The 55,262-nt window shown below is 66.6% G+C and carries 55 protein-coding genes, 1 tRNA gene and 1 pseudogene (2 of these 57 running past the window's edge); 20 read left to right on the top strand and 37 right to left on the bottom strand.

Features of this window, described 5'->3' with window-relative positions; genetic code table 11:
- The 6 genes from HTY51_RS04185 to HTY51_RS04160 form a co-directional block, all read right to left on the bottom strand.
- On the bottom strand, positions 1-218 hold the beginning of the coding sequence (locus HTY51_RS04185; RefSeq protein WP_174251549.1) for a CAP domain-containing protein. It extends 304 nt beyond the left edge of the window; 218 of the gene's 522 nt are visible here — the first part of the coding sequence; the start codon lies at positions 216-218; its stop codon lies off the left edge, out of view.
- A 39-nt stretch (positions 219-257) separates the two neighbouring features.
- Positions 258-758 (bottom strand): molybdopterin-dependent oxidoreductase, encoded by a 501-nt coding sequence (locus HTY51_RS04180; RefSeq protein WP_174251548.1) that lies wholly within the window; start codon positions 756-758, stop codon positions 258-260.
- Positions 755-1,558: a molybdate ABC transporter substrate-binding protein gene (locus tag HTY51_RS04175; protein ID WP_174251547.1), complete on the bottom strand. Its 804-nt coding sequence runs from the start codon at positions 1,556-1,558 to the stop codon at positions 755-757. The genes HTY51_RS04180 and HTY51_RS04175 overlap by 4 nt, the downstream gene beginning before the upstream one ends.
- 15 nt (positions 1,559-1,573) lie before the next feature.
- Positions 1,574-2,386 (bottom strand): substrate-binding domain-containing protein, encoded by an 813-nt coding sequence (locus tag HTY51_RS04170; protein WP_174251546.1) that lies wholly within the window; start codon positions 2,384-2,386, stop codon positions 1,574-1,576.
- Positions 2,383-3,108, bottom strand: coding sequence for a phosphate ABC transporter ATP-binding protein (locus HTY51_RS04165; RefSeq protein ID WP_254607043.1), 726 nt, complete (start codon positions 3,106-3,108; stop codon positions 2,383-2,385). The genes HTY51_RS04170 and HTY51_RS04165 overlap by 4 nt, the downstream gene beginning before the upstream one ends.
- Before the next feature lie 112 nt (positions 3,109-3,220).
- On the bottom strand, positions 3,221-3,964 hold the full coding sequence (locus tag HTY51_RS04160; protein ID WP_174251545.1) for an ABC transporter permease: 744 nt from the start codon (positions 3,962-3,964) through the stop codon (positions 3,221-3,223).
- 61 nt (positions 3,965-4,025) lie between these two features.
- Here HTY51_RS04160 and HTY51_RS04155 point away from each other — a divergent pair, with 61 nt between their 5' ends.
- Positions 4,026-5,216, top strand: a complete 1,191-nt coding sequence (locus HTY51_RS04155; protein ID WP_371733857.1) for a substrate-binding domain-containing protein — start codon at positions 4,026-4,028, stop codon at positions 5,214-5,216.
- On the opposite strand, the gene senA is transcribed toward HTY51_RS04155, so the two are convergent.
- Complete coding sequence (gene senA, locus HTY51_RS04150; RefSeq protein ID WP_174251544.1) at positions 5,159-6,427, bottom strand: selenoneine synthase SenA; 1,269 nt, start codon at positions 6,425-6,427, stop codon at positions 5,159-5,161. The genes HTY51_RS04155 and senA overlap by 58 nt on opposite strands.
- A 204-nt stretch (positions 6,428-6,631) precedes the next feature.
- On the opposite strand from senA, the gene HTY51_RS04145 reads away from it, so the two are divergent.
- Together HTY51_RS04145 and HTY51_RS04140 are read left to right on the top strand one after the other, a co-directional pair.
- Positions 6,632-7,234: a TRAP transporter small permease subunit gene (locus HTY51_RS04145; protein ID WP_174251543.1), complete on the top strand. Its 603-nt coding sequence runs from the start codon at positions 6,632-6,634 to the stop codon at positions 7,232-7,234.
- On the top strand, positions 7,235-9,046 hold the full coding sequence (locus HTY51_RS04140) for a TRAP transporter large permease subunit (RefSeq protein ID WP_174251542.1): 1,812 nt from the start codon (positions 7,235-7,237) through the stop codon (positions 9,044-9,046). It abuts the gene before it with no gap.
- 294 nt (positions 9,047-9,340) lie between these two features.
- Here HTY51_RS04140 and HTY51_RS04135 read toward each other — a convergent pair whose 3' ends face one another.
- The 5 genes from HTY51_RS04135 to HTY51_RS04115 all read right to left on the bottom strand — a co-directional run bounded on the left by HTY51_RS04135 (position 9,341) and on the right by HTY51_RS04115 (position 14,893).
- Positions 9,341-10,420, bottom strand: coding sequence for a TRAP transporter substrate-binding protein (locus HTY51_RS04135; protein WP_174251541.1), 1,080 nt, complete (start codon positions 10,418-10,420; stop codon positions 9,341-9,343).
- 145 nt (positions 10,421-10,565) lie between these two features.
- A complete protein-coding gene (locus tag HTY51_RS04130; protein ID WP_174251540.1) occupies positions 10,566-11,648 on the bottom strand; it encodes a TRAP transporter substrate-binding protein in 1,083 nt (360 codons plus the stop codon).
- A gap of 124 nt (positions 11,649-11,772) precedes the next feature.
- A complete protein-coding gene (dxs, locus tag HTY51_RS04125) occupies positions 11,773-13,662 on the bottom strand; it encodes a 1-deoxy-D-xylulose-5-phosphate synthase (RefSeq protein ID WP_174251539.1) in 1,890 nt (629 codons plus the stop codon).
- An 8-nt stretch (positions 13,663-13,670) separates the two neighbouring features.
- Positions 13,671-14,546 carry a polyprenyl synthetase family protein gene (locus HTY51_RS04120; RefSeq protein WP_254606983.1) on the bottom strand — a complete coding sequence of 292 codons (876 nt, stop codon included), beginning with the start codon at positions 14,544-14,546 and terminating at the stop codon, positions 13,671-13,673.
- Between the two features lie 104 nt (positions 14,547-14,650).
- Entirely contained in the window at positions 14,651-14,893 is a 243-nt protein-coding gene (locus HTY51_RS04115; RefSeq protein WP_254606982.1) for an exodeoxyribonuclease VII small subunit, read from the bottom strand.
- A gap of 218 nt (positions 14,894-15,111) precedes the next feature.
- Between HTY51_RS04115 and HTY51_RS04110 the strand changes: the two genes are divergently transcribed.
- Positions 15,112-16,233, top strand: coding sequence for an aromatic ring-hydroxylating dioxygenase subunit alpha (locus HTY51_RS04110; RefSeq protein WP_174251536.1), 1,122 nt, complete (start codon positions 15,112-15,114; stop codon positions 16,231-16,233).
- A gap of 29 nt (positions 16,234-16,262) precedes the next feature.
- On the opposite strand, the gene HTY51_RS04105 is transcribed toward HTY51_RS04110, so the two are convergent.
- Positions 16,263-17,858: an EAL domain-containing protein gene (locus HTY51_RS04105; RefSeq protein WP_174251535.1), complete on the bottom strand. Its 1,596-nt coding sequence runs from the start codon at positions 17,856-17,858 to the stop codon at positions 16,263-16,265.
- A 126-nt stretch (positions 17,859-17,984) separates the two neighbouring features.
- Here HTY51_RS04105 and HTY51_RS04100 point away from each other — a divergent pair, with 126 nt between their 5' ends.
- From HTY51_RS04100 to HTY51_RS04085, 4 genes are all read left to right on the top strand, one after another.
- Positions 17,985-18,872, top strand: a complete 888-nt coding sequence (locus HTY51_RS04100; RefSeq protein ID WP_174251534.1) for a DMT family transporter — start codon at positions 17,985-17,987, stop codon at positions 18,870-18,872.
- Between the two features lie 10 nt (positions 18,873-18,882).
- Positions 18,883-19,740 (top strand): sulfurtransferase, encoded by an 858-nt coding sequence (locus tag HTY51_RS04095; RefSeq protein WP_174251533.1) that lies wholly within the window; start codon positions 18,883-18,885, stop codon positions 19,738-19,740.
- Between the two features lie 70 nt (positions 19,741-19,810).
- Positions 19,811-21,070: a putative Na+/H+ antiporter gene (locus tag HTY51_RS04090; RefSeq protein ID WP_174251532.1), complete on the top strand. Its 1,260-nt coding sequence runs from the start codon at positions 19,811-19,813 to the stop codon at positions 21,068-21,070.
- Positions 21,071-21,090: 20 nt separating this feature from the next.
- Entirely contained in the window at positions 21,091-21,516 is a 426-nt protein-coding gene (locus HTY51_RS04085) for a VOC family protein (RefSeq protein ID WP_174251531.1), read from the top strand.
- Positions 21,517-21,522: 6 nt separating this feature from the next.
- Here the strand turns inward: HTY51_RS04085 and HTY51_RS04080 are convergent, their stop codons facing one another.
- The 4 genes from HTY51_RS04080 to HTY51_RS04065 form a co-directional block, all read right to left on the bottom strand.
- On the bottom strand, positions 21,523-21,828 hold the full coding sequence (locus HTY51_RS04080) for a hypothetical protein (protein ID WP_174251530.1): 306 nt from the start codon (positions 21,826-21,828) through the stop codon (positions 21,523-21,525).
- A 63-nt stretch (positions 21,829-21,891) separates the two neighbouring features.
- Complete coding sequence (locus HTY51_RS04075) at positions 21,892-22,470, bottom strand: restriction endonuclease (protein ID WP_254606981.1); 579 nt, start codon at positions 22,468-22,470, stop codon at positions 21,892-21,894.
- A gap of 8 nt (positions 22,471-22,478) precedes the next feature.
- Entirely contained in the window at positions 22,479-23,294 is an 816-nt protein-coding gene (locus tag HTY51_RS04070) for a ZIP family metal transporter (protein WP_174251529.1), read from the bottom strand.
- 90 nt (positions 23,295-23,384) lie between these two features.
- A complete protein-coding gene (locus HTY51_RS04065) occupies positions 23,385-24,281 on the bottom strand; it encodes a dienelactone hydrolase family protein (protein ID WP_174251528.1) in 897 nt (298 codons plus the stop codon).
- Between the two features lie 99 nt (positions 24,282-24,380).
- On the opposite strand from HTY51_RS04065, the gene dbpA reads away from it, so the two are divergent.
- Positions 24,381-25,772: an ATP-dependent RNA helicase DbpA gene (gene dbpA, locus HTY51_RS04060; protein ID WP_174251527.1), complete on the top strand. Its 1,392-nt coding sequence runs from the start codon at positions 24,381-24,383 to the stop codon at positions 25,770-25,772.
- 24 nt (positions 25,773-25,796) lie between these two features.
- Here the strand turns inward: dbpA and HTY51_RS04055 are convergent, their stop codons facing one another.
- The 3 genes and pseudogenes from HTY51_RS04055 to HTY51_RS04045 form a co-directional block, all read right to left on the bottom strand.
- Complete coding sequence (locus HTY51_RS04055) at positions 25,797-26,045, bottom strand: DUF3297 family protein (protein ID WP_057676775.1); 249 nt, start codon at positions 26,043-26,045, stop codon at positions 25,797-25,799.
- 28 nt (positions 26,046-26,073) lie between these two features.
- Positions 26,074-27,090 (bottom strand): LLM class flavin-dependent oxidoreductase, encoded by a 1,017-nt coding sequence (locus HTY51_RS04050; RefSeq protein WP_174251526.1) that lies wholly within the window; start codon positions 27,088-27,090, stop codon positions 26,074-26,076.
- Between the two features lie 74 nt (positions 27,091-27,164).
- Positions 27,165-27,727 (bottom strand): annotated as a pseudogene (locus HTY51_RS04045) (lytic transglycosylase domain-containing protein).
- A 328-nt stretch (positions 27,728-28,055) separates the two neighbouring features.
- On the opposite strand from HTY51_RS04045, the gene HTY51_RS04040 reads away from it, so the two are divergent.
- Both HTY51_RS04040 and HTY51_RS04035 read left to right on the top strand, forming a co-directional pair.
- A complete protein-coding gene (locus tag HTY51_RS04040; protein WP_174251525.1) occupies positions 28,056-29,036 on the top strand; it encodes a tripartite tricarboxylate transporter substrate binding protein in 981 nt (326 codons plus the stop codon).
- A gap of 63 nt (positions 29,037-29,099) precedes the next feature.
- Positions 29,100-30,428 (top strand): 3-oxoacyl-ACP reductase, encoded by a 1,329-nt coding sequence (locus HTY51_RS04035; protein WP_174251524.1) that lies wholly within the window; start codon positions 29,100-29,102, stop codon positions 30,426-30,428.
- 24 nt (positions 30,429-30,452) lie between these two features.
- Here HTY51_RS04035 and polA read toward each other — a convergent pair whose 3' ends face one another.
- Positions 30,453-33,236 carry a DNA polymerase I gene (polA, locus tag HTY51_RS04030; RefSeq protein ID WP_174251523.1) on the bottom strand — a complete coding sequence of 928 codons (2,784 nt, stop codon included), beginning with the start codon at positions 33,234-33,236 and terminating at the stop codon, positions 30,453-30,455.
- Between the two features lie 74 nt (positions 33,237-33,310).
- Between polA and HTY51_RS04025 the strand changes: the two genes are divergently transcribed.
- From HTY51_RS04025 to HTY51_RS04000, 6 genes are all read left to right on the top strand, one after another.
- Positions 33,311-33,646, top strand: a complete 336-nt coding sequence (locus HTY51_RS04025) for a hypothetical protein (RefSeq protein WP_174251522.1) — start codon at positions 33,311-33,313, stop codon at positions 33,644-33,646.
- 4 nt (positions 33,647-33,650) lie between these two features.
- The gene (locus tag HTY51_RS04020) at positions 33,651-34,637 is read left to right on the top strand and encodes a homoserine kinase (protein ID WP_174251521.1); all 987 of its coding nucleotides are present in this window, start codon (positions 33,651-33,653) and stop codon (positions 34,635-34,637) included.
- The gene (locus tag HTY51_RS04015) at positions 34,634-35,446 is read left to right on the top strand and encodes a BPSS1780 family membrane protein (protein WP_174251520.1); all 813 of its coding nucleotides are present in this window, start codon (positions 34,634-34,636) and stop codon (positions 35,444-35,446) included. The genes HTY51_RS04020 and HTY51_RS04015 overlap by 4 nt, the downstream gene beginning before the upstream one ends.
- A gap of 46 nt (positions 35,447-35,492) precedes the next feature.
- Entirely contained in the window at positions 35,493-36,206 is a 714-nt protein-coding gene (locus tag HTY51_RS04010; RefSeq protein WP_174251519.1) for a YebC/PmpR family DNA-binding transcriptional regulator, read from the top strand.
- Positions 36,207-36,307: 101 nt separating this feature from the next.
- Positions 36,308-37,243: a ParA family protein gene (locus HTY51_RS04005; protein ID WP_174251518.1), complete on the top strand. Its 936-nt coding sequence runs from the start codon at positions 36,308-36,310 to the stop codon at positions 37,241-37,243.
- On the top strand, positions 37,240-37,647 hold the full coding sequence (locus tag HTY51_RS04000) for a hypothetical protein (RefSeq protein WP_174251517.1): 408 nt from the start codon (positions 37,240-37,242) through the stop codon (positions 37,645-37,647). Before HTY51_RS04005 ends, HTY51_RS04000 begins: the two co-directional genes overlap by 4 nt.
- A gap of 85 nt (positions 37,648-37,732) precedes the next feature.
- Here the strand turns inward: HTY51_RS04000 and HTY51_RS03995 are convergent, their stop codons facing one another.
- The 4 genes from HTY51_RS03995 to HTY51_RS03980 form a co-directional block, all read right to left on the bottom strand.
- The gene (locus tag HTY51_RS03995) at positions 37,733-40,129 is read right to left on the bottom strand and encodes a UvrD-helicase domain-containing protein (protein WP_174251516.1); all 2,397 of its coding nucleotides are present in this window, start codon (positions 40,127-40,129) and stop codon (positions 37,733-37,735) included.
- Positions 40,130-40,190: 61 nt separating this feature from the next.
- A complete protein-coding gene (locus tag HTY51_RS03990) occupies positions 40,191-42,011 on the bottom strand; it encodes a hybrid sensor histidine kinase/response regulator (protein WP_174251515.1) in 1,821 nt (606 codons plus the stop codon).
- Positions 42,012-42,083: 72 nt separating this feature from the next.
- Positions 42,084-42,308 (bottom strand): hypothetical protein, encoded by a 225-nt coding sequence (locus tag HTY51_RS03985; protein WP_174251514.1) that lies wholly within the window; start codon positions 42,306-42,308, stop codon positions 42,084-42,086.
- 141 nt (positions 42,309-42,449) lie between these two features.
- The gene (locus HTY51_RS03980) at positions 42,450-43,307 is read right to left on the bottom strand and encodes an alpha/beta hydrolase (RefSeq protein WP_174251513.1); all 858 of its coding nucleotides are present in this window, start codon (positions 43,305-43,307) and stop codon (positions 42,450-42,452) included.
- 85 nt (positions 43,308-43,392) lie between these two features.
- On the opposite strand from HTY51_RS03980, the gene HTY51_RS03975 reads away from it, so the two are divergent.
- The gene (locus HTY51_RS03975) at positions 43,393-44,262 is read left to right on the top strand and encodes an NAD(P)-dependent oxidoreductase (protein ID WP_174251512.1); all 870 of its coding nucleotides are present in this window, start codon (positions 43,393-43,395) and stop codon (positions 44,260-44,262) included.
- Positions 44,263-44,271: 9 nt separating this feature from the next.
- Here the strand turns inward: HTY51_RS03975 and HTY51_RS03970 are convergent, their stop codons facing one another.
- From HTY51_RS03970 to HTY51_RS03945, 6 genes are all read right to left on the bottom strand, one after another.
- Entirely contained in the window at positions 44,272-44,982 is a 711-nt protein-coding gene (locus tag HTY51_RS03970; RefSeq protein ID WP_174251511.1) for an ABC transporter ATP-binding protein, read from the bottom strand.
- A 58-nt stretch (positions 44,983-45,040) separates the two neighbouring features.
- Complete coding sequence (locus tag HTY51_RS03965; RefSeq protein WP_174251510.1) at positions 45,041-45,523, bottom strand: hypothetical protein; 483 nt, start codon at positions 45,521-45,523, stop codon at positions 45,041-45,043.
- Between the two features lie 86 nt (positions 45,524-45,609).
- Positions 45,610-46,374 carry an ABC transporter ATP-binding protein gene (locus HTY51_RS03960; protein ID WP_217448240.1) on the bottom strand — a complete coding sequence of 255 codons (765 nt, stop codon included), beginning with the start codon at positions 46,372-46,374 and terminating at the stop codon, positions 45,610-45,612.
- Positions 46,375-46,523: 149 nt separating this feature from the next.
- On the bottom strand, positions 46,524-47,507 hold the full coding sequence (locus tag HTY51_RS03955; protein WP_174251509.1) for a branched-chain amino acid ABC transporter permease: 984 nt from the start codon (positions 47,505-47,507) through the stop codon (positions 46,524-46,526).
- A complete protein-coding gene (locus tag HTY51_RS03950; RefSeq protein WP_174251508.1) occupies positions 47,500-48,420 on the bottom strand; it encodes a branched-chain amino acid ABC transporter permease in 921 nt (306 codons plus the stop codon). Before HTY51_RS03950 ends, HTY51_RS03955 begins: the two co-directional genes overlap by 8 nt.
- Before the next feature lie 25 nt (positions 48,421-48,445).
- A complete protein-coding gene (locus HTY51_RS03945; RefSeq protein ID WP_174251507.1) occupies positions 48,446-49,648 on the bottom strand; it encodes an ABC transporter substrate-binding protein in 1,203 nt (400 codons plus the stop codon).
- An 85-nt stretch (positions 49,649-49,733) separates the two neighbouring features.
- Between HTY51_RS03945 and HTY51_RS03940 the strand changes: the two genes are divergently transcribed.
- Positions 49,734-50,438: a hypothetical protein gene (locus HTY51_RS03940; protein WP_174251506.1), complete on the top strand. Its 705-nt coding sequence runs from the start codon at positions 49,734-49,736 to the stop codon at positions 50,436-50,438.
- Between the two features lie 53 nt (positions 50,439-50,491).
- Positions 50,492-50,567: transfer RNA gene (locus HTY51_RS03935), tRNA-Ala, on the top strand.
- 113 nt (positions 50,568-50,680) lie between these two features.
- Here HTY51_RS03935 and HTY51_RS03930 read toward each other — a convergent pair.
- The 6 genes in view from HTY51_RS03930 to HTY51_RS03905 are tightly spaced (at most 46 nt apart) and all read right to left on the bottom strand, a layout consistent with a single transcriptional unit that may run on beyond the window.
- Positions 50,681-51,367: a hypothetical protein gene (locus HTY51_RS03930; RefSeq protein ID WP_174251505.1), complete on the bottom strand. Its 687-nt coding sequence runs from the start codon at positions 51,365-51,367 to the stop codon at positions 50,681-50,683.
- A 13-nt stretch (positions 51,368-51,380) separates the two neighbouring features.
- Positions 51,381-51,893 (bottom strand): type II secretion system protein, encoded by a 513-nt coding sequence (locus HTY51_RS03925; RefSeq protein WP_174251504.1) that lies wholly within the window; start codon positions 51,891-51,893, stop codon positions 51,381-51,383.
- 46 nt (positions 51,894-51,939) lie between these two features.
- Positions 51,940-52,317 (bottom strand): type II secretion system protein, encoded by a 378-nt coding sequence (locus HTY51_RS03920; RefSeq protein ID WP_217448239.1) that lies wholly within the window; start codon positions 52,315-52,317, stop codon positions 51,940-51,942.
- On the bottom strand, positions 52,317-52,835 hold the full coding sequence (locus HTY51_RS03915; protein WP_174251503.1) for a type II secretion system protein: 519 nt from the start codon (positions 52,833-52,835) through the stop codon (positions 52,317-52,319). Before HTY51_RS03915 ends, HTY51_RS03920 begins: the two co-directional genes overlap by 1 nt.
- A gap of 6 nt (positions 52,836-52,841) precedes the next feature.
- On the bottom strand, positions 52,842-55,070 hold the full coding sequence (locus HTY51_RS03910; protein ID WP_254606980.1) for a cohesin domain-containing protein: 2,229 nt from the start codon (positions 55,068-55,070) through the stop codon (positions 52,842-52,844).
- Positions 55,071-55,111: 41 nt separating this feature from the next.
- Positions 55,112-55,262, bottom strand: the 3' portion of a protein-coding gene (locus tag HTY51_RS03905; protein WP_174251501.1) for a hypothetical protein. The gene runs 404 nt beyond the window's last position; the window shows 151 of its 555 coding nt (coding positions 405-555); the start codon falls outside the window, past its right edge; the stop codon is at positions 55,112-55,114.

Below are 55,262 nucleotides of genomic sequence, written 5' to 3'. Positions count from 1 at the left end.
GTCTTGCTGTGCTGCATGCGGCACTGATTCGTCCGCTTCAGCTGGTCGGCCCAGGCCTGGGCCGAAACCTCCAGACGGGGCGAATAGCTGAGTTCGCCCACGCCGACCTGGGCTCGCCACTGGTTGTGGGCAGCCACCATGGCTGCGCGGTCGATCTCCTGCGCGCCAGCAAAACCGGCAAACAGCAGCAGCACGAGCCCTGACCATCTGGATGTCATACGCTGCATCTTAGGACAAGAGCACGGCCGCGCCGGCCTTCAGCGGCTGGGTGCCAGCAGCACATCCACGGAAGTGAGCCAGCGCACATGGCGCGGGCCGGGGCGCACGTCCTGCAGCGAACGCAACGAGGGAAAGCCGTCACGCGCGAGCAGGTCGTCGTCACCGTGCTTGAGCAGCACCAGCACGTCGTCGCCCCCGCGGGTGTTGTAGAGCTCGCCCCAGGAGAAGACCGTCTGGTAGCCGTCCTGTGCGGTCAGCAGCACATAGGCACGGCGTACCGAGTGGCGATCGGAAGCCAGGCCGGCCTGGTCGAGCAGCGCACGCAGGGGGATGCCGCGCATCAGCACGGTCTGCGTCACCTCGCGGCCCTCGACGATGACACTGCGTTTTTCCGTGTAGTCCTTCTGCGGCAGGGCCTGAAGGTCCTGCGCGGTGAGCGTGAGCTTGTGCTGCACCAAACCACCGACCTGCAGCAGCACGGGCCCGGCCGCCTGCGCGGCGCCGGCCCAGCAGCAGAGCAGGAACAGCAGGGCTCTCATGGCCGGCCGAAGCCGTAACGCTGCAGCACGGCCTGCCCCGGTTCGGAGAGCAGGTAGGCCACGAAGTCGCGCGCGGCCCGCGGGGCGTCACTGCGTTGTGTGAGCCCGTAGGCGGCGCCCACCTGCAGCTCGGGCGGCACCTGCACGATCTTCAGGCGCGGCACTTCGCGTTGCGAGGCCACGGCATTGGTGCAGTAGGTCAGGAAGACGTCGGCCTGGCCTTCGTCCATGACCCAGGCGTAGGTACCGCGGCCGGCCGGCGGCTTGGGCGAATCCGCGCCGCCGGTGAGCTTGAGCGCCTTGGTTTCCAGCAGCGCATAGCCGCCGGGCCGCACGGCTTCGGCCTTGCGGAACAGGGCCCAGGCGTAGTCACCTGAAGGGTCGGCCTTCGGCGTGGAAGTGCCCAGGCGCACGTCGGGGCGCAAGAGTGTGGCCAGCAAGGTGTCGGGCGTGGCGCTGATGTGGGCCGCAGTCAGCGCGCACAGGCTGTTGCGTGCAAAGACCTGCGGCGGCGCCCAGCCCCCGCGTGCGGCCAGGCGCTGCGGATGCTCGGTGTCGGCCGAGGCGAAGACCAAAGCGCCCTCGCCCTGCTCGATGCGCTGGCGCAGCAGGCCCGAGGCGCCGAAGGTCAGCGCGACCTTCTGGCCGCTGCGGGCCTCGTGGTCGGCAGCGATGGCGGTGAGCGCCTCGCGCAGGCTGCCGGCGGCGTAGACCGGCAGCGGTGTCGCGGCCTGCTCAGTCATGGCACAGCCCGCGAGCGCCAGCGCGATGGTGCCGAGGATGAACGCGATGCGCTTCATGTGGCACCACCGGGCTTACTGACCGGCGTTCGGGAAGAACAGCTGTTCGCCGCCGATCTTGTAGCCGGCGATGGCGTTCTGGCCGGCGGGCGAGACCACCCAGTCGACGAACTTCTGCGCTGCCGCCAGCTTGACCTGCGGATGCTTGGCGGGGTTGACCACCATCACGCCGTACTGGTTGAACAGGCGCTTGTCGCCCTCGACCAGCACGGCCAGATCGGCGCGGTTCTTGAAGTTGAGCCAGGTGCCGCGGTCGGCCAGCACGTAGGCGCCGCTGCTGGCGGCGATGTTGAGCGCCGGGCCCATGCCGCAGCCGCATTCCTTGTAGCCGCTGCCCTTGGCCTCCAGGCCGGCCATCTTCCAGAAACGCAGTTCGGCGGCGTGCGTGCCGCTCTTGTCACCGCGCGAGATGAAGGCGCCGTTGGCCGCGGCGATCTTCTTGAGCGCGGCCACGATGTCGCTGCCCCTGGTCGCCACCGGGTCGGCCTTGGGGCCGATCAGCACGAAGTCGTTGTACATGACGGCCTGGCGCTTGAGGCCGAAGCCGTCGGCGACGAACTTCTCTTCGGCCACCTGGTCGTGCACGAAGACCACGTCGGCGTCACCGCGGCGCGCCATGTCCAGCGCCTGGCCGGTGCCCAGGGCCACGACCTTGATGTCGATGCCGCTGGCCTTCTTGAACTCGGGCAGCAGGTAGGTGAACAGGCCCGACTGCTCGGTGGATGTCGTGGACGACATCACGATGGTCTGGGCCGAAGCGGCCAGCGCAGCGACGGCCAGCGTGGCACCGACAGCGACCTTGAGGAAGGCGGATTTGAAGTGGTTCATGCGAGTTCTCCTTTGACAAACAATGCAGCGGATGGGGAAACGGCCTGCAGCCGTTCGGCGTCGAAAAATTCCTGTACCGGCAGGTCGGCCAATACACGGCCGAGTTCCAGGTAGATGACACGGGTGGCCAGGCGTTTGACCTGGCCCAGGTTGTGACTGGCGAAGACCACGGTGACGGGCCGGCCCCCTGGGCCCGCGGCGAAGTCGGCAATGAGCTGCTCGACCTCGCGCTTGGCGTGCGGATCCAGGCTGGCGGTGGGTTCGTCCAGCAGCAGCACCTCAGGACTCAGTGCCCAGGCACGTGCCAGGGCCAAACGCTGCTGCTGCCCGCCCGAGAGCGTGCGCGCCGGCTGGCCGGCCTGGAGCCGCAGGCCCACACGCTCCAATGCGAGCAGCGCGCGGATGCGCGCCTCGCGCCAGGGCGTGCCGCGCAGCCACAGGGCCAGGGCCACATTGTTCTGCGCCGTGGTGCGCAGCATGAAGGGGCGCTGGAACAGCATGGCCTGGCGCAGGCCGGGATCGGCCAGGCAATGGCCGGCCGTGGGCCGCAGCAGGCCGTGCAGGACACGCAGCAGCGTGCTCTTGCCGCTGCCGTTGGCGCCCAGCAGGGCCACGGACTCGCCGGGCTGGATGCAGAGGTTCAGCTCGCGCAAGGCCTGCAAGGCACCGAAGGCCAGGCCGGTCGACTGCAGCTCGAAGACGGGCCGGGCCGAACGCTCGATGGCGTCGCCCAGGTCGTGCAGCGTGGTGCCACGGGTCGGCAACACGGCGCTCACCGGGAAACCTCCGTGCTGCGCACTGCGGTGCGAGCACCTGCTGACGGCCGTGCGGTGCTCATGCTGCGGCCTCCACGCCCAGGCTGAGGCCACGGCCGCTGCCTTCGACGCGCTCGCGCCAGCGGCGCACCAGGGCGATCAGGGTGTTGAGACCCAGCACCACACCCAGCAGGATGATGCCCAGCGCCAGCGCCAGCGGCAGGTCGCCCTTGCTGGTCTCCAGGGCGATGGCCGTGGTCATGACCCGCGTGAAGCCGTCGATGTTGCCGCCCACGATCATCACGGCGCCCACTTCGGAGATGGCACGGCCGAAGGAGGCCATGAGCATGGTGAGCAGGGCGTAGCGTTCGTCCCAGGCCAGCAGCAGGCCGCGCAGGCCGGTGCCCGCGCCCAGGGAGCGCAGCTGCTCGCCGTGCTGGACCTCGGCGTCCTCGATGACCTGGCGCGTGAGCGCGGTGGCCACGGGCAGCACCAGGATGGCCTGGGCCAGCACCATGGCCTCGAAGTTGAAGAGCCAGCCCAGATGGCCCAGCGGGCCGGAGCGTGACAGCAGCAGGTAGACCACCAGGCCCACCACCACCGAGGGCACGGCCAGCATCGTGTTGAGCAGGGTGAGCACGGCATCGCGGCCGGTGAAGCGCGCCACCCCCAGCCAGGCCCCGAGCACCACGCCCAGCACGCAGGCGATGGCACAGGCCGTGGCGCTGACGCCCAGCGAACGGCCGACGATGGCCAGCAGGGCGGGGTCGAGGGAGGTGATGAGTTGCAGCGCTGTGCTCGCGCTTTCGGTGTAGGTCGACATAAACGGGAGTTGTTGTCAGGTATCGTATGGACTAGCCCAAAACCCCACCATATGAACTACCGTGCATAGGTTGCAGTTCCACTACACCTTCGTCCCGCAGGCCCAGCAACAGCCCGGCCTGATCCGCAACCCCCTGCTGGACATGCTGCACGCGGTGCAGGAAAGCGGCTCGATCTCGGCCGCCGCCCGCCAGCTCGACCTGTCCTACCGCCACGTCTGGGGCGAGCTCAAGCGCTGGGAGAACGAACTGGGCAACGAGCTGCTGATCTGGGAAAAAGGCCAGTCTGCGCGCCTGAGCGAGTTCGGCACCAAGCTGCTGTGGGCCGAGCGCCAGGCGCAGGCCCGCCTGTCACAGCAGATCGAGGCGCTGCGCGCCGACCTGGAGCGCGCCTATGCCGTCGCTTTCGACGACTCGGTGCACGTGCTCACGCTCTACGCCAGCCACGACGACGCCCTGAGCGCCCTGCGCGCCCACGCGGCACAGACGCAGCAACTGCACCTGGATGTGCGTTTCATGGGCAGCGTGGACGCGATCCGCGCGCTCAACGAAGGGCGTTGCGTGATGGCCGGTTTCCACACGCTACAGCAGCCCGGTGCGGGCTCGCTGGCGGAGCAGACCTACAAACCCCTGCTCAAGCCCGGCCTGCACAAGATCATCGGTTTCGCGCGGCGCAGCCAGGGGCTGATGGTGGCCAGGGGCAATCCGCTGGGCCTGCATGGCCTGCCAGACCTGATGCGCAGCGGGGTGCGCTTCGTCAACCGCGCACTGGGCACGGGCACGCGCGTGCTGCTCGACGAGTTGCTCAGGCAGCAGGGCATCGCAGCCGGCCGCATCAAGGGTTACCGCCACACCGAGCCTTCGCACGCCGCGGTGGCGCAGGCCATCGCCGCCGGCCAGGCCGACGCGGGCCTGGGGATCGAGGCATCGGCGCGTGCGCGCGGCCTGGACTTCGTGCCCCTGGTCGAGGAGGACTACCACCTGGTCTGCCTGAAGTCGGCGCTGGACGAACCGGCGGTGCAGGCCCTATGCAAGGTGCTGCAGGGCGAGGGCTGGTTGCAGCAGCTGCAGCAGTTGCCGGGCTACCAGCCCGCTGCCCAGCCAGGACAGGTGCTGGCCATGAGCCGCCTGCTGCCCTGGTGGAACTACCGCAAACCGAAGGACAAACCGGCCGGCAGGACGGCGCGCAAGACGCCTCAGACGGTGCAGGAGCGGAAACCGCTGAAGACGTCGTCGCGCCCGGGCAGGAAATAGTTGCGGTACCTGGGCGATTTCATGCGCCGGCGCGTGGCCAGCGAGGCGCCGCGCAGCACCTTGTGGGTGCCGAACCAGGGCTCGGAATAGTCGCGGTAGGGGTCGGCCGCGAAACCGGGGTAGCCGTAGAAGGTGCTGGCCGTCCACTCCCAGACCTCGCCCCAGCGGAAACCGCGCGCGGCAGCCTGGTGCGCCGCCAGCTCCCACTCGACCTCGGTAGGCAGGCGCCGGCCGGCCCAGCGGCACCAGGCGTCGGCCTCCCACCAGCTCACGTGCATCACGGGTGACCAGCCGGCCATGCGCACGGTCTGGCCGAACCAGCGCTGCAGCACAGCCCCATGGCCGCCGGGGCGCGCCACGCCGATCTGCTCGACATGGCGCGGCGCGCGGCGCCCTTCGCGCCGGACCTGGTCCTGCAGCCAGTCCCAGCCGGCCGGCAGCCAGAGCTCGGGCCGGTCGTAGCCGCCATCGGCGACGAATTCGACGTACTGGGTCCAGTTCACGGGCTGGGCGTCGATCTCGAACTCGGGCACCGCCACCTCGTGCGCCGGGCGCTCGTTGTCGAAGGTGAAACCGTCGCCCGCATCCAGCCCCAGCCGCCAGCGGGTGGCCGGCAGCCACAGGGGCTCGCGCGTGAGGGCGGGCGCCGGCAGATCCAGCTGCAGGCGCAGGCCCAGGGTCTGGGCCATGTAGACGAAGGCCTCGCCGTGCATGTCCTCGTGGAACAGGGCCAGGCGATAGAAATAGAGCGCGTCGTCCTCGTCCGGGGTCTTGGCCAGCAGCTCCAGGGTGGCTTCGAAAGTGGCCAGCAGGTAGGACTTGATGTCACCCAGCGAGGGCAGTTCCAGCGCCCAGCGCCGGTCGTGCGGCATGCGGCTGGAGTCCCACCAGAAGTCGGCCTGGGGCAGCAGCGAGGCCAGGAGCGTGGCCTGAGGGTCGGCACGTGGCCCCTGGTGGCGCTGCAGGTTGCGCCCGATCCAGCGCTCCTGGAACCAGCCCAGGTGGCCCAGCTCCCACAAGGGCGGGTTGAGCTCGGGCAGACAGGGCACCTGCATGCCCTGCACCCGCAGCGCCTGCTCGTACTGGTCGATCAGGAACAGGGTGTGGTTGCGCGCGTCCATCAGCGCCAGGCTCAGCAGGTCCCGCCCGGCGCGGCGCAGGTCGGCGCTGTCGAGCCGGGAGAAGGAGGGGACGGGAATTTCGAAGGCCATGGCCCATTATTCCGCGGGCCGCCGCAGCTGTCGACCACAGGTGGCGGTCGGCAGAACTACCTACTGGTGTTTACACCCGGAGAGCGTCCCCTGCCCCCCCTTTAAAATCAGTCGTTTTGCCAGTTGCGGCGGCCGACACCCGCGCACCTACCGGTGCTGTGGCCCCCGCTGGCAGGCACCGGACCACCCTTTCCTGGAGCGAGCATGCAGGTACTCTTAAAACTATCAAGGCTGATCGACAGCCTGAGCAGCCGGGTCGGCTGGCTCACCATGTGGCTGATCCTGGCCACCACCCTCATCAGCGCCGGCAACGCCATCGTGCGCAAGGCCTTCGGCACCAGCTCCAACGGCCTGCTGGAGATCCAGTGGTACCTGTTTGCCGCCGTCTTCATGCTGGGCGCGGGTTACGGTTTCCTCAAGAACTCGCATGTGCGCATCGACTTCATCGCCGCGCGCCTGAGCGCCCGCGCACGCAACTGGATCGACGTGGGCGGCATCCTGCTGGTGCTGATCCCCTTCTGCGGCATCTGCATCGCCCTGAGCTGGCCCATGTTCACCCAGGCCTACACCTCGGGTGAGATGTCGCAGAACGCCGGCGGACTGATCCGCTGGCCGGTCTACGCCTTCATGCCCCTGGGTTTTACCCTGCTGCTGCTGCAAGCCCTGTCGGAGCTGCTCAAGCGCGTGTTATTCCTGCTCGGCCAGGGGCCGGACAGCCTGGCCGACGCCGACCACAAGAGCGACGAGCAGAAGCACCTGGAAGAACTCGAAGCCATCGCCGCCCGCAAGCTGGCTGGAGAAAAATAAATGGAATTCCTCGCACAACAGTTCGTGCCCATCATGTTTGCGGGCCTGCTGGTTCTGCTGCTGACGGGTTTCCCGGTGGCCTTTGCGCTGGCCGCCACCGGTCTGGGCTTCGGTTTCATCGGCATGGAGATCGGCCTGTTTCCGTCCTCCCTGTTCCAGGCCCTGCCGCTGCGTATCTTCGGCATCATGCAGAACGACACGCTGCTGGCCATCCCCTTCTTCACCTTCATGGGCATCATCCTGGAGCGCTCCGGCATGGCCGAAGACCTGCTGGAGACCGTGGGCCAGGTGTTCGGCCCGCTGCGCGGCGGCCTGGCCATCGCGGTGATCCTGGTGGGCGCCCTGCTGGCCGCCACCACGGGTGTGGTGGCCGCGGCCGTGATCTCCATGGGCCTGATCTCGCTGCCCATCATGCTGCGCTACGGCTACAGCCGCACCATCGCCATGGGCGCCATCACGGCTTCGGGCACGCTGGCGCAGGCCATCCCGCCCTCGCTGGTGCTGATCGTGCTGGCCGACCAGCTGGGCCGCTCGGTGGGCGACATGTACGCCGGCGCGCTGGTGCCGGGCCTGCTGCTGGTGGGCCTGTACCTGCTGTTCGTGGTGATCGTGGCCCTGTTCAAGCCCTCCATGGTGCCGGCCCTGCCGCCCGAGGCGCGCATCTACCGTGAACCCAACGGCACGTCGGGCCACCGCTCGTTGCTGGTGCTGGTGCTGATCTGCGCCGGCGTGGGTTATGCCTGGTCCCTGGTGCACGACGGCCTGATGACCGCCTGGCTGGAGCGCACCGTGCCCTCGCCCGGCGACGAGATCGTGATCATGTCCATGACCCTGGCCTCGCTGACCGGCCTGGCCCTGGCCATCGTCAACCGCGTGAGCAAGCTGGGCCTGCTGTCGCGCCTGGCCGAGCAGGTGACCTTTGTGCTCATGCCCCCGCTGATCCTGATCTTCCTGGTGCTGGGCACGATCTTCCTGGGCGTGGCCACCCCCACCGAAGGCGGCGCCATGGGCGCAGTCGGTGCCCTGGTGCTGGCCCTGGGCAAACGCCGCCTGGGCATGGGGCTGATGAAACAGGCGCTGGACAACACCGCCAAGCTGGCCTCCTTCGTGCTGTTCATCCTGATCGGCTCCACGGTCTTCAGCTTCACCTTCAATGCGGCCGACGGCCACTTCTGGGTCGAGCACCTGTTTGCCGACATGCCCGGCGGGGCCTGGGGCTTCCTGATCGTGGTGAACATCCTGGTCTTCATCCTGGGCATGTTCATCGACTTCTTCGAGATCGCCTTCATCGTGATCCCGCTGCTGGCGCCGGTGGCCGAGAAGATCCTGCCCGGCCTGTTCCCGGGCATGACGGCCGACGTGGCCATGATCTGGTTCGGCGTGATCATCGCCATGAACCTGCAGACTTCATTCCTGACCCCGCCCTTCGGCTTCGCGCTGTTCTACCTGCGCAGCGTGGCGCCCAAGAAGGACTACACCGATCGCGTCACCGGCCAGCTGATCCCGGCCGTGACCACCGGACAGATCTACAAGGGCTCGATCGCCTTCATCATCATCCAGCTCTTCATGGTGGGCATCATCATGGCCTTCCCCAATCTGGTGACAGGCAATATCGACAAGGGGCAGAACCTCTCGGACAGCGAGGTGATGCAGCAGCTGGAGATGCAGAGCAACGCCACCGGCGAGGAAGAAGCACCCGCCGGGGACGAGGCGTCCGAACCTGAACTCAAGCCCGAGGATGATGAAAGCTCGCAGACCGAGGCCGATCCCATGCAGGCCCTGCAGGACGCGATGAAAAAGGACGGCAAATAAGCCCGGCCCGGGATCGCTGAGGGCGCCTGGCGCGCCCGACAGCTGCCCCGCACCAGCCCCGCTTCGGCGGGGCTTTTTCTTGCCCGTCCGGGGCCTCTGGCAAGCGGGCCGGGCCACAGCGCCTCTGCGCCCGGCCTGCCGCACCGGCGGCCACAGCAGCGCCAGCACGACCCGCGCACCGGCGGACGAGCGAGACCCGCTGCGCCCGCCCCGTCCATCCCCGGGCCTGGCAAAAGGGCACAGGCAAAAAAAAGCCCCGCCGGAGCGGGGCTTGCGAAGTCGCCGTGGAGGGACTTACAGCTTCTGCGACTGCATGTAGCTGTCGAAACGCGCTTCCGTGAAACGGAACCAGAGGTTCTGCTCGCGGCGGAAGTTGCTGTAGTCGGTGTAGACCTTCTTCCAGTTCGGGTTCTTGGCGCTGATGTCGCTGTACAGGGCCATGGATTCCTTGAAGGCCAGGTCCAGCACGTCCTTGGGGAAGGGCACGACCTTGGCCTTGTTGGCGACCAGCTGCTTCAGGGCCTCGGGGTTCTTGGCGTCGTACTTGGCCTGCATGTCGGTGTGGGCGAAGGCTGCGGCAGCCTCGACGATGGCCTTGTTCTCGGGCGACAGGGACTCATAGGCCTTGTTGTTGACGAACACGTCGAGCTGCGGGCCACCTTCCCACCAGCCGGGGTAGTGGTAGAAAGGAGCGACCTTGTAGAAGCCCAGCTTCTGGTCGTCGTACGGACCCACCCACTCGGCGGCGTCGATGGTGCCCTTTTCCAGCGCCTGGTAGATCTCGCCACCAGGGATGTTCTGCGGCACGCCGCCCATGCGCTCGATCACCTTGCCGGCGAAGCCGCCGACGCGGAACTTCAGGCCCTTCATGTCCTTGACGCTCTTGATCTGCTTGCGGTACCAGCCGCCCATCTGCGCGCCCGTGTTGCCGGCCGCGAAGTTGACGATGTTGTAGTTGGCGTAGAACTCGCGCAGCAGTTTGCCGCCGTTGCCCTGGTAGATCCAGGCGGTCATCTGGCGGCTGTTCAGGCCGAAGGGGATGGCACAGCCCAGGGCGAAGGTCTCGTCCTTGCCGAAGAAGTAGTAGGGCGCCGTGTGGCAGCACTCGACGGTACCGTTCTGCACGGCATCCACCACGCCGAAGGGCGGGACCAGCTCACCGCCGGCATGCACCGAGATCTCGAATTTGCCACCCGACATTTCCTTGACCTTGCGGGCAAAGACTTCGGCAGCGCCGAAGATGGTGTCCAGGGCCTTGGGGAAGCTGGAGGCCAGGCGCCAGCGGATGGCGGCCTGGGCGTGCACGGCAGGTGCGGCGCCGGCAGCCAGCACGCCGGCAATGCCTGCGTGCTTGATAAGGGAACGACGGTCCATGAATGTCTCCTTCTTTGATGAACTGAGGTGGGCCGATTCTAGGAAGCGCCCACTGCCACAGGCATAGGGGCTTACCCCCGTACGTGCTTCTACGCAAAAGAAAACGGGCCCGCAGGCCCGTTCCTTATGCTCATTGTCGCTCGGCTTACAGTTTGGCGGAGGACATGAAGCCGTCGTAGCGGAACTCGGAGAAACGCGCCCACAGGATCTGGTCGCGCTGGAAGGCGCGCATGTCCTGGTGGATCTTCTTGAACTCGGGCGACTTGGCCTCGTGCTCGGCGAAGACGGCCATGGCGGCCTTGTAGCCGGCGTCCATGATCTCCTTGGAGAAGGGCTTGAGCTGGGTCTTGGCAGCGACCAGTCGCTTGAGGGCCAGCGGGTTCATGGCGTCGTACTTGGCGGTCATGTCACGCGCGGCCACGGCGGTGGCGGCGTCGACGATGGCCTGGTTCTCGGAGGACAGCGCAGCGTAGGCCTTCTTGTTGATGAAGAACTCGAGCTCGGCGCCGCCTTCCCACCAGCCGGGGTAGTAGTAGAAGGGAGCCACCTTGTTGAAGCCCAGCTTCTCGTCGTCGTAGGGGCCGACGAACTCGGTGGCATCCAGCGTACCCTTTTCCAGCGCCTGGTAGACCTCGCCGGCGGGCATGTTCTGGGCCACGACGCCCAGCTTCTGCATGGTCTCGCCGAACAGGCCGCCACCCATGCGCATCTTCAGGCCCTTGAGGTCCTTGACCGTCTTGATTTCCTTGCGGTACCAGCCGCCCATCTGGGTGCCGGTGTTGCCGGCGCTGCGGCTCTTGATGTTGTACTGGTCGAGGAAGGCATCCATCAGCTTGCGGCCGTTGCCGTGCTCCATCCAGGCGTCCATCTGGCGTGCGGTCAGGCCGAAAGGCACGGCGCAACCGAAGGCGAAGATGGGGCTCTTGCCGGTGAAATAGTAGGGCGCGGTCTGCGCCATCTCGACGGTGCCGTTCTGCAGCGCATCCACCACGCCGAAAGCGGGCATCAATTCGCCGGCCGCATGCACCGAGACTTCGAACTTGCCGCCGGACAGGGACTTGACGGTCTGCGAGAACTTCTCGGCGCTGCCGAAGATGGTGTCGAGCGATTTGGGGAAGCTCGAGGCCAGGCGCCAGCGCACGGCAGCCTGGGCGTGGACGGCGGGGGCGGCACCAGCGGCCAGCACGCCGGCAATGCCGGCCTGTTTGATGAGGGAACGACGATCCATGTTCTTGACTCCAGTTCAGGGTTGCACATCCCACGCATATGCAGCGGTGGGCAGCCTTGGAGTGTAGCCCCGTTGCGAGGGAAAACCCTAGGTAATCACCACAGCGCGCGCTGCGCGACCGGGCTCAGCCGACGACCTTGAGCGCGGGCTTGACCAGCGCGGGGTAACGGCGTTCGATGCTGGCCTGGATGCCGGCCGCGTCCAGCCCCTGCAAGGCCAGCAGCTTCGCGGGGTCCCCGTGCTCGATGAACACATCGGGCAGGCCCAGCTGCAGCAGGGGCCTGAGCAGGCCGGCGGCCTGCAGGGCCTCGCCCACAGCGCTGCCAGCACCGCCCATGATGGCACCCTCCTCCACCGTGACCAGCGCCTCGTGCGTGGCGGCCACCTTGAGCAGCAGCTCCACGTCCAGCGGCTTGGCCCAGCGCATGTTGACCACGGTGGCCCCCAGCTTCTCGGCCGCGGCCAGGGCCGGGTAGAGCAGTGTGCCGAAGGCCAGGATGGCGATGCCCTTGCCCTCGCGGCGCACCTCCCCCTTGCCGTAAGGCAGGCCCTGCAGACCGGCAACCGTCGCGACACCCACGCCGGCACCGCGCGGGTAACGCACGGCCACAGGGTGGTTCTGCTCGAAAGCGGTGGAGAGCAACTGACGGCATTCACGCTCGTCGGCCGGGCAGGCCACGGCCATGTTGGGGATGCAGCGCAGGTAGGGAATGTCGTAGTTGCCGGCGTGGGTGGCGCCGTCGGCACCGACCAGGCCGGCACGGTCCAGCGCGAACACCACGGGCAGGTTCTGCAGGGCCACGTCGTGGATGAGCTGGTCGTAACCACGCTGCAGGAAGGTGGAGTAGATGGCCAGCACCGGCTTGAGTCCCTCGCAGGCCAGGCCGGCGGCAAAGGTGACGGCGTGCTGCTCCGCGATGCCGACGTCGTAATAACGGCCCGGGAAACGCTGGTGGAACTCCACCATGCCCGAGCCTTCGCGCATGGCCGGCGTGATGCCGACCAGGCGCGGATCATGGTCGGCCATGTCGCACAGCCACTGGCCGAACACCTGCGTGAAGGTCTGCTTCGGGGGCGTGGCGGGCTTGACCAGGCCCACGGCCGGATCGAACTTGCCGGGGCCGTGGTAGGCCACGGGGTCGGCCTCGGCCAGCTTGTAGCCCTGGCCCTTCTTGGTGACCACGTGCAGGAACTGCGGGCCCTGCAGGTGCTTGATGTTTTCCAGCGTGGGGATCAGCGAGTCGAGGTCGTGGCCGTCGATGGGGCCGATGTAGTTGAAGCCGAACTTCTCAAAGAGAGTCGCCGGCACCACCATGCCCTTGGCGTGCTCCTCGAAGCGCTTGGCCAGCTCGAACAGCGGCGGCGCGCCCTTGAGCACGGTCTTGCCCACCTGCTTGGCTGCGGCGTAGAAACGCCCGCTCATGAGCTGGGCAAGGTAGCGGTTGAGCGCACCCACCGGCGGGCTGATCGACATGTCGTTGTCGTTGAGGATGACCAGCAGCTTGCAGTCTTCGACGCCACCGTGGTTCAGCGCCTCGAAGGCCATGCCGGCCGTCATGGCGCCGTCGCCGATGACGGCAATGGCGTGGCGGTCCTCGCCCTTCTGGCGCGCGGCCAGGGCCATGCCCAGGGCGGCGGAGATCGAGGTGCTGCTGTGCGCGGTGCCGAAGGCGTCGTACTCGCTTTCGCTGCGCTGCGGAAAACCGCTGAGGCCGCCGAGCTGGCGCAGCGTACCCATGCGCTCGCGCCGGCCGGTCAGGATCTTGTGCGGATAGGTCTGGTGGCCCACGTCCCAGACCACACGATCGTGCGGCGTGTTGAAGACGTAGTGCAGCGCCACGGTAAGTTCCACGGTGCCGAGGTTGGAGCTGAGGTGCCCGCCGGTCCTGGACACGCTTTCGAGCACATAGGCACGCAGTTCGTCGGCCAGGGGGCGCAACTGGGCGCGTGTGAGCTGGCGCAGGTCAGCCGGGTCGTTGACCGTCTGCAGCAGGGGGTAGGTGGTATCGGACATGCTCTTGCTCAATTCACTCGATCGACCACCATGTCGGCCAGGGCGCGCAGGGCACGCGCGTCGGCCAGGCCGCTGGCATCCAGCGCGGCCAGCGCCTGCGCATGCAGCTCCTGCGCGTAAGCACGCGAACGCTCCAGCCCGAGGATGGACACATAGGTGGGCTTGTCCTGCTCGGCGTCCTTGCCGGCGGTCTTGCCCAGGGTGGCGGAATCGGCCGTCACGTCGAGGATGTCGTCCACCACCTGGAAGGCCAGACCGAGGGCGGCGCCAAAATCGCTCAAGGCCTGTCGCTCGCCGGCGCTCACATCACCACAGGCCACGCCCATCAGCACGCTGCCCTGCAACAGGGCGCCCGTCTTGAGGCGGTGCATGTGGCGCAGCTGGTTTTCATCGAGCTTGAGTCCCACGCTGGCCAGGTCGATGGCCTGGCCGCCGGCCATGCCAGCGCTGCCGGCCGCGTGTGCGAGCAGGCGGCACAGGCGCGCCTGCATGGCTTCGGGAACGTTGTCGCTGTCGGGGGTGAGCAGTTCGAAGGCCAGGGCCTGCAGCGCGTCGCCGGCCAGCAGGGCACCGGCCTCACCGTACTTCACGTGCACCGTCGGTTTGCCCCGGCGCAGCACGTCGTTGTCCATGCAGGGCATGTCGTCGTGCACCAGGGAGTAGGCGTGGATCAGCTCCACCGCACAGGCCGCGCGCAGGGCGGCGCGCTCGTTGCCACCCACGGCCTCGCTGGCGGCCAGCACCAGCAGCGGACGCAGGCGCTTGCCGCCGTCCAGCACGGCATACCGCATGGCCTCGCCCAGTCCGGCCGGGGCGTCGGTGCCGACCCAGGTCTCCAGCGCACGCTCCACGCGCGTCAGCCGCTCGGTGCTCCAGGCACGCAAATCGAAATCCGTCGTCGGATGTGCCCCCACGCTTGCCACTGCGTGTGCTGCGCTGCCCCCCGAGGGGGCCTTCACGTCTTGGGACGGCCCTGCGACGTTCATATTCACTCTGGTGTCCATGTCTTGAGGGTGCCTTCGTCCAGCACCTTGATCTGGCCCTCCACCGCGGCGAGCTTGTCGCGGCAGTAGCTGAGCAGTTCGGCACCGCGCTGGTAGCCGGTGAGCAGCTGTTCCAGCGGCAGTTCGCCGGACTCCAGCCGGCTGACCAGTTGCTCGAGTTCCTGCAGGGCCGCCTCGTAGCTGACGGGGGTGCCGGGTGCGGAGGTGGATGTGGAAGCCTTGGCCATGGAAACAGGAGGGTGCAAACGCAGCATTTTAGGCGCTGCCTGCTCTGCAGGACTTGAAATGGGGGCCGGAGACACAAAATCCTCTGGCAGCGGCATGACGATCATGCCCCCGGGGTACAATCCCCCGCTCTCCTGGCCTGCCGTACGGGCAACGCCGTTTTTCCTTTTGACGCCTCCGGGCGCACCTCCCTGTGGGGAGTCTTTAGGTCAGGTCACCCATGTCTGATTTAAGTCTTCAACTGCAGCAGGCGCACAGCCAACTACCAGTTTCAAGCTACTTCGACGAAGCGCTGTTCCAGCGCGAGATGGCACTCATTTTCGGACGTGGCCCGCGTTATGTGGGCCATGCTGCCAGCGTCCCCGAAGTCGGCGACTACTACGCCCTCCCCCAGGAAAAGGAAGGGCGGGCCTTGGTGCGCACGCCACAGGGTGTGGAGCTCATCTCCAACGTCTGCCGGCACCGCCAGGCCGTGATGCTCAAGGGGCGTGGCTCGCTCAAGGCCACGGCACCTGGCAGCGCCGGCGGCAACATCGTCTGTCCACTGCACCGCTGGACCTACAGCGCCCAGGGCCAGCTGATCGGCGCGCCGCATTTCGCGCAGGACCCCTGCCTGAACCTGAACAACTACAAGCTGCAGGAGTGGAACGGCCTGCTGTTCGAAGACAACGGCCGCGACATCCAGGCCGACCTGGCCGGGATGGGCCCGCGCGCCGAGCTCGATTTCACCGGTTTCACGCTGGACCGCGTGGAGCTGCACGAGTGCAACTACAACTGGAAGACCTTCATCGAGGTCTATCTGGAGGACTACCACGTCGGCCCCTTCCACCCGGGCCTGGGCCATTTCGTGACCTGCGAGGACCTGAACTGGGAGTTCAAGGACAACTACTCGGTGCAGACCGTGGGCGTGTCCGAAGCCTTCGAGCGCCCGGGTTCGCCCGTCTACCAGCGCTGGCACGATGCGCTGCTGAAGTACCGCAACGGCCAGAAGCCCGAGCGCGGCGCGATCTGGCTGACCTACTACCCGCACATCATGGTCGAGTGGTACCCGCACGTGCTGACCGTCTCCACCCTGCACCCCATCAGCCCGAACAAGACGCTGAACATGGTGGAGTTCTACTACCCGGAAGACATCACCGCCTTCGAGCGCGAGTTCGTCGAAGCCCAGCAGGCCGCCTACATGGAGACCTGCATCGAGGACGACGAGATCGCCGAGCGCATGGACGCGGGGCGCCGGGCCCTGTTCGAGCGCGGCGATAACGAGGTCGGGCCTTACCAGAGCCCCATGGAGGATGGCATGCAGCATTTTCATGAGTGGTATCGGAAGCAGATGGCGCCCTGAGACCGACCCGGCGGGCTCCAGGCCCGGGCTCAGACGGGATCCACGCTCGCCGCCGCCTTCAGCAAGCCGGCTTTCAACGCGTCCAGCGGCAGAGGCTTGCTGTACAGCCAGCCCTGTGCGAACTGGACACCACTGGCGCGCAGGTAATCGGCCTGCGCCTGCGTTTCAACGCCCTCGGCCACCATGGCCAGCCTGAGCGACTTGGCCATTCCGATGATGTGCGACACGACGCCACTGGCTGCCGATTCGGTCCCGATCTTGTCGATGAAGGATTTGTCGATCTTCAGGCTATCGACACTGAAAGTCTCCAGGTAGGACAGGCTGGAATAGCCGGTCCCGAAGTCATCGATGGCAATCTGAAAGCCCCGCGCTCGCAACGTTTGCACCACGGCCCGGGCCAGATCCGCCTGTAGGAATCCGCGCTCGGTCACCTCCAGCACCAACTGGTTCGGTTCGATCTGCAGTTCAGCCGCCAGGCCGTCCAGCAGGCCGACGATGCGCCCGGAATGCATGTCGAAGGCGGAGAGATTGAGGGCGAGATGGAAGCCGGCGTCCGACCTGAGCAACGCCCCCGCCTCACGGGCGACCCGTTGCAGCACATATTCGGTCACCTGGCCGATCAGACCATTGTTTTCGGCCAGCTGGATGAACACATCGGGGGGCACCATCTCACCCGAGGAACGACGCCAGCGCAGCAGGGCCTCGGCGCCGACCCACTTCCCGGTCTCCAGTTCCACGATGGGCTGGTAGACCAGAAAGAACTCCTGGCGCCGCAGCGCGCTTCGCATCACCGTGACGAGCGAGCGCTGACGGCGCGCCAGCAGCAGGGCCACCAGCGCCAGCGCGACACCGGTCACCAGTCCGGCCGGCAGCAGGATCCAGGCGAAGGCACGCGTACGCCGGTCCAGATAGCTCACCGGCAAGGCCGCCATGCTGCCCGAACTCCATGTTCTTGAACGCAACACGGCGATCAGATGCCCGTCCGCCACGACGACAGTTTCCCAGCCTTCGCGCAGGTGCTGTGCCCATCGCTCCGGCAGGGCGCCACGGGACATCAGCAATCGACGCTCCGCTCCCGTGAAGACCCCCAGCAGCCCGTCGGCCTCGGCAAGGGCCACATCCACCGGCAAATCCTTGTGCAGGATGGCAGCGTAGCCCTGCCACTCGACGACGGCCAGCGACTGGCCCGGTGCGAACGGGAACACGACATGCTGCCGGATCTGATACCCCAGGGCGGTGATGAAGTCAGGCGGACCCAGATCCAGGCCAGGCGTGTGCCGGCCCAGGGAAGAACAGACCAGGCGGTTGCCGACGACACGGCCGATGGCCTGGAGATTGCTGGAGGCCAGATCGATCTGCTTCATGAGATCGATGCTTGACGCCGAACAGGGGTCTGGTACGGCCTCCTTGAGCAGCAGCTTGATACCGCCCGTCACCTGCTCGGAAGTCTGCTCGTTGCGACGCAGGACATCCCGGGCATAACCCAGCACATGGGCGGACTCCACCTGCAGCGCCAGCTGCCGCGACAACTGCCAGGCCGCCAGCACGGAGAGGGCCACCAGGACCAGGGCCAGCACGAGGGTGCTCTTGCCCGCGTCACCCAGAATCTGCTTCAGCGCTTTCAAGGAAGTATCGATGGCAGACCCCGGCTTGTTTGGAAAGCATATTGCCATACATACGCCTGGCCATCCCACCGGAGTTTTCCAGAAGCGCGCCGTTAAACTCCCTGTTCCCCTATCTCTCTCGTCATCATGCAAGCCCTCTGGATGGTCCTCGGTGCCTTCTTCTTCGCCACCATGGGCGTGGCGGTGAAGTACGCCTCGGCGTCCTTCAACACCGCCGAGCTGGTCCTCTACCGCGGCCTCATCAGCGTCGCCTTCCTGGCCGTGGCGCTGCGCATCCACGGCACCTCGCTGCGCACGCAGGTCCCCCTGATGCACGCCTGGCGCAGCCTGGTGGGCGGTTTCTCGCTCGCCGCCTGGTTCTATGCCATAGCCTGGCTGCCGCTGGCCACGGCCATGACGCTGAACTACATGAGCGGGGTCTGGGTGGCGGCCTTCATCGTCGGTGGCGCCCTGCTCTACGGCAAGTCCGAACGCCAGGGGCCGCTGCTGCTCACCGTGCTGCTGGGTTTTGCCGGCGTGGTGCTGACGCTGCGCCCCACCATCGACCAGAACCAGCTGTTCGCCGGCCTGATCGGCCTGATCGGCGGCATGAGCGCGGCACTGGCCTACCTTCAGGTCACGGCGCTGGGCCGCGCCGGGGAGCCGGTGGAGCGCACCGTGTTCTATTTCGCCCTCGGCACCCTGGTGACCGGCGTCCTGGGCATCCTCTACACCGGCTTCACGCCACTGGACCAGATCAGCTGGCAGGCCGCGGCCTGGCTGCTGCCCATCGGCGTGCTGGCCACGCTGGGCCAGTGGTGCATGACCCGCGCCTACAGCCACGGCCATACCCTGGTGGTGGCCAGCCTGCAGTACTCGGGCATCGTGTTCGGTGCGCTCTACAGCCTGCTGCTGTTCGGTGACCAGATCCCGCTCTACGGCTGGCTGGGCATCGCCCTCATCGTGGTCAGCGGCGTGGCCGCGACCTTCCTGCGCGAACGCGCCCTCCCCGACACCCCCGCCGAAGATCACTGAAGGATTTGCCATGTACACCACCCTGATCAGCGCCGAACAGCTCAAGCACCTGGTGCACGACCACAAGCCCCTGATGGTGTTCGACTGCAGCTTCGAGCTCATGAAACCGGCCGAGGGCGACGCGCAGTACGAGCGCGTGCGCATCGCCGGCGCGGTGCGTGCCAATGTCGACCGCCACATGAGCGCGAAAGACAAGTCGCAGGCTGTGAACGGTGGCCGCCATCCTTTACCGAAGCCCGAGGTCTTCGCGGCCTGGCTGGCCAGCGTGGGTTTCCAGAGCGACATGCAGGCCGTGGTCTACGACCGCCAGGGCGCCAACTACTGCGGGCGCCTGTGGTGGATGCTGAAGTGGGTGGGCCACGAAAACGTGGCCGTGCTCGACGGCGGGCTGCAGGCCTGGGAGGCCGTCAACGGCCCGGTGGCCACCGGGCCGGACCTGCCGCGTGTGCCTTCCAGCTTCAAGGCCGGCGCGCCACTGGCGCGACTGGCCACGACGCAGGACGTGCTCAAGCACCTGGAGTTGCCCGACCAGACCCTGATCGACGCGCGCGCGCCGGCACGCTTTCGCGGCGAGGTGGAGCCGCTGGACCCGGTGGCCGGCCACATTCCCGGCGCGCTGAACCGCCCTTTCGCAGAGAACCTGGGGCCCGACGGCAAGTTCAAGTCGCCCGCACAACTGAAGGCCGAGTTCCTGGCCCTGCTGGACGGGCGGCGTCCACAGACTGCGGTACACCACTGCGGCAGCGGCGTGAGCGCCCTGCCCAATCTGCTGGCCATGGAGATCGCCGGCCTGGGCCGCGGCGCGCTGTATGCCGGCAGCTGGAGCGAGTGGTGTGCCGAGGCGGCCCGGCCGGTGGCACGCGGCTGAACGCCGGCAAGTCCAAACAGGGATGAGGGGTTATAGCCCCGGCGCGGGCCAGCCGGGTTAAGGTGGACGGATGGAAAATCCCGGCCTGCTACAAATCCTTGCCGCCGTGCTGTTCGCACTGGCCGTCATCCACACCTTCTCGACCAAGTTCTTCGAGCGCCTGGCCCACACCCAGCCCCGGCATGCCGGCCTGTGGCACCTGCTGGGCGAGGTGGAGGTGGTGTTCGGCGTCTGGGCCCTGGTGCTCATGCTCTGCATGTTCGCGCTCAGCGGCACGCAGCAGGCCACGGCCTACCTGGACAGTCGCAACTACACCGAGCCCATGTTCGTCTTCGCCATCATGGTGATCGCGGGCACCCGCGCCATCCTGCAGTTCGCCGGCAGACTGGTGCGCGCAGTGGCCAACTTCACGCCGCTGCCGCGCGGCATGGCCATGTACTTCCTGGTGCTGGCCCTGGTGCCGCTGCTGGGCTCCTTCATCACCGAGCCGGCCGCCATGACCCTGGCCGCGCTGATGCTGCGCGACACGCTGTTTGCCCAGCCGGTCTCGCGCGCGCTCAAGTACACGACGGTGGGTGTGCTCTTCGTCAACATTTCCATCGGCGGCACGCTCACACCCTTTGCCGCCCCGCCCGTGCTCATGGTGGCCGCCACCTGGAACTGGGACCTCTGGTTCATGCTCAGCAACTTCGGCTGGAAGGCGGCCATCGCCGTGTTCATCAATGCCGGCTGTGCCATGCTGCTGTTTCGCAAGCAGCTGGGCCACATGGCGGCCAAACCCGCCGGCCAGGCCGCAGCCGTGCCCTGGACGGTGACGGTGGTGCACCTGCTTTTCCTGCTGGGCGTGGTGGTGTTCGCCCACCACCCGGCGGTGTTCATGGGCCTCTTCCTCTTTTTCATGGGCTTTGCCACGGCCTACGCCCACCACCAGGACCGCCTGATCCTGCGCGAAGGCCTGCTGGTGGCCTTCTTCCTGGCCGGCCTGGTGGTGCTGGGCGGCCTGCAGCAATGGTGGCTGCAGCCGGTGCTGATGGGCATGGACAGCACCACCGTGTTCTTCGGCGCCACGGCGCTCACCGCCATCACCGACAACGCGGCCCTGACCTACCTGGGTTCGCTGGTACAGGGCCTGAGCGAGGAGTTCAAGATCGCGCTGGTGGCCGGCGCCGTCACCGGGGGCGGCCTGACCGTGATCGCCAACGCACCCAACCCGGCCGGTGTGTCCATCCTGCGCAGCAAGTTCGAGGACAACACCATCAACCCGCTGGGCCTGCTGGTCGGCGCGCTGCCCCCGACCCTGGTGGCCGTGCTGGCTTTCCGCCTGCTCTGAGCTGGCGGCATACTGCGGGCATGCAGGCACGCATCACCGTCATCACCCTGGCCGTCGAAGACCTGGAGCGCGCGCTGCGCTTCTACCGCGACGGTCTTGGTTTCGCCACCGAAGGCATCATCGGCACCGAGTTCGAACACGGGGCCGTGGTCTTCATCGACCTGCAGCATGGCTTGAAGCTGGCACTGTGGCCGCGCAGCAGCCTGGCGCGCGACAGCGGCCTGGCCCTGAGCCCGCCCTGCCCCACCGGGTTGTCACTGGGCCACAACGTGGCCTCCCGTGACGAGGTGGATGCCGTGATGAAAAAGGCAGCGCACGCTGGCGCCAGCATCGTCAAACCGGCACAGGTCACCTTCTGGGGCGGCTACGCGGGCTACTTCCAGGATCCGGACCAGCATCTCTGGGAAGTGGTGTGGAATCCGGCCTGGGCGCCCGAGGCAGACTAGGAGTTGTCAGCGGCCGAGACGGTCGGCGTCGGGGCTGTCGACCTGGCGCGACTCGACATCGATCACGTCGCTTGCCTGCGTGGACGGCGCCGTCCCCGGCCGGTAGAAACGCTGCCACTGGGCACGGCGCAGGATGGTGAAAGCCAGCGGCTGCACCGGGCGGCCGCTCAGGCGGGCCCACAGCGCGCGCAGGCCCCACAGCCCAAGCAGCAGCGCCGTCACCAGCAGCACGCCGGCCAGGAACACCAGGCCCACGCCCAGCAACAGGACCCGCAACAGCAGGCCGAACACGGTCTTGATCAGTTTGTCCACCTTGGGTTTTCCATACTCTGCAGCAGGTGTGTGCCCCGGCCGCAAATACAAGGGGCCCGCACCTCAGGGCGTCCCGGCCTGCAGCAGCACCACCGCCACCCCGTCGCCATGGATCAGGCGCAGGCCGCTCGCCTTGGCATAGGCTTCGGCCACGTCGGACACCGGCGCCAGGCAGAGGTAGATGCCCTGGGCACCCTGCTGCTCGCAGGCGGCCCGCAACTCGCGCAGGATCTCCACGCCGTGGCTGGCGGCCTTCCAGCGCCGGCAGCTCAGCAGGCTGACCTGGCCCTGGCGTTCCAGCCGGAAATCAGCCGCCAGACCCTCCAGGCGCGTGACGCTGAAACCCTGGTGCTGCCAGGCCTGCTCCATGGCCAGCGCAAAGTCGCGCCAGGACATGGCGGCGGCCCGCTCCAGCGCCTGGGCCAGCCGCGCCGGGCTCGGTGCGTTCCATTGGCGCCAGGCCGCCACGGCGGCGACCACCACAAAAGGAAAGGTGCCCAGCATCACCACCACCGCGTACTCGCGCGGCAGCAGGGCAAAGGCGCCCACCGACATCAGCACGGAGATCAGCAGGCTGATCCACCAGGGCGAGCGCAGCAGCACGGCAAAGAGCGAACGCTCGTTCATCTTGAACTTGAACATGGCTTGTCTCAGTGCGTGTGCGTCAGGGCACTGGCCACGGTGACCAGGGCGATACCGGCCAGCAGCCAGGCGATCTGGGCCAGGGTCTCGCCCAGGCTCAGGCGCTTTTGCAGCTGCGGGATCAGGTCGGCCAGGGCCACGTAGATGAAGCTGCTGGAGGCCACGACCAGGAAGTAGGTCAGGTAGTCGTGCAGCAGGTCCACCAGCCAGTAGCCCACCAGGCCGCCCAGCGCCGTGATGGCACCGGCCAGCGTGACCTTGAGCAGGGCTGCCTTGCGCGTGCCACTGCTCTGGCGCAGCACCATGAGGTCGCCCATGTGGTGCGGCACCTCGTGGGCCAGCACGGCCAGCGCGGCGATCACCCCCAGGCGCAGGTCAGCCACGAAGGCCGAGGCGATCAGGATGCCGTCGCCGAAGCAGTGCACGCTGTCGCCGGCCAGTACGCTCCAGCCGCCGGCCATGCGCTCGGGTCCATGCCCGTGCCCGTGGTGGTGCTCATGATCATGATCATGCGCATGGTCATGGTCGTGCCCGGCATCGTCGTGGTGGTGTTCGTGGCCGTGGTGCCAGAGCTCGGCCTTGTCGAGCAGGAAGAAGAAGATCACGCCGACCAGCAGGGTGAGGAACAGCGCCTGCGCATCGATGCCGCCCTCGAAGGCCTCGGGCAGCAGGTGCAGGAAGGCCGTGCCCAGCAGGGCACCGGCCGCCAGGCTGAGCATGTGCTGGGTGTAACGCGAGAGCACACCGAAGCTCAGGGCCGCGGCCAGCCAGACGCTGCCGATGCCGGCCGCCAGGGTGCCGAGAAGAATGGCGATCAGGGTCATGCCCTCGATTCTCTCAGACGTGTCAAGGGGCGCCGGTCCGGCCCATGAAAAAGCCGCCCGCAGGCGGCTTGCTTGCTGAGCGGCGCGTTCTCAAACGCCGTTCGCCTTGAACCATGCCAGGCAGCGCTTCCAGCCGTCCTCGGCCGCTTCCTTGCGGTAGCTGGGGCGGTAGTCGGCGTGGAAGGCGTGCGGCGCGTCCTTGTAGACCACGAACTGCGAGGCCTTGGACTTGGCATTGCCGGCTGCCAGCGCGACCTTCATCTTCTCCACGCCGTCCAGCGGGATGCCGGTGTCGGCATCGCCGTACAGGCCCAGCACCGGGCCGTTCAACTGGCCGGCGATGTCGATCGGGTTCTTCGGCGTCAGCTCGTTCTGGGCGCCAACGATGCGTCCGTACCAGGCCACGCCGGCCTTGATGGACTTGTTGTGCGCGGTGTAGAGCCAGGTCTGGCGCCCGCCCCAGCAGAAGCCCGTGACGCCCACGCGCGCCAGGTCACCCCCGTTGGCGCCGGCCCAGGCCACGGTGGCGTCCAGGTCGGCCATGACCTGTGCGTCCGGCACCTTGGAGATCACCTCGGCGATCAGCTTGGCCATCTCGCCATAACTCTGCGCATCACCCTGGCGCACGAAGAGTTCCGGGGCGATGGCCAGGTAACCGGCACGCGCGAAGCGGTTGGCCACGTCAGCGATGTGCTCGTGCACGCCGAAAATCTCGGACAGCACCAGCACCACGGGCAGGTTCTTGCCGCCGGCCGGCATGGCGCGGTAGGCCGGCATCTTGAAACCCTTGACGTCGATACTGACCTCACCCACGGTCAGGCCATCGGTCGGGGTCTTGATGACGGTCTGCGCCATGATGGGCAGGGCCGAGGCGGCAAAGCCCACGCCCAGCGTGGCCTTGAGCGCGGTGCGGCGGGTGGCGCCCAGCTCGGTGCTCTGGCCCGGCAGCAGGGCCTTGAATTCGGTTTCCAGATCGCGGTTCATCATCGGAAATTCCTCGTCATGGGGTTGGAAAAAGGCCGAGTCTAGTACCGGCCCGGGACGGCTGCATTGCCCCTATGGCTTGCAGGGCGTCGATAATCGGGCATGTCCACTCCCACCGCCTTCAGCACCCTGCCCCTGAGCCCCGCCATGCTGGAGAACCTCCAGCAGCTGGGTTACAGCGCGATGACACCGATCCAGGCGACCAGCCTGCCCATCGCCCTGCTGGGCAAGGACCTGATCGCCCAGGCCCAGACCGGCAGCGGCAAGACCGCCGCCTTCGCCCTGGTGCTGCTGGCCAACCTGAACCCCCGCCGTTTTGCCGTGCAGTCCCTGGTGCTCTGCCCCACCCGCGAACTGGCCGACCAGGTGACCGTCGAACTGCGCCGCCTGGCGCGTGCGCAGGACAACATCAAGATCGTCACCCTCTGTGGTGGCGTGCCCCTGCGCATGCAGAGCGCCAGCCTGGAACACGGCGCCCACATCGTGGTGGGCACACCGGGGCGCATCATGGACCACCTGCAGCGCGGCACCCTGGACCTGGCCGCACTCAACACCCTGGTGCTGGACGAGGCCGACCGCATGCTGGACATGGGTTTCTTCGACGACATCACCACCGTGGCCAAACAGTGCCCGAAGGAACGGCAGACCCTGCTGTTCTCGGCCACCTACCCCGAAGGCATAGACAAGATCGCCAAACAATTCCTGCGCGATCCGCAGCAGGTCAAGGTGGAAACCAAGCAGAGCGCACCGAAGATCGAGCAGCGTTTCTACGAGGTCACGCGTGCGAATCGCCTGCAGGCCGTGGCCCAGCTGCTGCTGCACTTCCGCCCGGTCAGCACCCTGGCCTTCTGCAACACCAAACAACGCTGCAAGGAACTGGTGACCCTGCTGCAGGCCCAGGGCATCAGCGCGCTGGCCCTGTACGGCGAACTGGAGCAGCGCGAACGCGACCAGGTGCTGGCGCAATTTGCCAACCGCAGCTGCTCGGTGCTGGTGGCCACCGACGTGGCCTCGCGCGGGCTGGACATCACGCAGCTCGAAGCCGTGATCAACGTGGACATCTCGCCCGACCCCGAGGTGCATGTGCACCGCATCGGCCGCACCGGCCGCGCCGGCGAGTCCGGCCTGGCCCTGAGCCTGGCCAGCATGGACGAGATGGGAGCGGTGGGAAAGATCGAGCAGTACCAGACGCAGGAATCGGTCTGGCACAAGCTGGACGAACTGAAACCGGCCAGCCAGGAGCCGCTGCTGCCGCCCATGACGACACTGCAGATCCTCGGTGGCCGCAAGGAAAAGATCCGCCCCGGCGACGTGCTGGGCGCGCTCACCGGCGAGGCCGGCTACACCCGCGAGCAGATCGGCAAGATCAACGTCACCGAGTTCTGCACCTTCGTGGCCGTGGAGCGCAGCATTGCCAGCGAGGCCGTGGCCCGCCTGAATGCGGGCAAGGTCAAGGGCAAGAGCGTGAAGGCCAGGCTGGTCGGCGAGGATTGACCACCGCCAGCCGGCCCGTTGTCGCTAGCGGTAAAACGCTTCGACCTTGCCCTTGAGCTTGATCATCAGCGGGTTGCCCTTGCGGTCCAGCGTCTTGCCAGCCGGCACCTTGACCCAGCCTTCGCTGACGCAGTATTCCTCCACGTCCTTGCGTTCCTTGCCGTTGAAGGTGATGCCCACGTCGTGCTCGAAGACGGCCGCCACGTAGTGCGGGCTGCGCGGGTCGATGGAGAGGTGGTCGGGGAGTTCGGGGCGTTGCGTCGTGTCGTTCATGGGGACGTATTGTCGTACAGGCGGTCCATCAGGCGGCTTGGGGCTCGGCGGCGCGGGCGGCGGCCGCGATGTCCAGCGAGCGCAGGCGCAGGTCGGCGTCAAAGACATCGGAGACCAGGATGAATTCATCGGCCTGCGTGGCCTGGGCCAGCTGCTCGAAACCGGCGCGCACGGTCTGCGGCCCGCCAATCACGGCCATGGCCAGGAAGTCGGCAATGGCGGCGCGCTCCTGCGGGTGCAATTGCGCCATGAAGTCCCGCACCGGCGGCGCCAGGCGGCCGCGTTTGCCCGTGATGATGCCCAGCACGCGCTGGTAGGTGCTGCTGGCCAGGAACTCGGCCTCCTCGTCGCTCGGCGCGGCGATCACCGGCACGCCGATGGCCACGTAGGGCTGGGCCAGCGTGGCCGAAGGCTGGAAACGGCGGCGGTACAACTCGATGGCCTGCAAGAGCAGGCGCGGCGCGAAGTGCGAGGCGAAGGCATAGGGCAGACCGCGCTCGGCCGCGAGCTGGGCGGAGAACAGGCTGGAGCCCAGCAGCCAGATCGGCACCTGGGTGCCGGCGCCGGGCATGGCGATCAGGCGCTGGCCGGGCTGGGCCGGGCCCAGCAGGCGCTGCAGCTCGGCCACGTCGCGCGGGAAATCCTCTTCGGTCTCGACCCGGTCGCGGCGCAGCGCGCGCATGGTCATGGGGTCGGTGCCGGGCGCGCGGCCCAGGCCCAGGTCGATGCGGCCCGGGTAGAGCTCGGCCAGCGTGCCGAAGGCCTCGGCCACCACCAGCGGCGCATGGTTGGGCAGCATGATGCCGCCCGAACCCACGCGGATGCGCTGCGTGCCGCCGGCAATGTGCCCCACCAGTACCGCGGTGGCCGAGCTGGCGATGCCCGGCATGTTGTGGTGCTCGGCCAGCCAGTAGCGCGTGAAGCCGAGCGCCTCGGCGTGCTTCGCCGTGCGCAGGGCGATGCCCAGGGCCTCGGCCACCGTGCCGCCTTCGCGCACGGCCACCAGGTCCAGCATGGAGAGGGCGATGTCTTTCAGTGCTTTCATGGGCCTATTCTCGGCGAGACCCGAAACCCGTGCCGGGCCCGGTCTATCGGCCAGGCCCCGGGGCCGGCCCGGCCTCAGCCCTGCGGGCTGCCCTTGTAGCGCTGGTGCAGGATACGCACGCGCTGCACATAGACCCGGGTCTCGGCATAGGGCGGCACACCGGCGTATTTCTGCACGGCTTGCGGCCCGGCGTTGTAGGCAGCCGTGGCCAGGGTCAGGTCATTGCGGAAACGGACCAGCATCTCGGCCAGGTAACGCGCCCCCCGTGGATGTTCTCGCGCGGGTGGCGTGGGTTGGCCACCCCCAGCTGACGTGCCGTCGCCGGCATCAGCTGCATCAGGCCGATCGCCCCCTTGGGAGAGCGCGCATGCACGTTGAAACCCGACTCCGCATGGATCACGGCGCGCACCAGCGCCGGATCCACGTTGTACAGCTGCGCTGCCTGCTCGATCTCGGAGGCAAAAGCATCACGGTACAGGCGGGTGGCATGCCAGTTCACCGTGGACTCGGGGCTGCAGGCATAACACTGCGGCCTGATGACCACGTAGGCCCCATGGCTGGGCGGCCGGTCGGAAAACGAGGTGGTGCCGCCCGAGAGCGATTTGTAGATCCTGGTGGCGGGCCTGGGCAGGTCCATGGGCGCCGCGTCCGCAGCCGGCGCGCTGGGCCCCTGCGCGAGCACCGGCGCCGCCAGCACGAGCAGCAGCACAGGCAGCACCCGGCGCATGGCCAGGGGAGATGGCCATGCTGCCTGGGAACAGGCGGGGGTCGGTGGGGAAACCATGCTGGATCAGGAAAATCAGTGCGCGCCCACATTCTCCGCGAAATCCGGCCCGACGCCAACTCAGGGCCCGCCCCTGCGCTGGTCTCACGGCGCATCGCCCCGGTTTAGGGTTTTCACATGGCTGGCGGGATGTCTCGCCCCCTAGGATGGCAAGGTCCCAACCCTGCAGCCCCACCCGACCATGAGCCATCGCCCCGCCTTCACCCGCATCGCCACCCTGCTGTCCCTGCTCGTCGTTTCCGGGGCCGCCTGGTCCCAGGCGGCCTTCCCCGCCAAGCCCATCCGCATCGTGGTGCCCGTGGCTGCCGGCGGCGGTGCCGACAAGGTGGCGCGCATGGTGTCCGAAAAAATGGGGCAGAGCCTGGGCGTGCAGTTCGTCATCGAGAACAAGGCCGGGGGCTCGGGCACCATCGCCGCCATGGACGTGGCGCGCGCCGCGCCCGACGGCTACACCCTCATGCAGTGTTATGTGGCCACCCACAGCACCAACCCGGCGGTGCTGAAGATCCGCTACGACCCGATTGCCGACTTCGCCCCCGTGGGCATGATGGGGCAGACCGCGAACGTGCTGGTCGTGGGCGAGAAGAACCCCGCGAAGAATTTCCAGGACTTCCTGGCGCAGGCCCGCGCCAACCCCGGCAAGCTCAACTTCTCCTCGGCCGGCAGCGGCTCGGCCACGCACCTCATCATGGAGTACCTGGAGAACCAGGCCAAGGTGGACCTGGTGCACATTCCCTACAAGGGCGCAGCCCCGGCCATGCAGGACCTGCTCGCCGGCCAGGTCGACGCCATGTTCCCCAGCCTGACGGCGGCCCTGCCTCAGATCCGCGCGGGCAAGCTGCGCGCGCTGGCCGTGGCCTCGCCCAAGCGCGACCCGCTGCTGCCCGAGGTGCCGACCATCGCCGAACTCGGCTTCCCCGGTTTCAGCGCCATCCAGTGGTGGGGCCTGTGTGCGCCCGCCAAGACCCCCGACGATGTAGTGGCCAGGCTGAACAAGGCGCTCAACGATGCGCTGGCGCAACCCGAGATGAAACAGCGCCTGGGCGATCTGGCGGTCGAGCCGACCCAGCTGTCGCCGCAGCAGTTCCGCGAATTCCTCGTCACCGAGGTCGACAAGTGGACGCGACTGGTCAAGGACACCAAGCTCAAGATCGAGGAGTAGTCGCCCGGTCCGCGGTCGGCCATCCCTTAGGATCGGCAGCTTTTGTGCTGACGCCTGAGCCCCATGACCGACCGCCTGCTGCAACTCGCCAATCACCGCTGGACAGCACCGCTCGTGCGCCTGCTGGGCCTGCCCCAGCCCAAGCCGCTGCCGCGCCGCAGCACCGCTTACGAAGCGCGTGAACTTGCGGGGCGCCGGGTCCTGCTGAGCTGCCTGGACGGCACGGCCCCACCAGCGCTACGCAACTGGCTGCAAGGCCAGGGCGCCGTGCTGGACGCCGCCGATGCGCCGGACCTCGTGCTGCTCGACCTGAGCGAACTGAACACCCCGGCCCAGTTGGGCCAGCTCCGTACACCACTGCAGCAGACCATCAGCCGCCTGGCCCCCGGCGCCCGTGTGCTGGTGCTCGTCCCCGCACAGCCGGTCGGCACACAGGCCACCGCCGCCGTGGCCGCCGTGGAAGGTTTCGTGCGCTCGCTGGCCAAGGAGATCGGGCGCCGCGGCGCCACGGCCAACCTGCTGCAACTGCCTGCGGGCCTCGATGTGCCGGCACTCGCCCCGCTGCTGGATTTCTTCGGCACCCCGCGCTCGGCCTATGTCTCGGGCCAGGTGTTGCGCCTGCAGGCACCGGCCACGGCGATCACCACCCTCACCCAGCCCGCGCTTCTGGGCCAGACGGCCCTGGTCACAGGCGCGGCCGGCGGCATCGGCGCGGCCACGGCACGGCGTCTGGCGGCCGATGGCGCACACGTGATCTGCGTCGACATGGAAGCTGCACGCACACCACTGAACGCACTGGCACAGGAACTCGGCGGCACGGCCCTGGCGCTGGACATCACGGCGCCCGAAGCACCCGCCCGTTTCGTCGAAGCCGTCCGCGCCCGCGGGGGCCTGGACATCCTGGTGCACAACGCCGGCATCACCCGCGACCGCACCCTCGGCCGCATGTCGGACACCGAATGGAACGGCGTGCTGGCCGTGAACCTGCAAGCCATCCTGGCCATCGACGCCGCGCTCGATGCGGCGACTGCACTGCGCCCCGGCCTGCGTGAAGTCTGCCTGGCCTCGATCAGCGGCATCGCCGGCAACGCGGGCCAGACCAACTACGCGGCCAGCAAGGCCGGCCTGATCGGCTACGTGCGTGCCCGCGCCGCTGAGCTGCAAGGCTCGGGCGGCACCATCAACGCCGTGGCGCCGGGTTTCATCGAAACGGCGATGACACGCAAGATGCAGCTCATGGTGCGCGAAGCCGGCCGGCGCCTGAACGCCCTGCAACAGGGTGGCCTGCCCGAAGACGTGGCCGAGGCCATCGCCTTCCTCGCGCGGCCCGATGCCGGGGCCGTCAACGGGCAGGTGCTGCGGGTGTGCGGTTTGTCGCTGCTGGGCGCATAAAACCTCGCGCCGTTTGGCGCAGGCTCAGTGCGCCTTGTCCCAGTTCGGCCCCACCCCCACCTCGGCCAGCAGCGGCACCTTGAGCTGGGCCACGCCGGCCATGATCTTCGGGATCTCGTGGCGCAGCCAGTCCACCTCGGCCTCGGGCACTTCGAAGACCAGTTCGTCGTGCACCTGCATGATCATCCTGGTCTTGCGACCTTCGGCGTCGAGCACTTCCTGCACCTTGTTCATGCTGAGCTTGATGAGGTCGGCTGCCGTGCCCTGCATGGGCGCGTTGATGGCGGCGCGTTCGGCGCCGCTGCGGCGCGGGCCGTTGGGGGAGTTGATCTCGGGCAGGTAGAGGCGGCGGCCGAAGACGGTTTCCACATAACCACGCGCCTTGGCCTGCTGACGCGTCTCGTCCATGTAGCGCTTCACGCCGGGGTAGCGGTCGAAGTAGCGCTCGATGTAGTTCTTGGCCGCGGTGTTGTCGATGCCCAGGCTCTTGGCCAGGCCGTAGGCGCTCATGCCGTAGATCAGGCCGAAGTTGATGACCTTGGCGTAACGGCGCTGTTCGCTGCTGACCTGGCTGGTGGGCACACCGAAGACCTCGGCCGCGGTGGCGCGGTGCACGTCCATGCCGTCGTGGAAGGCCAGCAGGAGCGCAGCGTCACCGCTGATGTGGGCCATGATGCGCAGCTCGATCTGCGAGTAGTCGGCGCTGGCGATCACACAACCGGGCGGGGCCACAAAGGCCTCGCGCACGCGCCGGCCCTCGGGTGTGCGGATGGGGATGTTCTGCAGATTGGGGTCGTTGCTGGACAGACGCCCCGTCACGGCCACGGCCTGGGCGTAATGCGTGTGCACACGGCCGGTGCGCGGATGCGCCAGCTGCGCCAGCTTGTCGGTGTAGGTGCCCTTGAGCTTGGACAGGCCGCGGTGCTCCAGGATCTTGGCCGGCAGGGGGAAGTCTTCGGCCAGTTTCTCCAGCACTTCTTCGTCGGTGCTGGGCGCGCCGGTGGCGGTCTTCTTCACGATGGGCAAGCCCAGCTTGGTGAAGAAGATCTCGCCGATCTGCTTCGGGCTGCCGAGGTTGAAGGGCTGCCCCGCGAGTTCGTACGCTTCCTGTTCGAGCTGCAGGATGCGCTGGCCCAGCTGGTGGCTCTGGTTGGCCAGCGTCGGTGCGTCGATCAGCACGCCGTTGCGTTCGATGCGGTACAGCGTCTCCGAACTGGCCATCTCCAGTTCGTAGATGAACTTCAGCTTCTCGTCGGCCTGCAGCTGCGGCCACAGCACGCGGTGCACGTCCAGGGTCTGGTCCGAGTCTTCACAGGAGTATTCGGCTGCCTTGTCGATCGCAACCTGGCTGAAGGGAATCTGCTTGGCGCCCTTGCCGCAGAGGTCCTCAAAATTGATGCCGCTGCGCCCCAGGTGGCGTTCGGCCAGGCTGGCCAGGCCATGCGGCTTGTGCACTTCCAGCACATAACTCTGCAGCATGGTGTCGTGCGCGTAACCCCGCACCTCGATGCCGTGGTTGGCCAGCACATGGCGGTCGTACTTGACGTGCTGGCCCAGCTTCTTGTGCGCGGGGTTTTCCAGCCAGGGCTTCAACTTCGCCAGCACCTCGTCGCGCGGCAGCTGCGCGGGCGCGTCGGGGTAGTCGTGCCTGAGCGGGATGTAGGCCGCCTCGCCGGGCACCACGCTGAAGGAAATGCCCACGACCTCGGCCACCATCTCGTCCAGCGAGGTGGTCTCGGTGTCCACGGCCACCAGCTCGGCGGCCTGCACTTTCTGCAGCCAGCGCTCGAAGCTGTCCCAGTCGAGGATGGTGTCGTACTTGAGCTGGCTCACGCGCGGGGCCACCGGCGCGGCCGGTTCGTCGAACAAACCGGGGTTGCTGTCGTCGGCGGCCGTGGTCTTGGCCGCCGGCACGGGCGCTGTCTCGCCTCCGAGCGAACGCGCCAGGCCCTTGAAGCCGTATTTCTCGTAGAAGTCTTTCAGCGCCGCCGTGTCGGGTTCGCCCACGGCCACGGCGTCCAGCGCCGGTAGACCGGGCACCCAGCCGTTGAGGTCGCAGTCGGTCTTGATGGTCAGCAGCTGGCGGCCGGTGGGCAGCCAGTCCAGCGCCTTCTTCAGGTTCTCGCCGGCCGCGCCCTTGATGGCGTCGGCGTTGGCCACGATGTTGTCCAGCGAGCCGTATTCCTGCAGCCACTTGGCAGCGGTCTTGGGGCCGACCTTCTGCACACCGGGTACGTTGTCCACGGCGTCACCCACCAGGGTCTGGAAATCGACCATCAGGCGCGGCGGCACGCCGAACTCGGCCTCCACCCCGGCCACATCGCGGCGCTTGCCGTTCATGGTGTCGACGATGGTGATGTGGGGCGTGACCAGCTGGGCCAGGTCCTTGTCGCCGCTGCTGATGATGACTTCCACCTCGTGGCTCGCGCCGGCCACGGCCAGGGTGCCGATCACGTCGTCGGCCTCCACACCCGGCACGTCCAGCACCTTCCAGCCCATCAGGCGCACCACCTCGTGGATGGGCTCGATCTGCGCGCGCAGTTCGTCGGGCATGGGCGAGCGCTGGGCCTTGTATTCGGGGTAGATTTCGTCGCGGAAGGTCGGGCCCTTGGCGTCGAACACGCAGACCGCGTAGTCGGCGGGCACTTCCTTGCGCAGGCTCTGCAGCATGTTGATCATGCCGCGGATGGCGCCGGTGGGCGGGCTGGTCGGGTCCCCCGGCACGGCGCGCAGGTCCGGCATGGCGTGGAAGGCGCGGTACAGGTAGCTGGAACCATCGACCAGCAGCAGGGTTTTCTTGTCGCTCATGAGCAGGATCCGTAGGGCAGACGCTGATTGTGCCTGCGCCCGGGCCCTGCAGCGGCGCCCTCTACAATTGCGGGATGCCCGCCGCCCTCCCCCGTTTTTCCCAACTGCTGGTGGCCCTGTGCGGCCTGGTCGCCACCGCCGCCCTGGCCCAGACGCCGGCCCCGCTGCCGCGCGACGGCGTCCCGCCCCCCACCGCCGGGACCGAACAGAAGATCGAGCGCATCCGCCATGAGGATGCGAGCACGCGCATCGACGAACTGCGCGTGGGCGGCGAGAGCAAAAGCATCACCGTGAGCCCCAAGGGGGATGCGCCGGCTTACCAGGTCCCGCCCGAAAGCAATAACCGCAATCCCGCCAGCACCGACCGCGAACGCAGCGGCTCCGGCGGGTGGAACATCTTCAAGTACTGATCCGATGGCTGTCTTTACCGAAGTCTCTTTCGACGAGGCCAGCGCCCTGCTGCAGGACCTCAAGCTCGGCCAGCTGCAGGAACTGCGCGGCATCCAGGGTGGCATCGAGAACACCAACTACTTCGCCACCACCGACCAGGGCGAGTACGTGCTGACCCTGTTCGAGCGCCTGTCCTTCGAGCAGCTGCCCTTCTACCTGCACCTGATGAAGCACCTGGCGCTGCAGGGCATCCCGGTGCCGGACCCGGCCGCGAACCGCGACGGTGACATCCTGCACCGGCTCAAGGACAAACCGGCCGCCGTGGTGAACCGCCTGCGCGGCAAAAGCGAGCTCAGCCCCACGCCGGCCCATTGCGCGGCGGTGGGCGGCATGCTGGCCCGCATGCACCTGGCCGGGCAGGACTACAGCCGCCGCCAGCCCAATCTGCGCGGCCTGGCCTGGTGGAACGAGACCGTGCCCCTGGTGCTGCCGCATATCGATGCCGAGCAGGCCGCCTTGCTGCGCAGCGAACTGGCCTACCAGAACCACGTGGCCGCCTCGTCCGCCTACACGGCCCTGCCGCGCGGCCCCATCCACGCCGACCTGTTCCGCGACAACGTCATGTTCGACGGCCCGGCCGACGCGCCCGAACTCAGCGGCTTCTTCGACTTCTATTTCGCCGGCATCGACACCTGGCTGTTCGACCTGGCCGTCTGCCTGAACGACTGGTGCATCCACCTGGCCACCGGCGGAACGGACCTGGAACGCAGCGCCGCCTTTGTGCAGGCCTATGCGTCCGTGCGCCCACTCACCGCCGCCGAGCGCGAGCTGCTGCCAGCCCTGTTGCGCGCCGGTGCCCTGCGCTTCTGGATCTCGCGCCTGTGGGACTTCCACCTGCCGCGCGAAGCCAGCATGCTGCAGCCGCACGACCCCACGCACTTCGAGCGCGTGCTAAGACTGCGCGTGTTGCACCCGCTGCACATGGCCGACCTGGAAATGGCCCCGGCATGAAACTCAACATCGTCCCCGCTCGCGCCGGTTTCGACTGGGCCCGCGCCGGTGTGCGCACCTTCTGGCGCCAGCCGCTGGCGCTGGCCGGCCTGTTTTTCATGTTCATCTCGCTGGTCTCGGTGGCCAGCCTGATTCCTTATGTGGGCAGCGTGCTAGCGCTGGTGCTGCTGCCGGCAGCCACCTTGGGCCTGATGGCCGCCACGCGCGAGGCAGCCCAGGGCCGCTTCCCCATGCCCTCCGTCCTGTTCACCGCCTTTCGCGCCGGTCGCCCGCAGGCGCGTGCCATGCTGCTGCTGGGGGCCATGTATGCCACGGGTTTCCTGCTCGTGCTGGGCGCCTCGGCCCTGATCGACGGCGGCGCCTTTGCCCGCATGTACCTGGTGGGCGGCGCACTCACGCCCGAGCTGCTGCAGTCGGCCGCCTTCCAGAACGCCATGTGGGTGGCCATGGCCCTGTACCTGCCCTTCTCCATGATGTTCTGGCACGCCCCGGCCCTGGTGCACTGGCACGGCATCACACCGGGCAAGAGCGTGTTCTTCAGCTTCGTGGCCTGCAAGCGCAACTTCGGCGCCTTTGCGCTGTACGTGCTGAGCTGGCTGGGCCTGTTCTTTGCGGTGGGGGTACTCGTCATGATCGTCACCATCACCCTGGGCCAGCCCGGCCTGATGAACACGCTGATGTTCCCCACCGCCATGCTGCTGGCCGCCATGTTCTTCAGCTCGATGTGGTTCACCTTCCACGACAGCTTCGTCACCGACGACGAAGCCCCGGCACCGGCCCCCGACGACGGGCCCGCAGCCACCCCCTGAACCAAACCCGGCGCCCGGCGGCGCCGTCACACCAAGGAAATCGCATATGGGCGCGCAGTGGAAAGCAAAAGGCAAGGCTCAGGCCGCAGATGCCCGGGGCAAGCTCTTCGGCAAACTGGCCAAGGAAATCATGGTCGCGGCGCGCGGTGGGGCCGACCCCGCGCTGAACTCGCGCCTGCGCCTGGTCGTGGAACAGGCGCGCAAGGTTTCCATGCCCAAGGACACGCTGGAACGCGCCATCAAGAAAGGCGCCGGCATCGGAGGTGATGCCGTGAATTTCGAGCACGTGATGTACGAAGGCTTTGCCCCGCACCGCGTGCCCGTGATGGTGGAATGCCTGACCGACAACGTGAACCGCACCGCCCCCGAGATGCGCGTGCTCTTCCGCAAGGGCCAGCTGGGCACCTCCGGCTCGGTGGCCTGGGACTTCGACCACGTGGGCCTGATCGAGGCCGAACCCGCCGCCGCCGGTGCCGACCCGGAACTGGCCGCCATCGAAGCCGGCGCGCAGGACTTCGAAGCCGCCGGTGAAGACGGTGTCACCACCTTCATCACCGACGCCGCCGACCTGGACCTGGTGAGCCGTGCGCTGCCGGCCCAGGGTTTCACCGTACTGTCCGCCAAGCTGGGCTACAAGCCCAAGAACCCGGTGGACCCCACCAGCCTGAGCGCGGAGCAGCTGGAAGAGGTGGAAGCCTTTCTGGCGGCCATCGATGCCAACGACGACGTGCAGAACATGTTTGTGGGGTTGGGGAGCTGAGTCTTCCGGTCTTGAGTAGCAGCCTTCCAGCAACTACCTCCCGCAGGAGGGCCAAGATCAATTAGAGTCCCTTCATCTATCAATCGCTTCAGGGAGAAGTCATGGATATCGTTGCTGTGATCAACTACAAGGGAGGAGTCGGCAAAACGACCGTAACCTCCAATCTGGCTGCAGAGCTTGCCTTCCGGGGGAAGAAAGTCCTGCTGATAGACACAGACGCGCAAGCTAGTCTGACGTTCTCCTTTGTCGCTCCTGATAAGTGGGACACCGATTACAAAGACTCAAAGACCATCAAGTCTTGGTTTGACGCCGTGAGCCAGGGCTCAGAACCACCTAGCTTGAACTCATTCGTGATTACACCCCCTAGTGCAAATGGAGTGGTCAAGGAGAGAGGCGGTCGAATCGATTTGATATGTTCGCACTTGGGGCTAATCAACGTAGATTTGGAACTTGCCACGTTGCTCGGTGGCGTAAACCTGCAACAAGCCAAGCGCAACTATATTAAGGTTCATGGAAAGCTGCGTGCGGCAATTAAAGAACTGACGGACTCTGCAGATTACGACATTGTGTTGATTGACTGCCCACCAAACTTCAATATCGTCACAAAGAATGCAATCGTTGCCGCGGAAAAGATCCTTGTTCCCGCAAAGCCTGACTACCTGTCAACCCTGGGCATTGACTATCTTCATCGTAGCGTGAACGATCTGGTAAAGGAATTCAACGAGTACGCAGAACTCGATTCCGACACAGATACGATTTCGCCGGACATCTTGGGTGTCGTTTTTACAATGATCCAGATTACGAGTGGCCAACCAATTGCCGCACAAAGGCAATTCATATCACAAACTCGTCGCCTTGGAGTTAAGGCGTTCGACAGCTTTTTCCGAGAGAACAAGACAATATTTGCTGACGCCCCACAGAATCTTCGGCCGGTTGTTCTTAACCACTATTCTTCAGGCACGCACTCCGACGTAGTTACGGAGATTGAAGACTTTGTATCCGAGTTTGAGAAAGCACTCGACGAGGGTGAGCTATGAACAAAACAGAAAACAACATATTGCTCGTCTTCAAGAGACTAACTGAGGCCCTCGGCGCGCTTTCCGAGGATGAACTAAAGAAGCTATCGGACCCACAGTACTCAGTCGAGCTCAAAGTAATTCGACGGCGAGCGAAGGATGAACCGAGTCACCTCTCGCTCGACACTTCCGCAGAAGAGGCAATTGCACAGATTACGGCTTTATCTAACCGCCAGGATGCACAAGCGCTCTTGGACTCGAAGTTTTCGTCCAAAAAGGCATTGGAGATGATTGCCAGAAAGCTCGACATTCCAATCATTCGCCAAGATAAAGTCGAAGACCTGAGAGACAAGATCGTCGAAGCCACTGTCGGCGCCAGAATTCGCTCACAAGCTATCCAAGGCACTACTGGCGGGCCTAATTAAATGTAAGCCGCCGCTCCTTGATCCAACAGCGTTTAATTTAGGTCGGGGGCATGCAATCAGCAACTACTGACCAGCAACTAAGCCTTCAAGTCACCGGCGTGAGCTTCGCCACTGACAGTGCCAGCCACTTGGTGCCGTGGCGCGGGAAGTTGATCTGCGCGCGCGCATCGTCCCCGCTGCCTTCCAGTGTCAGCACCGTGCCCTCTCCGAACTTGTTGTGGAAGACCCGCATGCCAAGCTTCAGGCCGGTGGACGCTTCCTGCGCCTTGGACGGCACCGGGGCCGGGCTGCTGCCCGTGTCGCGGTTGTAGTTGCCGCCCTTCCAGCCCTCGCTCCAGCCTTCACGCTGGCGGTTGTAGCCTGAGGCCGGCGGCGCGAAGCCGCTGCCGAAACCCTGGTTCTTCGGGGTGATCCACTTCAGCGTTTCCTCGGGCAGCTCGTCAAAGAAGCGGCTGCGGATGTGGTAACGGGTCTGACCGTGCAGCATGCGCGTCTGAGAGTGGCTCAGGTAGAGACGATTGCGCGCGCGGGTGATGGCCACGTACATGAGGCGACGCTCCTCCTCCAGGCCGTCGAAGTCGCTCATGGAGTTCTCATGCGGGAACAGGCCCTCTTCCATGCCCGTGATGAAAACCACGTCGAACTCCAGGCCCTTGCTGGCGTGCACAGTCATCAGTTGCACGGCTTCCTGCCCCTCTTGCGCCTGATTGTCACCAGCCTCCAGAGCAGCGTGGGTGAGGAAGGCGGCGAGCGGCGACAACACTTCGCCGCTCTCGTCCGGGGCGCCGGGTTCGGCCGGCACCAGCGCGGTGGTCTCCCCGGCGGCCTTCATGGCCTCGGCCTCGCGGCCAAAGCCTTCGATGCTCACAAAACTCTCGGCCGCGGTGACCAGTTCTTCCAGGTTCTCGATGCGGTCGGCGCCTTCGCGTTCGGCCTGGTAATGCTCGACCAGGCCGCTGTGCTGCAGCACGAGTTCGATGATCTCGCGCAGGGTCAGGCCCTGGGTCTGCTCGCGCAGCACGTCGATCTTGGCCACGAAGGCGCCCAGATTGGCGCCGGCCTTGCCCGGCAGGGCGCTCACCGCATCGTGCAGGGAACAGCCGGCGCTGCGGGCGGCGTCCTGCAGCTGCTCGATGGAGCGCGCGCCGATGCCGCGCGGCGGGAAGTTCACCACCCGCATGAAGCTGGTGTCGTCGTTCGGGTTCTCCAGCAGGCGCAAGTAGGCCAGGGCGTGCTTGATCTCGGCGCGTTCGAAGAAGCGCAGACCGCCATACACACGGTAGGGCAGGCCGGCGTTGAACAGCGCGGTCTCGATCACCCGGCTCTGCGCATTGCTGCGGTAGAGCACGGCGATCTCCTTGCGGTTCGTCCCTTCGCGGACGAGCTGTTTCATCTCGTCGATCATCCACTGCGCCTCGGCGAAGTCGCTCACCGCCTCGTAGACGCGCACGGGTTCGCCCGCGCCCTGGTCGGTGCGCAGGTTCTTGCCCAGGCGGTGCTTGTTGTGGCTGATCAGGGCGTTGGCCGTGTCCAGGATGTTGCTGTGGCTGCGGTAGTTCTGCTCCAGCTTGATCTGGTGCTGCACATGGAACTCGCGCACGAAGTCGGCCATATTGCCCACGCGCGCGCCGCGAAAGGCGTAGATGCTCTGGTCGTCGTCGCCCACGGCCAGCACGGCGCCGGCGCCGCCGTCCTCACGCAGCGTGCCGGCCGGGCTGAAGCCCGCCAGCAGCTTGATCCAGGCGTACTGCAGCTTGTTGGTGTCCTGGAACTCGTCGATCAGGATGTGGCGGAAGCGCCGCTGGTAGTGCTCGCGCACGGCGTCGTGGTCGCGCAGCAGCTCGTAGCTGCGCAGCAGCAGTTCACCGAAGTCCACCACGCCTTCGCGCTGGCACTGGTCTTCATAGAGCTGGTATATCTCGACCTTCTTGCGCGTGTCGGGGTCGCTGGCCTCTACCATGTTCGGGCGCAGGCCGTCTTCCTTGCAGCCGCCGATGAACCAGGCCAGCTGCTTCGGGGGGAAACGCTCCTCGTCCACGTTGAACTGCTTGCACAGGCGCTTGATGGCGCTGAGCTGGTCCTGCGTGTCCAGGATCTGGAACGTGGCCGGCAGGCCCACTGTGCGGTGGTGCGCGCGCAGCAGACGGTTGCACAGGCCGTGGAAGGTGCCGATCCACATGCCGCGCACGTTGACCGGCAGCATGGACTGCAGGCGCGTCATCATCTCGCGCGCCGCCTTGTTGGTAAAGGTCACGGCCAGCAGGCCGCCGGGCGAGACCTGGCCCGTCTGCAGCAGCCAGGCGATGCGCGTGGTGAGCACACGGGTCTTGCCGGAACCGGCCCCGGCCAGGATCAGCGCGGGCTCGGGCGGCAGGGCCACGGCGGCCCGCTGCTCGGGGTTCAGGCTGGCCAGCAGCGGCGACTCGGTGGGCGCGGGGAACAGGGAAGACGTAGAACCGGAAGGCGGCAGGACAGAGGACATACCGCCATTGTAGGAAGCCGCCCCGGCCGACCCGGATTCAGCGCTGCGCCAGGCCGACCGTTCAGGCCAGATCGGGCTGCGCCGCCGACTCGCGCAGCCACTTGAGCAGGGCCTTGAGTTCGCGGGGATGGACCGGCTTGAACAGGATGGGCCAGCCGCTGGCGGCGACCTGTTCGATGAACTGGCTGGAAGTGTCGCCGGTCAGCAGCGCCCCCTGCACCTCCCGGGGCGCACGTGCCCGCAGGCGATTGAGGAAATCCAGGCCGGACAAGGGGCCGGGCAGGCGCTGGTCGCTCAGGACGATATCCGCCGCCAGCGTGCCGGGGTCCGCGAGGGCGTCTTCGGCCGTGCGGTGATGCCTGACCTGCGCCCCCTGGGCCTGCAGCCATGCGACCAGGGCCGCAGCGACATCGGCGGTGTCTTCCACCAGCACGATGCTGGCGCCCGAGAGATGCAAGCCCGCCGGCTCGGCCTGCGCCGGCGCGGGTACGGCTGGCCGCCCGCTGGCCAGGGGCAGCACGATCTCCATCACCGTGCCCCTGCCGACACGGGAGCGGCAGGCCAGCCGCAGGTGCAGCAGCGCCGAGATCCGGCTGACGATGGACAGGCCCAGGCCCAGCCCCCGGCGGCGGTCGCGCTGCGGGTTGTCGACCTGGTAGTACTCCTCGAACACATGCGCAAGATGCGCCTCGGGAATGCCGATGCCGGTGTCCCACACCTGCACCTTCAGCCCCTGCCCCATACGGCGTGCCGACACCAGCACACCGCCGGCCCGGGTGTACTTGATGGCGTTGGCGATCAGGTTGCGCAGCACCGAGGCCAGCAGCTGGGCGTCGGTCAGCACCGTGGTCTCGGCGGCGGGCAGGCGCAGCCTCAGGCGCAGGCCCTGGGCACAAGCCTGCGGCGTGAATTCCTGCACCAGCCGGGCCAGCAGACCGTCCACGTCAAGCGGGCGCAAACTGGGCTTGATGGCACCGGCATCCAGCTTGGAGAGGTCCAGCAGCGCATCCAGCAACTCGGTCAGCGCGTGGACGGCCGCTTCGATGGAACGGGCCGTCTGGCCCTGCCTGGCATCCAGGCCGGACTCCATCAGCCCGGCCAGCAGCAGATGGATGGTCTGCAGCGGCTGGCGGATGTCGTGCCCGGCGTAGGCCAGGAATTTGGATTTGGCCTCGTTCTGCTGGCGCAGCTCCTGCGTGGTCTGCTCCAGGCTGCGTGCCAGCTTTTCAAGCTCCGCCCGGGTGCGCTCGTTCACCATCAGGATGAAACCGACCCCGGCGGACAGGATGCCGGCCCCCAGGGACGCCAGGTAGAAGGACTGGACCGGCGTGGCCTGGAAGAGTGGAGGATTCGGGCCGATGTCACCCGCAGTCAACAGTCGAAGCCCGATCCCCAGCACGGGCACCACCAAGGCGAACTCAGTGATGCGCTCGCCAAATGTGCCAGAGGCATTCCGCAGCAGATTCCAGAAGGCAAACGCAAAAACACACAACAGGGCCGATGTCACCAGCGTCAGGCGCACACGGGCGCTGTAGCCAGCGAACCAGATAAAAGCCAGGGCGGCCAGCAGGGCAGCGCCGACGAGCAGCAACGGTGTGAAACTGATCGTTTTGCCGTAGAACTTCCTGAGACCAAGATCAAAAAGCATCACCATCATGACAAGGATGGTGTTGGCCAACGCATGACCCACGACAGGGTGCAGGCTCTCCCGGGAAACCAGCAGAACCGCTACCAAAATTCCCGCCGTGAATGCGGCCACCCATTCGCCGATCCCCTTGATCGTGTGGGAGGCGTTACGGCGCAAGGAAATCAGGATGACCAGCGTGACCACCGCCAACACTGCGCTGATCACGATGATCGAGCGGGGATCGAGAACATTCATACAGACATCGGTGTAAGGTGCAGAACCAGCGTTGCCGGATCCAGCCAGGACCGGCACCCGTGTTGCGCCCTTTCAGCCCAGCGGCATACGCGACGAGTTCCGCAACCTGGACGAAACCTGGTCGTGCATTTGCGTCAGCTCTTCCAGCAGTTCGGCCTGCCGCGCCATCAGGTTGAGGAAGGCCTGGTTCGAAGGCTCGGCGCAGCGGAAGCGGGCCAGCTCCATGAGACGCTGGGCCAGCCGCTCCAGTTCGATGTGGATGGCACGGCTGGCGATCAGGTACTCCTCGGCTTGCATGCTGGTGGCTGTCTCTGGTCTTGTTTTATCGCTACACAAGCAAAAGGGGCCGCAGCCCCTTTTGCTTCCCAGGTTTCGAGTGTAGTAGCGCAATCTGCGACCAGCAGCCCGGCGGCCTCAGGGACTTCCCCTAGTACCGCGTCAAACCTTGCCGAACACCAGCCGGATCGCCAGCTGGTGCAGGTGCTGCCAGGGGGCCGTCAAGTCCTCCAGCACGCTGAAGTGGTTGCGCTCGGGGATGGTCTCGCACACCGGCACCACCTGCTTGCCCCAGGCCTGCTGGATCAGCTTGTTGTGGCGGATGAACTCGGCGCTTTCCTGGGCGCCAGCAACGGTGTAGAGCACGCCTTTTTTCGGCGCCGGCAGCAGCGCCGGGCTGGCCATCGCCACCTGCTCGGGCGTGAGGCGCAGATCGCCCTTGAGGAAGGGCGTGTGCATGATGGGCTCCAGGTCGTAGAGACCGGAGATGGAGAGCGCGCCCTTGACCAGGTCAGCCGGCAGGTCCTTGCCCACCTGAGGCCAGAGGCAGTCCAGCAGCATGGCGGCCAGGTGGCCACCGGCGGAGTGGCCCACCACGTAGATGCGGCGGGGGTCGCCACCGAACTTCTTCGCATTGCGGTAGACCCAGGCCAGGGCCTGGACCATCTGCAGCGTGATCTGGGGAATCGTCACGGCCGGGCACAGCGCGTAGTTGGGAATGAAAACGCAGCCGCCCAGGTTCTTGAAGGCCGGGGCGATGAAGGAGTGGTCGGACTTGTCGAGCGCGCGCCACCAGCCGCCGTGGATGAAGACCACCACGGGCGAGCCCGGCTGGTTGCTGGGAAAGACGTCGAGCTTTTCCATCGGGCCCTTGCCATAGGCGATGTCGGTCTGGCAGGGGTGCGCGTGACGGGCGTCGTCCGAGGCGTCGGCCCAGCGCACAAAGTGCATGGCGTGCTCGGGCACCAGGGCGCGGTTGTTGTACATGCGGTCCAGCCAGGCGGGATCGAACTTCTTCATGTCAGGGCTCCGGATGAAAGACAATAGTGCGGTTTTTCAAGGATGACTATCTTGGCATATCCGGGAAAACGCAGGAGGTAACAAGATGAACATCACCGTGTTGGGAACCGGCAAGATGGGCTTTCCGATGGCACGCCGCCTGTGCGAGGCCGGGCACACCGTGCAGGTCTGGAACCGCACGCGGACCAAGGCCGAAGGCCTGGCCGCCTTTGGCGCCACCGTGCACGACACCCCCACCGGCGCCGTATCGGGCGCGGAATTCGTGGTCACCATGCTGGAGCACGGCCCCGTGGTCGAGCAGCTGCTGTTCGAGAGCGGCGTGGCCGGCACCATGAAACCCGGCACCGTGCTGATCGACATGTCGTCCATCAAGCCGGCCGAGGCGCGCGCGCACTCGGAACGCCTGGGCGGCATGGGCATCACCCACCTGGACGCCCCGGTCTCGGGCGGCACCCTGGGCGCCGAGGCCGGCACCCTGGCCATCATGGCCGGCGGCAAGCTCAGCACCTTCGAGCGCGCCCGGCCGGTGTTCGCGGCCCTGGGCCGCGCCACCCTGGTCGGCCCCAGCGGCTCGGGCCAGCTGGCCAAGCTGGCCAACCAGATGATCGTGGGCATCACCATCGGCGCCGTGGCCGAAGCCCTGCTGCTGTGCCAGAAGGGCGGTGCCGACCCGGCCAAGGTGAAAGAAGCCATCAGCGGTGGTTTTGCCGACAGCCGCATCCTGCAGGTGCATGGCCAGCGCATGGTGGAGCGCGACTTCACGGCGCGCGCCACCCTGACCGTGCAGCTCAAGGACATGCGCAATGCGCTGGACACCGCCGCCGGCATGGGGTTCACCGCGCCCATCACGGCCCTGCTGGAACAGATCTACGCCGCTGGCGTGGATCACGGCCTGAAGGACCTGGACCAGGCCGGGCTGTTCGTGGAACTGGCGCAGCGCAACGGGATGAAGTGAGGCGCGGCCTCAGACACCAAGGTAACGGTGCCAGAGGGCAGGATCGGCGGCCAGCCCGGCCGAGTTGCCAGACCAGACCACACGCCCGCGCTCGATGATGGTGTGCGCATCAGCGAGCTGGATGAGGCGCTGCACGTATTTGTCGATCACCAGGATGCTTTGCCCCTGGGCGCGTAGTTGCGCCAGGCAGGCCCAGATCTGCTCGCGGATCAGCGGGGCCAGGCCTTCGCTGGCCTCGTCCAGGATCAGCAGCTGCGGGTTGGTCATGAGCGCACGGCCGATGGCCAGCATCTGCTGCTCGCCACCCGAGAGCTGGTTGCCCATGTGGCGGCGGCGCCCGGCCAGCGCGGGGAAGAGTTCGTAGACCCGGTCCAGCGTCCAGGGCTGGGAAGAAGCCCGGCGGTTGGCCGCGAAGGCGCGCAGGTTTTCTTCGACCGACAGGTTCGGGAAGATCTGCCGACCCTCGGGCACCAGGGCCAGGCCCATGCGCGCGATGCGGTCCGGGCTGAGACCGTCGATGCGTTCACCAAGGAAACGCACCTCCCCGCTGCGCGGCGGCGTCAGGCCCAGGATGGAGCGCACCGTGGTGGTCTTGCCCATGCCATTGCGCCCCAGCAGGGTGGCCACCCCACCCGCCGCCACCGTCAGGCTGATGCCGAACAGCACCTGGCTGGAACCGTAGGCGGTCTGCAGATCCTGCACTTCGAGCAAGGCGCTCATTCGGTAACCTCCATGCTGCGCATTGCGGTGCGAGCGCCTGCTGGCGGCCGTGCGGCGCTCATGCCAACCCCCAGCGCCGCTGGAAACGACGCTCCAGCCACAACAGCAACACGGTCAGCAAGAGGATGGCGCCACCGTGCCACTCCATGGCACGCTGCGCGTCCCGGGCCGCCGCCTCATAGGCCGCCTTGAATTCGGCATAGACCCGGTGCACGGGGCCGCAGTGCAGCTCCCAGATGCGGAAGCGCTCGTCCGACACCCAGCGCATGGGTACGCCCAGCACGTAGCCCATGCAAGACTGCAGGCTGTCCCGCTCATCCGCGTCCAGCGGCACGCGCGCCGAGGCGAGCAGGGCCAGCGACACCGGGAACTCCATGCTGCGCTGGGTTTCGTCCACCAGCCGCACTTCCAGATGCGGGACGCTGTCCTGCACCTGCAGCACCTCGACAGGGATCTGCACCAGCTGGTCCGGCTCGGGCACCGCGTTGAACTGGTCGGCACCGAGCAGGTAGGCCAGGTGCAGTTGCAGCAGCAGGCCCACCAAGAGGGTCAGGGGATGGAAACGCCACCAGCCGCGGGACCTTGGCGGCCGGGCTGTGGCCATCGGCGGGGTGGACTGGCGCCGCATCAGACGGGCTCCCCGAGTTCATCACCCAGATAGGCACGCCGTACTTCGGCATCGGCGCGGATGAGGGCCGGCGGGCCGCTGGCGATGATACGACCGGCCACCAGCACCGAGATGGTGTCGGCCAGGCGGAACACGGCGTCCATGTCGTGCTCGACGAGCAGCAGGGTGAGTTCGCCGCGCAGGCCCTGCAGCAGGGCCACCATGCGTTCGGATTCTTCCGGGCCCATGCCGGCCATGGGCTCGTCCAGCAGCAGCAGCCTGGCACCTGTGGCCAGGGCCATGCCCACTTCCAGCTGGCGCTGCTCACCATGCGAGAGCGCACCGGCCAACTGCTGCACGCGTTCGCCCAGGCCCACGCGCGCCAGCAGGGCCGCCGCCTGTTCGTAGCGTTGCGTCTCGGCCCGTGCCGCCGCCCAGAAACGCAGGCTGCTGCCGCTGCGCGCCTGCAGGGCCAGGGCCACGTTGTCGAGCACCGGCAAGCGCGTGAAGATGCTGGTGATCTGGTAGGAACGCGCCAGGCCGCGGTGCACGCGCTCGTGCATGGACAGCGGCGTGATGTCGGTCCCGTCGAAGGTGATGGCGCCGGCATCGGGCGCCAGCGCGCCCGAGAGCTGCTGGATCAGGGTGGTCTTGCCGGCGCCGTTGGGGCCGATCAGGGCGTGGATCTCGCCGGCGCGCACCGTGAGGTTGACGCCGTCGGTGGCCACCAGGCCACCGTAGCGTTTGACCAGCCCCGTGACCTGCAAGAGCACAGAGGCCCCCACGCTTGCCACTGCGTGTGCTGCGCTGGACGTGTCGCTGTGAGACGCAGCGCCTCTTCCTCCCGTCCCAGCCTGCGCAGGCAGGCTGGGAGCCGCGGTCGTCAGCCCCTCAGGGGCCCTCGCGTCTTGGGGCGGCCCGGCGACGCTCATGCTCATGCCCGCTCCTTGCGCCTGAACAGGCTCATGAGCCCGTTGGGCGCGGCCAGCACCACGGCCAGCAAGACAGCGCCCAGCACGAACTGCCAGTAGATGGTGTAGTGGCTCAGCAGCTCCTCCAGCAGCAGGAAGACCACGGCGCCGATGACCCCGCCCCAGAGATGGCCGACACCGCCCAGGATGACCATGACCATCAGCAGGCCGGACTGGCTCCACTGCATCGTGGACGGGCTGACGAAACCGCCCAGGCTGGCCAGCAGGGCCCCGGCCAGGCCCGCCAGCGCGCCGGCAATGATGAAGGCCACCAGCTTGTGGCTGTAGACCGCAAAACCCACGGCTTCCATGCGTTGCTCGTTCTCGCGCATGGCCTGCAGGGCATGGCCGAAACGCGCATTGAGCAGGCGCCCGACAAAAAGCAGGGCCAGCGCCACCAGGGCCAGCACGGTCCAGTAGAAGGTGCGTTCGTTGGCCAGGTCCAGCCCGCCGCCCAGCGTGCCGCGCGCGGACAGCGAGAGGCCGTCGTCGCCGCCGTAGGCCTTGGTCGAGGTCGCGAGGTAATAGAGCATCTGCGCGAAGGCCAGCGTGATCATGATGAAGTAGACACCGCGCGTGCGCAGGCTGATGGCGCCGATCACGGCGGCAAACAGCGCGGCCACCCCCATGGCCGCCGGCCAGAGCAACCAGGCCGAGTGCACACCGGCCTGCAACAGGATGCCGGCCGTGTAGGCGCCCACGCCGACGAAGGCCGCGTGGCCGAAACTCACCATGCCGCCGAAACCGAGGATGAGGTTGAGGCTGGTGGCCGCCAGCGCAAAGATCAGGATGCGCGCGGCCAGGCCCAGGTAGAAGTCACCGCCGATCAGCGGCGTGATGAAGGGGAAGGCCAGCAGCAGCACGGCCAGCGGCAAGACCCAGCGCCAGCCCGGGGCATGGTCGAGCAGGCTGCGCATGGCGGGCGTCGACGGCAGCGGCTCAGCCATGGGCAGGAAACAGGCCGCGCGGCTTGAAGAAGAGCACGGCAGCCATCAGCACGTAGATCAGGATGGAGGCCACCGCCGGGCCGGCATTGTCGGCCGCGGCCGGCCCCAGCACGGCACCGAACAGCAGCGGGATCAGCGTGCGCCCCGCCGTGTCCACCACGCCGACCAGCAGGGCCCCCAGCAGCGCGCCGCGCACCGAGCCGATGCCGCCGATCACGATGACCACAAAGGCCAGGATCAGGATGCTCTCGCCCATGCCCACCTGCACCGCCAGCAGCGGGCCCAGCAAACCACCGGCCACGGCGCACAGCGCGGCGCCCAGGCCGAACAGCGCCGTGAACAGGGCACGCACCGGCACGCCCATGGCCAGGGCCATCTCGCGGTTGGAGGCACCGGCGCGCAGCTGCATGCCGATGCGGGTGCGCGTGATGAGCCCCCACAGCCCCAGCGCCACGACGAGCCCCACGCCGATGATGAGCAGGCGGTAGGCCGGGTAATAGAAACCGCTCAGCAGTTCGACCGGGCCGGCCAGGGAATCGGGCGGGCTCAGCAGCACCGGTTGCGAGCCCCAGATGAAACGCACCGCCTCATTGCACATGAGCAGGATGGCAAAGGTGCCCAGCACCTGCGAGAGATGGTCGCGGGTGTAGAGACGGCGCAGCACCGTGAGCTCCAGCAGCACGCCGAAGACGGCCGCGCCCACGATGCCCGCGCCCAGACCGATCCAGAAGGAACCGCTGGCCGTGGTGGCTGCGGCCACCAGGTAGGCGCCCACCATGTAGAGCGAGCCGTGCGCCAGGTTGATCATGTCCATGATGCCGAAGACCAGCGTCAGGCCCGCTGCCAGCAAAAACAGCATGAGCCCGAACTGCAGGCCGTTCAAGGCCTGCTCCAGGAAAAGGATGCCGGTCATCGAGGGGCGGGAAACAACGTGCGGATCACAAGCCCGGCATCTTGCAATCGGCAGCGTAGGCGTCGCCGTGGTTCTTGAACACGGTGCCCAGGGTGCGGTTGGTCACGCGGCCCTTGCTGTCCTGGGTGATGACACGCAGGTAGTAGTCCTGGATGGGGAACTGGTTGCTGTTGAACTTGAAGCTGCCGCGCACCGAGTCGAACTTCGCCGCCTTGAGTGCCTTGTGCACGGCGGCCTTGTCGTCGAGCTTGCCCTTGCTGTCGCGCACGGCGGCGCCGATCAGCTGGGCCGCGTCATACCCCTGCGAGGCGTAGAGCGTGGGCAGGCGGCCGTATTCCTTCTCGAAGGCGGCCACGAACTTCTTGTTGGCGGCGTTGTCCAGGTCGTGTGCCCACTGCGAGGTGTTGAACATGCCCAGCATGGGGTTGCCCACGGCCTTGATCACGTCCTCGTCACCCGAGAAGCCAGGGCCGAAGAGGGTCATGTCCTTGGACAGGCCGGCGCCGACGAACTGCTTGATGAAGTTGATGCCCAGGCCGCCGGGCAGGAAGATATAGACCGCATCGGGTTTGGCCGCGCGCAGCTTGGACAGCTCGGCACCGTAGTCCAGCAGGTTGAGCGGGGTGTAGCTCTCGGAGACGATCTCGCCGCCCGTGTAGAAACGCTTGAAGCCGGCCAGCGCGTCCTTGCCTGCGGGATAGTTGGGGGCGATCAGCGCCACGCGCTTGAAACCCTTGTCGGCCACGGTCTTGCCCACGGCCTCGTGCTGGTTGTCGTTCTGCCAGGAGGCACTGAAGAAATAGGGATTGCACTGGGCGCCGGCGTACTGCGAGGGGCCGGCATTGGCGCTGATGTAGAAAGTCTTGGCGGCGAAGGTGGGCGCGCCCACGGCCAGCATGACGTTGGAGAACACGACGCCGGTCATGAAATCGACCTTGTCGCGCTTGACCAGGCGGTCGGCCGTCTGGCGGCCCACGTCGGGGCTGGCCTGGTCATCGGCCACGATCACCTCCGCCGGCAGGCCGCCGAGCTTGCCGCCGTTCAACTTCACCGCCAGCTGGAAACCGTCGCGGATGTCGATGCCCAGACCGGCGCCGGGGCCGGAGAGCGTGGACAGCAGGCCGATCTTGACGTTGTCGGCCGCCAGGGCCGGCACAGCCAGCACAGTGGAAACGGCCGCGGCAAAAAAGGTGCGACGCAGCAGGGCAAAGGGCACGGTGTGTTTCATGGTCTTTCCTGTTCGGGATGGGGCAGGTGGAATCGGACTGCCAGAATGATAGCGTTCTCCCACAGCCCCTCAGGAGGCACCCTCCATGGAACTGAACCGCCGCCATTTCACCCTGGCCCTGGCCGCGCTGCCCGCCGGCTGCGCCATCCAGCCCCTGCCCGCCCTGCGCACGGAGGTCGCGGCGGCACCGGCCGGCACGATCACCCTGCGGCGGCCGGCCCTGGGCCAGCGCTGGACCTACCGCCACTCCAACGGCTACAACAGCGCCCAGCTGGCCACACAGGAACACGAGGTGGTGGCCCTGGCACCCCGGGTGCGCATCCGCATCCGCAACGATGCCGGGCCGGCCGACCTGGAAGAACAGCAGCAACCCTGGGGCCAGATCTGGCGGGAAACGGGCTGGGACGAGGTGCTGAACTACGAGCAGGCCGTGCCCCTGTGGCCGGCCGACCCAACACCGGGCGCCCGCAGCGCGCAGCGCACCCACTACCGCATCGACGACGACTCCTTCCGCTACTGGATCAGCCGGCACAGCACGGTGCAGGGCTGGGAGCGTGTGACGCTGGCCGGCGGCAGCCAGCTGGCGCTGCGCATCGAGACCTTCATCCGCCTGCAGCACCGTGACGTCACCCGCACGGAGACGACACGGCGCGAAACCCTGTGGCTGGCCCCGGAGATCGGCCGCTGGGTGGCACGCGAAGTCAGCGGCGAATACCTGCTCTCCACCGGCCGGGGCACCACCCGCGGACGCGAAGCCTGGCAACGCTGGGAACTGCTTTCCTGGATCTGAGCCCATCGCCCCCTGGCCGAGCCGGCCGCCGCTTGCTAGAATTTCCAGCGTGTGGGGGGGTAGCTCAGCTGGGAGAGCGTCGCGTTCGCAATGCGAAGGTCGGGAGTTCGATCCTCCTCCTCTCCACCACATCCAAAAGCCAAGCTGTAGCCGGTCTTATGGCATTTGGCTGGAACTCCGACAAAGACGCTGAATCCTGCTGGACAACAACAAGTCAGGTCCATTTGCTTGCTGCTGCATGATCACACGAGTGAAACATCCAAGACCAACGCCTGTGGATGACTCAACAAAGCACCGCAACGCGCCTGAACCGTAGCCACCCAGGACCGATCCGCCATGCCAGGCCGCCTCAGTTGGGCTTGGAGATCGGCTGGAAACTTCCAGGAAATTCCCACAACTTCGTAACCGCCTAGCCGTTGAGTCGTCGTTACTCCATCAGCCGCCTGCGTCATCGAGAAAATCTGGACCACAAACTTGTCGGAGTTGGCAGGGGCAATCCAGTGCAAGGCATCCGCCCCTTGTCGGATCGACTGTGGTCTTAATGTGCACTGGTCGGTGGCCTGGATGACAAAGTGTGGCCCCTGAGCATGCAGATCCTGCACCGAGTAAGACGAACAGTTACGACTTACGATCACCTTCACAGCGGAGGTCAGTACAGAAACCGGTGCCCCCAGACGCCAGCGTGTTCCCGTCACCACCGTATCGATGGATTCCAGCACGCGCCCTTCGGGCAGCACCACGGCCACCTGCACCCGATAGCTGGAATTGGCCTCACCGCCCCACTGCAATTCCGGTTGTCGGTCTGCAATCTGGCTGCCCCGTTTTGGCTTCAGGAGCTCATAGCGCTCACAGGCGGGCTGTGCCCATGCACTCCAGACCGACATCAAGCCGAAACTCAAGAGTAGCCATCGTTTCCAGGTCAAATACATCGCCTCTCTCCCTTCACGGTTTGGCCGCCGCCGGCGTCGCTGGTTGACCGGCACCACGCATCGTCTGCAACTGCGCCATCGGCAGACCGAACACCCATTTGGCATAGCTGGGAGCCTCTTCAAAATGAGCATGCCTCGCATCAAATCCCAGCTGCTTGATCGGCTGACCTTCCGCCAGGCTGTACACGCCGACGATGAAACCCGCGGGATCACGCACCACGCCCCATTCCGGGCGTCCCGTCATCGGGTCTGCATAAAGCTGCCGCAAATGTCGCCGTACACCCGGCACCCGAGGGTCTTTCAACAGCTCCTGCAGGTCACGCGGCCCGCGCGCAGCCAATGCACCGCTGGTGTTGGCCGCCGTTGCCGCCACAGCAACCCCGGCATAGCTGTACAGCGCCCGCTCGAACTCGGCACCTGTCGACAGCAAGGCCTGTTCCGCATCCCGGCGCCCCGCCTGCGCCCCCAACTGCAAAGCCGCAGAAGCGCCCAGGGCCAATACCGCCACAACCATCAGTAGCAGCACATAGGCAAAGCCATGCTGCGGTCGCCAGCTGTGACTGCGCTGCGCCCTACCACTCTGCATAAGGTCGCCCGTTACGCCCGTTCCCAGGCGCCCCGCTCCGTATGTCGTAAACACGCCCCTTGTGGCCACTGGGCACCTCCACGATCTGCCATGTGGCATCAGAGTCCGTCACGGGGTCGACCGGCAGTGTCTTGAGATAGTGCTTCTCCACCAGCTCTTCCAGACTCTCCGGGAAACGTCCCTGGTCACCGTAGAACTTGTCGATGACATCCCGCACACCGCGCAGGTTGTCGCGCAACACCGTCTCCTTGGCCACATCGATACGGTCCGCATACCGCGGGACCACCAGGGTCAACAGCGTCGCCACGATGGCCAGCACCACCAGCAATTCGATCAGCGTGAAACCAAGTCTGCGCATCGTCATCACCAGCGCCTCAAAGGAACGCCATTCAGGCCCGTCAGCGTCGACCGACTGAACACGTCATACACATCGTCCCCCTCAGCCGGGTCGGTTGGCTCGCTCGCATAGGCGCGCTTGCCCCAGGTCTGGGCGTCCTCGGCATTCGGGTCCTCGAAAAACGGGTCCCGGGGAACGCGCCGCAGAAAGTACAGCTTGCCCCGCTTCGGGTCCCGCTGGTCGTCAACCCCCTCAACCAGCGCCTCCAGGGTCTTGGGATAACCCGTCGTCCCGGCATCACGCGGTACCCGCCCTTCGTCCCCCGCCTTCTTGTAGGCATCGATGGCCGTGCGGATTTCGGCCAGTGCCGCCCGCAGCTGCTGCTCCTTGCCTCGCTGTACTTGTATTTGCGCCACCGGTACCACCAGGCTGGCCAGCACCGCCAGGATGGCCAGGGTCACGAGCAGCTCCACCAGCGTGAAGCCGCCCTCCCGCCACAGTGGCCGGCTACCACCTTGCTTAGGCAATGCTGGCAAACAAGCCATACGTCCTCAGGGTGCCACGCCGATCACCAGAGGTGCCGGCAAAGACGTACTCACCGCCTTGCCACCCTGGGCCACGGGTGCCACCGTCAGCAACTGGACACGTGCATCGGTGGCTGCGGCGGCCGTCGCCCGTAGATTCACCGTCGCCACCACCCCGCTGCCGGTGGCCCCTGAATCGCCGGAACGCGTCACCGTCAGCACGATCTGGCCACTCGGGTCCACCCGGCTGCTGAAGTTCGTCTGCGCCCCGCCCTGCTTGAGGAAATCCCCCTCGGTCACGGACACCACCTGCATGCTGCGCGCGTCAAACCCGACCGCCAGGGGCAAACTCATCACGGCTTGACTGGACTGCATCGTCAGCTGCACCGCGAACACATCACCCACCTTCACCTTGTCCGGGCCCTGCCAGGCCAGCAAGGTGGGAGACTGTGTCCCGCTGGCCTCGCCATTCCCTGCCGAAGCCGCTGCGCCATTCGCTGGCTTGGCTGGCCCCTCTGCAGCTTTCGTCGCCGCGTCTGGGCTCCCCCAGCTGAAGCCACTGAGACTGCTCTCCGTCCCCGACTCAAACTCCATATTGGAAGTACCGGGTCGGCTCAGATTGCGCAAGATACGCGGTGTGATGGACAAAACGATCTCGGTCTTGGCGGTGTCGTCGCGCTGTTCTCCGAACAGGCGTCCCAGCACCGGTATTTCACCCAAGCCAGGTACCTTGTTAGCCGTCTGGCGGTCCTCGCTGTTGATCAGACCTGCCAGCACCTGGTTCTCACCATCCTTCAGGCGCAGGATGGTCTGCGCCGTCCGCGTTCCAATCTGGTAGGCCAAAGAACCCGACTTGGTCTGGATCTGACTGGTCACGCTGCTCACCTCCAGCGCAATCTTGATGGCCACCTCGCCTTCGATGGAGATCGTCGGTTCCACGTCCAGCTTCAGGCCAACGTCCACATAGTTGACAGATTCCGCCACGAAGCCGGTCGCCGTCGAGGTGGACGTGATGTTGGGCACCCGCTCCCCGATCAGAATCTTGGCCTTCTCGCGGTTGCGTACGCGAATGCGCGGATTCGCGAGGATGTTGGTGTCCGCATCTACCTTCTTGGCATTGATAGTGGTTGCCCCAATGGTGGCCCCCAAGGTCTCCGAGTTCAGACCACGCAGGTCAGCAACAGACAAAGCTCCTGAGGACGCCGCCAACGGGCTCAGGCTGAGCTGATCCGGCCAGCGTATGCCCAGGTCCAGCAGCCGGGTGCGCTTGACCTCCAGGATCTCCACCTCCAGCATCACCTCGGATTCAGCCACATCGTGCATGGCCACCAGCCTGGCCGCCATGCGGATCGCCTCCGGCGTGTCCCGCAGGATCAACAGGTTAAGCTTCTCGTCCACCACCACATCACGCGACTTGAGGATGGTCTTGAGCGTGCTCGCCACCACCTTGGCTTCTGCATTCCCCAGATAGAAGGCCTTCACCGTCAGGGACTGGTAGTCCTTCTGCTTGGCTTGGGTGTTGGGATAGATCAGCACCGTGTTCGCGTCGAGCACCCGCTGTTCCAGCTGGTTCGTCAGCAAAGTCAGGTTCACGGCGGCTTCGATGGTGGAGTTCTTCAGGAAGATGGAGGTCTTCTGGTCCGAACGCACATCCTTGTCGAACAGGAAATTCAGGCCCGAGGTCCGAGAAATCACCTCAAACACAGACTTGAGCGGCGTGTCCTTGAATTCAATCGTGATGGGCTTGCGGTAGGCCTCGGCCAACAAGGCGATGCCCGCTTTTTTCTGCTGACCTTCCTCCAACTCTTGCAACAGGGTCCGCGCCTTGCGATGCTGCGGATCCTCCGACAGCACCATGCGCAACCAGTTCTCCGCCACCTTGTCTTCCTTGCGGTCCAGGGCCTGCTGGGCCGAGCTCATCCATTTCGCGTGGCGCTGGGCCGCCGCGATGGCGTTGAGTCCCTCCTGCGCCCGCGGGTTCCCGGGCTGCCAGGTCATCGCGCGCTGGAATGCCGCACGGGCATCGTCGTACCGCGCCTCGTCCAAGGCCTTGCGCCCCACCGCGAGCGCCGTCGAAACCAAGGCTTCGCGCGTCTGCAGGACAGCAATGCGGTATTGCGCCGAGCCCGCATCGCGCCGGCTCGCGTCTTCAAAGCGCTCCAGCGCCTCCTCGCTGCGTCCTTCGCGTGCCAGGTCCTGCCCTTCGCGATAAGCGCGCTCGCTGGCACAGCCCGCCAACACAAGGCCGATCAGCAAGCCCAGCAGGTGCCGCTGGATGCGCCCGTCCCTACGCCATTTCATCGTGTTTCTCCAATCGCCAGGTTCTGGGACAGGCCCAGCGGCAAATACACCAACTCCATCTGCGGTGGCTTGATCACATCCACACGGTACTGCCCCTCCAGCACCTGCCCCTCGCGCACCACAAATGTCTTGTCACCTTGTCCCAGA

The organism is Rhodoferax sp. BAB1 (assembly GCF_013334205.1).
In the GTDB taxonomy this organism is placed as follows: Bacteria; Pseudomonadota; Gammaproteobacteria; order Burkholderiales; family Burkholderiaceae_C; genus Hylemonella.
This window is presented reverse-complemented; position numbering and strand designations above follow the sequence as displayed.

Bases quoted from the DNA above. Each gene is read 5' to 3' on its own strand.
- HTY51_RS04145 (WP_174251543.1), top strand. From the start codon at position 6,632: ATGCAGGTACTCTTAAAACTATCAAGGCTGATCGACAGCCTGAGCAGC.
- dxs (WP_174251539.1), bottom strand. From the start codon at position 13,662: ATGTCCGATACCACCTACCCCCTGCTGCAGACGGTCAACGACCCGGCT.
- dbpA (WP_174251527.1), top strand. From the start codon at position 24,381: ATGTCCACTCCCACCGCCTTCAGCACCCTGCCCCTGAGCCCCGCCATG.
- HTY51_RS03970 (WP_174251511.1), bottom strand. From the start codon at position 44,982: ATGAGCGCCTTGCTCGAAGTGCAGGATCTGCAGACCGCCTACGGTTCC.
- HTY51_RS03940 (WP_174251506.1), top strand. From the start codon at position 49,734: ATGGAACTGAACCGCCGCCATTTCACCCTGGCCCTGGCCGCGCTGCCC.
- HTY51_RS04140 (WP_174251542.1), top strand. From the start codon at position 7,235: ATGGAATTCCTCGCACAACAGTTCGTGCCCATCATGTTTGCGGGCCTG.
- HTY51_RS04000 (WP_174251517.1), top strand. From the start codon at position 37,240: ATGAACAAAACAGAAAACAACATATTGCTCGTCTTCAAGAGACTAACT.
- HTY51_RS04055 (WP_057676775.1), bottom strand. From the start codon at position 26,045: ATGAACGACACGACGCAACGCCCCGAACTCCCCGACCACCTCTCCATC.
- HTY51_RS04170 (WP_174251546.1), bottom strand. From the start codon at position 2,386: ATGAACCACTTCAAATCCGCCTTCCTCAAGGTCGCTGTCGGTGCCACG.
- HTY51_RS04005 (WP_174251518.1), top strand. From the start codon at position 36,308: ATGGATATCGTTGCTGTGATCAACTACAAGGGAGGAGTCGGCAAAACG.
- HTY51_RS04135 (WP_174251541.1), bottom strand. From the start codon at position 10,420: ATGGACCGTCGTTCCCTTATCAAGCACGCAGGCATTGCCGGCGTGCTG.
- HTY51_RS03980 (WP_174251513.1), bottom strand. From the start codon at position 43,307: ATGAAGAAGTTCGATCCCGCCTGGCTGGACCGCATGTACAACAACCGC.
- HTY51_RS04095 (WP_174251533.1), top strand. From the start codon at position 18,883: ATGTACACCACCCTGATCAGCGCCGAACAGCTCAAGCACCTGGTGCAC.
- HTY51_RS03995 (WP_174251516.1), bottom strand. From the start codon at position 40,129: ATGTCCTCTGTCCTGCCGCCTTCCGGTTCTACGTCTTCCCTGTTCCCC.
- HTY51_RS04100 (WP_174251534.1), top strand. From the start codon at position 17,985: ATGCAAGCCCTCTGGATGGTCCTCGGTGCCTTCTTCTTCGCCACCATG.
- polA (WP_174251523.1), bottom strand. From the start codon at position 33,236: ATGAGCGACAAGAAAACCCTGCTGCTGGTCGATGGTTCCAGCTACCTG.
- HTY51_RS03990 (WP_174251515.1), bottom strand. From the start codon at position 42,011: ATGAATGTTCTCGATCCCCGCTCGATCATCGTGATCAGCGCAGTGTTG.
- HTY51_RS04040 (WP_174251525.1), top strand. From the start codon at position 28,056: ATGAGCCATCGCCCCGCCTTCACCCGCATCGCCACCCTGCTGTCCCTG.
- HTY51_RS04180 (WP_174251548.1), bottom strand. From the start codon at position 758: ATGAGAGCCCTGCTGTTCCTGCTCTGCTGCTGGGCCGGCGCCGCGCAG.
- HTY51_RS04175 (WP_174251547.1), bottom strand. From the start codon at position 1,558: ATGAAGCGCATCGCGTTCATCCTCGGCACCATCGCGCTGGCGCTCGCG.
- HTY51_RS04015 (WP_174251520.1), top strand. From the start codon at position 34,634: ATGAAACTCAACATCGTCCCCGCTCGCGCCGGTTTCGACTGGGCCCGC.
- HTY51_RS03955 (WP_174251509.1), bottom strand. From the start codon at position 47,507: ATGGCTGAGCCGCTGCCGTCGACGCCCGCCATGCGCAGCCTGCTCGAC.
- HTY51_RS04115 (WP_254606982.1), bottom strand. From the start codon at position 14,893: ATGGCCAAGGCTTCCACATCCACCTCCGCACCCGGCACCCCCGTCAGC.
- HTY51_RS03975 (WP_174251512.1), top strand. From the start codon at position 43,393: ATGAACATCACCGTGTTGGGAACCGGCAAGATGGGCTTTCCGATGGCA.
- HTY51_RS04110 (WP_174251536.1), top strand. From the start codon at position 15,112: ATGTCTGATTTAAGTCTTCAACTGCAGCAGGCGCACAGCCAACTACCA.
- HTY51_RS04090 (WP_174251532.1), top strand. From the start codon at position 19,811: ATGGAAAATCCCGGCCTGCTACAAATCCTTGCCGCCGTGCTGTTCGCA.
- HTY51_RS03930 (WP_174251505.1), bottom strand. From the start codon at position 51,367: ATGTATTTGACCTGGAAACGATGGCTACTCTTGAGTTTCGGCTTGATG.
- HTY51_RS04085 (WP_174251531.1), top strand. From the start codon at position 21,091: ATGCAGGCACGCATCACCGTCATCACCCTGGCCGTCGAAGACCTGGAG.
- HTY51_RS03920 (WP_217448239.1), bottom strand. From the start codon at position 52,317: ATGACGATGCGCAGACTTGGTTTCACGCTGATCGAATTGCTGGTGGTG.
- HTY51_RS04035 (WP_174251524.1), top strand. From the start codon at position 29,100: ATGACCGACCGCCTGCTGCAACTCGCCAATCACCGCTGGACAGCACCG.
- HTY51_RS04020 (WP_174251521.1), top strand. From the start codon at position 33,651: ATGGCTGTCTTTACCGAAGTCTCTTTCGACGAGGCCAGCGCCCTGCTG.
- HTY51_RS04075 (WP_254606981.1), bottom strand. From the start codon at position 22,470: ATGTTCAAGTTCAAGATGAACGAGCGTTCGCTCTTTGCCGTGCTGCTG.
- senA (WP_174251544.1), bottom strand. From the start codon at position 6,427: ATGGCCTTCGAAATTCCCGTCCCCTCCTTCTCCCGGCTCGACAGCGCC.
- HTY51_RS04065 (WP_174251528.1), bottom strand. From the start codon at position 24,281: ATGATGAACCGCGATCTGGAAACCGAATTCAAGGCCCTGCTGCCGGGC.
- HTY51_RS04025 (WP_174251522.1), top strand. From the start codon at position 33,311: ATGCCCGCCGCCCTCCCCCGTTTTTCCCAACTGCTGGTGGCCCTGTGC.
- HTY51_RS04130 (WP_174251540.1), bottom strand. From the start codon at position 11,648: ATGGATCGTCGTTCCCTCATCAAACAGGCCGGCATTGCCGGCGTGCTG.
- HTY51_RS03915 (WP_174251503.1), bottom strand. From the start codon at position 52,835: ATGGCTTGTTTGCCAGCATTGCCTAAGCAAGGTGGTAGCCGGCCACTG.
- HTY51_RS04070 (WP_174251529.1), bottom strand. From the start codon at position 23,294: ATGACCCTGATCGCCATTCTTCTCGGCACCCTGGCGGCCGGCATCGGC.
- HTY51_RS04160 (WP_174251545.1), bottom strand. From the start codon at position 3,964: ATGTCGACCTACACCGAAAGCGCGAGCACAGCGCTGCAACTCATCACC.
- HTY51_RS03985 (WP_174251514.1), bottom strand. From the start codon at position 42,308: ATGCAAGCCGAGGAGTACCTGATCGCCAGCCGTGCCATCCACATCGAA.
- HTY51_RS04010 (WP_174251519.1), top strand. From the start codon at position 35,493: ATGGGCGCGCAGTGGAAAGCAAAAGGCAAGGCTCAGGCCGCAGATGCC.
- HTY51_RS03950 (WP_174251508.1), bottom strand. From the start codon at position 48,420: ATGACCGGCATCCTTTTCCTGGAGCAGGCCTTGAACGGCCTGCAGTTC.
- HTY51_RS04050 (WP_174251526.1), bottom strand. From the start codon at position 27,090: ATGAAAGCACTGAAAGACATCGCCCTCTCCATGCTGGACCTGGTGGCC.
- HTY51_RS03945 (WP_174251507.1), bottom strand. From the start codon at position 49,648: ATGAAACACACCGTGCCCTTTGCCCTGCTGCGTCGCACCTTTTTTGCC.